This window comes from Solirhodobacter olei (assembly GCF_004010155.1).
In the GTDB taxonomy this organism is placed as follows: domain Bacteria; phylum Pseudomonadota; class Alphaproteobacteria; order Rhodobacterales; family Rhodobacteraceae; genus Solirhodobacter; species Solirhodobacter olei.
Genome location: NZ_RRYH01000011.1, coordinates 56,650 through 110,823, shown reverse-complemented (window position 1 = coordinate 110,823; position 54,174 = coordinate 56,650). Strand labels below are relative to the sequence as shown.

The window sequence follows — 54,174 nt, the reverse complement described above, 5'->3', positions numbered from 1 at the left end:
GGGTCAGAAGCCTCTTGCATCACGGGCGGCAACCAAAGAAGTTCGACATGATCGTAGACCGGCCTTTCATCGTGGACCTCTTCTACCAGCGTGAGGCCGATCCGATGGTCGACCCAGGCGGCGACCTCGACCCCAAACGGCATGAACGGGGTCTGGGGATGCGGCCCGTACGCCCCCTCGCTCGCCAGCGCGAGGTCACCCCCGCTGAAGGCGAGCCCAAGAGCCGCCTTCGCCATGGCCGCCTCCTCGACGCTGCCCTCCCGGGCAACCTCTCCCGTGAATGTGCCGAGGGCATCGGTGTCGATCCCCTCGGGCACGGCCAGCTCAACGCCAAGGCGCCCGGCAAGGATCGGGCCAAAGGCCGCTTCCTTGCCGTGCATGGTGGCAAGCACGGCAACGCGCCCGCCATAGGCCCCCCGGGTCATGCGGCCCGGACGGCGGCGGCAGGCGTGGTCCCCACTGCCGCGGTCCAGCCGCCCGGCCCGAAGCGCGCGGCGATCCGCCCCTCGGCATCCATGGCGTGCAGCGACAGCCAACCGTTGTCGAAGAGCGCCTTGACCTGCGGGTGCCGTTCGAGAACGCCCGAGATCGCGGCCTTCGGAGCCTCGACCACGACGGCCAGCCGCACCGGGTCATGGCGCAGGTGCGTGCCATCGTGCAGCGACTGCCACGGCAGCCCGGGCCGCAGATTGCCGCCATTGCCCTCGACCACTCCGATCCCGCCCGTGACGTTGTGGAGCAGCTTGTTGCCCGCGCCGAAGACCTCGGGTGCAACCGCCGAGCCGTGGTACTGCAGCGCGATCCAGCTGGCGACCACAACCGGTGCGGTCAGGATCAGCTCCAGGACCTTGAAGCCCTCGTCCGCTTGCCAGTCATAGCTGTGCAGGAACGCGCGCCCGCCCAGATCCCGGCCCAGCGTCCGCCCGCGCGGGGCGGCGATGAAGGCGCGGCATCCGGCCAGCCCCCACTCGGGCCGCAGCTCCGACCAGTCCCGGCCCCGTGCGGGCAGATCACTGCCCGTTCCGGCGCGCGGCAGGGTCGCCGCCCGCGCGGCGCGGGCGGTCGCGCCGGCCCGTTCCAGAACCTGGCGCAGATCGGCCAGACCCGGCGGGGGCAACGCGTCGAGATCGTCCTCGAACAGCGTCACCCGGTCGCTGACCGTGTCGTGCAGCCCGGCGACGAAGCGGGTATCATCGGGGATCTCGATGCCCACCTGGCGCAGCCCGTCGCGCACCTCACGGTCGTTCAGTAGCCCCGCGAGCAGCCTGGCGTTCACGTCGCCGGCATGCCCGCCGCACGCCCCGCATTGAAGGGCGCTCGCGTGCGGTGCGTTGGTAACATGGGCACCGTGCCCCGCGATCAGGACGAGGGGCGCAAAACCCTTGGTCAGGGACATTGCGCGCAGGACCTGCGCCGCCGCCGCGACACGCGCGTCCAGAGGCAGGTCGAGCCGGGGCGCCGGATCCGGCGCGGCCAGCGCTCCAAAGCCCATTGCCGACTTGGCAAGCTTGCCAAGGTATCCCGGCCCTGCCGCCTCGACGAAGGCGAAGGAGGCCACGGCCGCCAACTTGAACCGACCCCAGGCCCGGGCCGCCCGCCGTTTCAGCCGTATGGCCTCCTCCGCCGCGCCGGGCGCCCCCGCGCAGGAGGAGAGGCCGGGGGACAGGAGCAACGGCCCCCGGGCCTCGACCACGTCAGATGCATGGGCCCTGTGATGCACGGCAAGCCCGAAGAACCCGGCAAACCCGATGGTCTCGACGCCCGGATCGGCGGCCTCGAGGGCCCGCCGGAAAGGTTCAGAGCGGACATCGATGCAGAAGGCCGCCTGGATCGAGGGGCGTGTGGTGGCGTGCGAGGCGACGCCCGGGGTCTCGAGCATCTCCGAAAGCAGACGCTCCTCGGCCCGGTCAGCCGCCTCCTGAAGCGCCAGATCGATGTGCAGGGCGGCATCCGGTTCCAGCGGCGCGGCCCAACGGGTCAGTGCCTCCGTCCAGGCCGCGCCCACCCGGTCACCGAAGGAGGTCAGAAGCGCACCCTCCCAGGTCAGCCGGATCAGCAGCAGCTCGAAGGCGGTGGCGTCGCGGTCCCCGTCGCGCTCGGCCTGCCAGCCAAGACCGCGCGCATATTGCGCCCAGCCCCCCAGCGTGACCAGCAACCGCTGCAGGTAGAGCGGTGCCGCCCCGCTTGTCAGGCCGAGCAGCCCGCAGAGATCGGCAAAGGCCACGCGCGGATTGTCCGGAAGCCCGGCCACGAAGCTGCAGAAACCTTCAAGGCCATTCAGCCCCGGCGTCAGATCACGCTGCGCGAAGGCCTGCCACGAGTGCCACGGCGACCCCGAAAGCGCGGGCCAGAGCGCCTGCCCCCGATCGAACCGTGCGGCAGCCCAGAGGCCGATCCGCTCCTCGATGAAGGCGGGCCAGTCGGTCCCGTTCGCCGCCTTGGCGAGGTCGGCCAGCGTCGGATCGGGCGCAAGGGCCGGGGCGGGCGTCGCGACGGCGTTCCTCAGCGCGGCCACCGGGACCCCGCTGCGGGCTGCCGCCTCAGACAGATCGGCCCCGGTGATTCGGCCCTCGGCGATCCACTCGGCCAGGGCGGTCCGCGCCGGGGTCAGCCGCGCGCCGGAGGTCCGCGCAAGGCGCGCGGCAGCGGTCTCCCGCTTCTCCGCGGCCTGTCCGAGGAACGGATTCACCGCGACGGTCGCCTCAAGCGGAAAGTAGGGTGGGATCTGCCGGATCGCATCCTCGGCGGCGGCGAAGAGGGCGAGCGTTTCGCCCGGGAAATGAAAGCTGTGATAGGTCATCTGCTTATCCTTTCGAAAGCGCCCGTGTCACCCGGTCGGTCATTGCATCGAGGTAGAGGCCGTTCATCAGGTGCACCCGCAGACCCGCCGCCGCCGGATGCGCGGCCCAGAGCGGAAAGGTCGCCTGCGCCACCGCCGCCAGCCCGAAGCCCACGATCGACAGGCCCATCACCACCCAGGTGAGCGGGTCTGGCGCGGGCGGCGGCGGCAGGGTGCCCGCGGCCAGCGCGTTGGCCCCGGCGTGAAAGGCGAAGTAGGCCAGTGTCGCCGCCGCCGACATCGCCGTCGTGCGCCAGGTCAGCGGCCACGGGGCGGCATCGGCCAGGCCTTGGGCGATCAGATAGGCGATCCCGAAGATTAGGATCGCGCCCAGGGCAACCGCCTGGGGCGCCATGTGGCCGATCCCGAAGACCGCGCCGACAATCGCGTAGACCGCCAGTGCCAATGTGAAGGCGCGCGCCACCGCGCGCCCATTCGGCACGGCAACGGGACCGGGACGCCGGATCGCCGCCACCGCTTCGACCGCGCTTCCGGAAGACAGGAAGGCATGTGCCTTGTAAAGCGAGTGCGCCACGATATGCAGAAGCGCGAGCGGGAACAGCGCAAGCCCGCATTGCAGCACCATGAAGCCCATCTGCGCGCAGGTGGACCACGCCAGCGACGTCTTCACCGTTGGCTGGGTGGTGGCCACGGCAGCAGCGACCAGAGCGCTGATACTGCCGATCAGGGCCAGCACCGTCAGCACGACCGGTGCGGCCAGCATCACGTCGGCGAAGCGGATCAGCAGGAACCCGCCTGCATTCACCACTCCCGCGTGCAGCAGGGCCGAAACCGGGGTCGGAGCTTCCATGACCTCGGTCAGCCAGCCGTGGGTCGGGATCAGTGCCGACTTGAACACCGCCGCCACGGCCAGCAGCACCGCGACCAGCCACACGTCCCCGGGGATCTGGCCTGCGTGGACCGCCGCCGTGATCGACGCGATATCCGTCGTCCCGAAGCTGCGGATGAGCAGGACGACCGCCCCAAGAAGCGCCGCGCTCGCGACCAGCCCGCTCAGAGACTTCTTGCGGGCGGCGCGCCGGGCACGGGGCCGGTCCGGATAAAACAGCAGGAGCCGGTTCAGCGCCGCGCCGACGCCGACCCAGGCAACCAGAAGCTGGATGAGGTTCCCCGCGACCACCAGGGCCAGGACGGCGGCGAGCGTCAGGCTCATCCAGCCCATGAAGGCCCCCTGCCGCGCCTCGCCGTCAAGCGCCACGCGCGAGAACCGCAGCGCCACCCAGCCGACGAACCCCACGGTGAGCGCCAGCGCCACGCTGACGATGTCGAGCCGTGCCGAAAGACCGACCCCGGCCAGGCCGACCAACACAGAGGTCGATGCGCCCTCTGTTGCGAGGTGAACCGCTGCGGCCAGCGTCGCCGCAAGATGGGCCAGTATCGCGATCTCGGGTAGGCGTAGGCGCATTCCGGCGCGCGGCCCGGGCCGGACAAGCAGGACAAGGCCGGCAAGCGCGACCAGTATGGGTCCAGAAAGCAGGAGTTGGGACATTGCAGAACCTCCGGTTGCGATCGCCCCCGGATAGCTGCGCTGCGGCATTTGTAAAAATACATTGTTATTCACGTATCGTTCTATAATAGAGAACGATGTCCGAGATGAACTACCATCATCTGCGCTACTTCCGAGAGGTCGCCCGTGACGGCAACCTGACCCGGGCTGCGGAGCGTTTGAACGTCTCTCAATCCGCGCTTTCGAGCCAGATCCGCACTCTTGAGGACCGCCTTGGCCAGAAGTTGTTCGATCGGCGGGGGCGCCAGCTGGTGCTTACCGAAGTCGGGCATATAGCGCTCGACTACGCCGACCGGATCTTCGGCGCGGGCGAGGAACTGCTGTCTGTCTTGCGCCAGTCGGGCGTTGGAAAACAGGTGCTGCGAGTAGGTGCGCCATCGACCCTGTCGCGGAACTTCCAGCTGAGTTTCCTTGCGCCGATCATCGGTGCGCAGGATGTCGAGATCGTTCTGCGCTCCGGCAGCGCGCCGGTCCTGATCGAGGCGCTTCAATCGCTGTCGCTCGACGTGGTGCTGACGACCGAACCGCCCGCCCGCGATGTCTTCTCCGCCTTCGTCGCACATAGGGTCTCGGCCCAGAAGGTATGGCTGCACGGCACACCCCAGAGGATGCGTCACGCCACGCTGGTCGATACGCTGCGCGAGGAGCCAGTGATCCTGCCCACCGACAGCTCGATCCGCACGGGTTTCGACAGCCTTGTGGCGCGGTTGGGCTTGCGCCCGCGCGTGGCAGCCGAAGTCGACGACATGGCAATGATCCGTCTTCTTGCGCGGGAGGATGCGGGGCTGGCCATTACCCCCGCGGTCGTGTTGGCCGACGAGTTGCGGGACGGGCTTCTGGTCACCGCGCCCTTCGATCTGGACATCGTCGAGGATTTCTATGCGGTCACCCTTCAGAGACGGTTCCCAAATGCAGTTCTGGAGCGGGTTTTGGCGACGACGAGCGCGGCGGGCGCTGCAAAGCCGCCGCGCTGACGTCGGGTACGGGCAAGTGCAAAACGACCTTCTTGATGACGAAACGTCGTCGTGCGAAGCGTCGCAGACCCGGGATAGCCGCCGGCCCGGTGACAGGCCTTCCGCCATCAACCGTGAACCGCCGGGATGAAGGCGCTATCTGGGGCACCCCATGACAGACGACATCCGTGGGCCAACGGATTGACAACGCCTATGATCTTCAGGCCCGCCGCGTTCGAAATCTGGCTGCGCGGGATATCGGGAGAGTGTATGGGTTTAGAACCACCGTCTGCCGGCACGTCTGCCAATGAGATCCTCGCGCTGCTGGTTGGCAGACCGATTTGAAATGTCACATGGGGTGACGCTGCAATGACCGGAACGCCTCTGGCTGTTCTCGCCTCGGGATTTCTCATGGGATGGTCGGTCGCCTGGCCTCCCGGCCCGATCAACACCGAAATCGCGCGGCGGTGCCTCGCCCGGGGGTTCTGGGCGGGCTTCGGCCTTATCCTTGGCGCCTGTTCGGGCGACGCGCTCTGGGCTCTGCTGGTCGCCCTCGGCGTGGGGCTGGTCTTCACGGGGCCGACCGCTCAGATGGTCATGGGTATTCTCTCCATTGGGCTTCTGGCGATGTTGATGGTCACCTTCCTGCGCAGGGCCTGGAAGGCGTGGCGCGGCATCGGGGCGGGCGGAACCGATCCCCGATTCGACAGCGCTAAGGCCAGCTACATGCTGGGCGCGACCATGGCGCTGACGAGCCCGTGGAACGTCACGTTCTGGCTCGCCGCCGTCGGGCGCCCTGGAATGACCGACCTCGGTCTGCCGTTTCTGATGCTTACCGTCGTCGCGATCATTGCTGGCGCGGCAACCTGGGGTCTTGTGTGGTCGGGCACCGTTGTGATTGCGCATCGGCGCGTGGGTACGGGCGGGCGTTTGGGCGCCGTCCTGATGAATGGCGCCACGGCGCTATTGATGCTGTGGTTCATCATCGGGGCCGTGACAAAGCTATGGGGCTGAACACCGCAATCTTCGACGGTTTGGTCGATTAGACAGTCGAGCAGGATCGGTCCGGACATCGAACAAACCCTGCCCGTCTGCGATGGCAAACCCCGTGCCCGAGGTTTGCCGGAAGTCGTGGGACGCGCGCAGATCAGTAGCCGACCGTGAAGCGCTGGCGGATATGCTTTGGCCCCTCGAGTTCGTCGACAAGGGCGATGGCGTAGTCCTCGTAGGAAATCGACGATCCCTCCGCAGTGGTCAGCAGCGTGTCCTTGCCAAGGCGGAACGTGCCGGTCCGCTCACCCGGCACGAACATCGCCGAGGGTGAAAGGAACGTCCATTCCAGATCATTTATGCCTCGCAGCAGGTCGAGCGCAGCGGCGCCGCTGGTGGCCTCTTCCTTGTAGGCCTCGGGGAACTCGGGCTGATCGAGCAGGCGCTTGCCGGGTGCGACCTCGAGGCTCGCGGCGCCGCCGACGACCAGCCAGCGGCGGACTGCGGCCTGGCGTAGGGCATCCACCAGTGCGGCAAAGTCCGTTCCGACGAAGCGGGTCGCGCTGATGACCGCATCATGCCCCGCGATGATCCCCGCCAGCGACGCCGCGTTGTTCGCATCCCCTTTCGCAGCCGTCACGCCCGGCAGCGCGGGGATGTTCTCCGGGTGGCGGGCTATGGCGGTGACCTTGTGCCCGCGATCCGAAAGTTCCTTGAGCAGGCGCGTCCCGACGTTGCCGGATGCGCCGATGAGAGCGATTTTTGCCATTGTAAACCTCATGGTCTTAATTTCATACCTAGTCAATAAGATTGACCATTAGGGTCAGGTAGGCTACACGACATCGGCCCGCAAGAAGTCATTTTCATCTGATCTGGTCACATCGGGCTGACCCGCACCACTTGCAGGAGGCCCCATGTCAGACGGCGCAGCGTCCCCCAGTTCGTATGTTTTCGAACAGCCCTGCCCGATCCGCAACGTGCTTGACCGGATCGGCGATCAGTGGAGCCTGCTTGTCCTGCAGTCGCTGGAGGGCGGCACCCGGCGGTTCAACGAACTGTCCAGGGAGATTGGCGATATCTCCAAGCAGATGCTGTCACGCACGCTGAAACACCTGGAGCAGGACGGCTTCATCAGGCGCACGGTCTATGCCGAGGTGCCTCCGCGCGTGGAATACAACCTGACCGGCCTGGGCCGCTCCTTCCTCGTTCCGATGAGGGATCTCGTGACCTGGGCGGATGAAAATCACCGGACGATCTGCGCGGCGCGGGACGAGTACACCGCCAGACGCGCAGGGGCCTGACGCAAGCAGGGGCGCGAGGGGAAACGTCGGGGCGACCCGGATGGCCCCGGGACCGGATCCTCAGGGGTCAGGGTCCCCTACGGTGGAGCCCTCCGCGGCTACTGACCGGCGCCAATCTGGTTTCCGGACATCGGCATCATGTTGATGTCGAGATTGTACATCACCCAGATCGAGCCGGAGATCGCGATCACGACCAGCACCACCGTGAAGATCGCGGCGAGGATATTCCAGCCGCCCTCGGATCGGGTGTTGAGGTGCAGGAAATAGATCATGTGAACGCCGATCTGGATAAGCGCCATGGCCAGGATCAGCACCGCAGTCGCCAACGGGCCGGTCGCACGGCTCACCACCAGCCAGAACGGGATTGCGGTCAGGATCACCGACAGGACAAAGCCGGTCAGATAGCCCCGGACCGTGCCATGGGCGCCGAATTCCTCGTGCGTGTCGGGGTTCGCATCATGGCTCATTGGATCATCCCCAGCAGATAGACCACGGTGAAGACGCCGATCCAGATGACGTCGAGGAAGTGCCAGAACATCGACAGGCACATCAGCCGGCGCCGGTTGGCGGCGTTCAGCCCCTTGCGCGAGACCTGGGCCATCAGGGTGAACATCCAGATGATGCCGATGGTCACATGGGTGCCGTGGGTGCCGACCAGCGTGAAGAAGGACGAAAGGAACGCACTGCGCTCGGGGGTCGCGCCCTCGGCGATCATGCCAGCGAATTCGTGCAGCTCGATCCCGACGAAGGCCATGCCGAAAAGCGCGGTGACGAGAAGCCAGCCAAGCGTGCCGCCCGTCCGGCCGTTCTGCATCGAGATCATCGCGAAGCCGTAGGTGATCGACGAGCAGAGCAGCATCGTCGTGTTAAGGGCCAGCAGCGTGATGTCGAACACGTCCTTCGGGCCCGGTCCGCCGTCGTAATGCCGGCCGAGCACTGCGAAGCAGGCAAACAGCATCGCGAAGATGAGCGTGTCGCTCATGATGTAGATCCAGAACCCCAGCATCGTGTTGGAGCCCTCGGGATGCTCGTGCTCCTCGGCGCGGTAGAAGGTCTCGGCGCCGCCGCCGGCGTGATCCACCGCACTCATGCCGGTATCCCTGCACTGGCGAGCAGGCGGCTTCGATCTTCCTCGGTCCGGGTCACCTCCTCGGCCGGGATGTGGAAGCTGCGGTCGTAGTTGAACGAATGGGTGATGACCGTGGCGAAGAGGGCAAGCCCGCTGAGGATCACCAGCCACCAGATCTGCCAGACCATGGCGAAGCCGAACACGGTGCCGAGGGCGCCGATCACCACGCCGGTCGCGGTATTCTTCGGCATGTGGATCGCGTTGAAGCCCGCCTCCGGCCGGACGTAGCCGCGGTTCTTCATGTCGTGCCAGGCATCGACCTCATGCACCACAGGGGTGAAGGCGAAGTTGTAGGCCGGCGCGGGCGAGGCCGTCGACCATTCGAGCGTCCGGCCGTTCCAGGGGTCGCCCGTCGTGTCGCGCAGCCGTTCGCGGTCGCGAATCGAGACGTAGAACTGGATCAGCATGCACGCGATGCCGAGCGCGATCAGGAAGGCGCCGAAGGCCGCGATCTCGAACCAGGGCCGCGCGGCAGGGTTGGAGATGTGCTGAAGCCGCCGCGTCACCCCCATGAATCCCAGCACGTAAAGCGGCATGAACGCGATGTAGAAGCCCACCACCCAAAGCCAGAACGAGCGGACCCCCCATTTCCGGTCCAGCCGGAAGCCCAGGGCCTTCGGCCACCAGTAGGTGATGCCGGCAAACATCCCGAACAGAACGCCGCCGATGATGACGTTGTGGAAATGGGCCACCAGGAACAGCGAGTTGTGCAGCACGAAATCGGCCGGCGGCACGGCGAGCATCACCCCGGTCATGCCCCCGATGACGAAGGTCAGCATGAAGGCCAGCGTCCACATCATCGGCAGTTCGTAGCGGATTCGGCCACGGTACATGGTGAAGAGCCAGTTGAAGATCTTCGCCCCGGTCGGGATCGAGATGATCATCGTCGTGATGGCGAAGAAGGAGTTGACGTCCGCGCCCGCGCCCATTGTGAAGAAGTGGTGAAGCCAGACCAGATAGGCGAGGATGGTGATCACGATCGTCGCGTAGACCATCGAGGTGTAGCCAAAGAGCCGTTTGGCGGAAAAGGTCGCCACCACCTCGGAAAAGACGCCGAAGGCGGGCAGGATCAGGATGTAGACCTCCGGGTGGCCCCAGATCCAGATCAGGTTGACGTACATCATCATGTCGCCGCCACCGTCGTTGGTGAAGAAATGCATCCCCGCGACGCGGTCAAGCGCGAGCAGCGCCAGCACCGCCGTCAGCACCGGGAAGGCGGCAACGATCAGGATGTTGGTGCAGAAGGCGGTCCAGACGAAGACCGGCATCTTCATCATCGTCATGCCCGGCGCGCGCATCTTGATGATGGTGACGACGAAGTTGATGCCCGACAGCAGAGTGCCGACGCCCGCGACCTGCAGCCCCCAGATGAAATAGTCCACCCCTACATCGGGACTCTGCTTGAACTCGGACAGCGGCGGCATGGCCAGCCATCCGGCCCGCGAGTAGTTGCCGATGAAGAGCGAAAGCATGGTGATCACCACGCCGGCGGTGGTCAGCCAGAAGCTCGCGTTGTTGAGGTACGGGAACGCCACGTCGCGCGCGCCGATCTGTAGCGGCACGACGACGTTCATAAGACCGACAACCATCGGCATGGCGACGAAGAAGATCATGATGACGCCATGGGCGCTGAAGACCTGGTTGAAATGGTCCGGCGGCAGGTAGCCGTAATGCCCCGGCCCGACCGACAGCGCCTGCTGCGCGCGCATCATGATCGCGTCGGAAAAGCCCCGGATCAGCATGATGAAGGCCAGCACGAAATACATGATGCCGATCTTCTTGTGGTCGACCGACGTGAACCAGTCGCGCCACAGCGTTCCCCAGAGCCGGAAGTAGGTGATCGCGCCCACCACCACGACCCCGCCGATGGCGACCGCGATGAAGGTGACGACGACGATCGTCTCGTGCAGCGGCAGCGATTGGAGCGAAAGGCGCCCGAAGATCGGGCTGTAGGTCTCGTCGGCGAAGGGTAGTTTCATCGTCACACCTTCCGGAAGATCAGTTGCCGGTGCCCGTTTCCTGCTTTGTCTTCTGCGTCGCCCCGTCGCCCGTTCCCTGCCGCGTCATCATGGTGCGGATGCAGGTCTGCCCGGGGCGGACGCAGCGGTTCACGACCGCGGTGAAAAGGCCATCTTCAGCCGCACCGAAATAGGTCACCGGCACGGCCTCGCTCGGCGCTTCGAGCTTGAGGTATTCGGCGCGGGTAAGATGGGTCTTGCCTGCCCGTGCCTTGGCGATCCACTTGTCGAAATCGGCCGGCGAGGTGGCGTGGAAAGTGAAGGTCATCCCCGAGAAGCCGAGACCGCTGAGATTGGCCGAGAATCCCTGATAGTCGCCGCGCTTGTTGGCGACTGCGTAAAGCGTCGTCTGCATCCCGGGCATGGCGTAGATCTGCCCGGCGATGGCGGGGACGAAGAAGGAGTTCATCACGTTCTGCGCGGTGATCGAGAAGCGGATCGGCCGGTCAACCGGGGCAGCCATCTCGTTCAGCGAGGCGACTCCGTATTGCGGATAGATGAACAGCCATTTCCAGTCGAGCGCGACCACCTGCACGTCGATCGGGGCCTCCGACGGCGGGCCGGGTCGTGCCGCGTCTATCCGGTCGAGCGGGCGGTAGGGATCGAGAAGGTGCGTCCCTGTCCACGTCACCGCGCCGAGGAAGATGATGATCAGCAGCGGTGCCGCCCAGATCACCAGTTCGAGTGACGTCGAATGGTGCCAGTCGGGGTCGTAATCCGCATCTTTGTTCGACTCGCGGTACCGCCAGGCGAAGTAGATCGTCAGCCCCATTACCGGCAGGATGATGATGAGCATCAGCACGGTGGCGATGATGATCTCGTCGCGCTGCCGGATGGCGATGTCGCCCGAGGGATTGAACACCACCGCGTTGCATCCGCTCAGGGCCAGAAGCCCTAGCGTTGCGACTATGTTCCGCGCCGAGCGTCGCATGGGTTTGTGCACGTCGCGCTGTCCCCTGCTCCACCGCCTTTGCTGGCGCGGGCCGGATGGACCAATGCACGGATATGAAAGGATCCGTGATCCATCCCGGCCGCAGCGCTGTGGGCGGCTCGATTAGGCTACCGTAACTATCCGTACAAAATAAAGACTTGCGAGTCACGTTTTGTTGGCCCACCCTTTGAGGATACGGCACCAACCGGGACGCTGAACCATGTCGTCAGCAACTGCGCCCGCCTCGGGGGCCGGGGCAAAGGGCACGCGCCAGCCGCATGCGGCCGGGTCGGAGCACGAAATATCGCCGGGCGAGATCGCCATAGGCGTTATCCTCGGCCGGACATCCGAATTCTTCGACTACTTCGTTTACGCCATCGCGGCCGTGCTAGTCTTTCCCAGGCTGGTCTTTCCCTACGCCGATCCGGTCGTGGCGATGCTCTATTCGTTCGCGATCTTCTCGCTGGCCTTCATCGCGCGGCCGGTTGGTTCCGTCATATTCATGAGGATCGACCGCCGTCACGGGCGGACGACGAAGCTTACGATCTCGCTGGTGCTGCTGGGCACGATGACCGTCGTTCTGGGCTTCCTGCCCGGCTACAACGAGGTGGGCGTTCTTTCGGTCCTGATTTTGTCTCTGGCGCGGATCGGGCAGGGCCTTGCGCTTGGCGGTGTGTGGGACGGGCTGGCGTCGCTTCTCTCGCTCAATGCGCCCGCGAATCGCCGGGGGTGGTACGCGATGATCCCGCAGCTCGGTGCGCCGCTGGGGCTGATCGTGGCGAGCCTGCTGTTCGCCTATTTCCGGGCGACGCTGTCGAATTCTGACTTCTTCGCCTGGGGCTGGCGCTATCCGTTCTTCGTTGCCTTCGCGATCAACGTCGTGGCTCTGTTCGCGCGGCTCAGGATGATCAGCACGCCGCAGTTCGAGCGGCTGTTCAAGAGCAAGGATCTCCAGCCCTCGCCGACCCTTCAGACCGTGCGGATCGAGGGCAAAAGCATCCTGATCGGTGCATTCGCGCCGCTGGCGAGCTTCGCGCTCTTTCACATGGTCACCGTGTTCCCGCTGTCCTGGGTGGTGCTGGAAACAAACGACTCACCGACTCACTTCCTGATTGCCGAGAGCATCGCGGCCGCGCTTGGCGTAGTGGCGATCGTGATTTCTGGCGTGCTGGCAGACCGATACGGGCGGCGGGTACTCCTGAGCATCTCCGCCGGGGCGATCGCCGCCTTCTCCGGCTTCGCACCGCAGCTTCTTGCCGGGGGCGAGGCGGGAGAGTTGGCCTATGTCGTGGTCGGCTTCCTGATCCTGGGGCTGTCATTCGGGCAGTCCTCCGGTGTGGTGGCATCAAATTTCGACACCCAGCGGCGCTATACCAGCTCGGCCCTCACCTCCGACATTTCCTGGCTGATCGGGGCCGGGTTCGCGCCCTTCGTGGCGCTCTACCTCGCCACCGCCTTCGGGCTGCCGGCGGCGGGCGGGTATCTGCTCTCCGGCGCGGTCGTGACGCTGGTGGCGCTGGCGGCCAACCAGACGCTTGCAGGCAAGACCTGATCCCGACTCACCGGCATTGTCAGCGAGGCCGGTCGCTCAGGTGACCGAGCTCTCGTGCTGCCTGTTTCTCATGATCTGGTGCAATCCTGGCCAAGCGGCCGATCCGAGTTCGGGATCACTGAACCCGATGATGGACGACCGCAATTGGCGCGCGATGCGGACGTCCGGCGAAAAAAGCGTGGACCAAGCCTGCGGCAGAATTCAACCGCGCAAGTTTGGCCGGATATGCCGGATAATTGGCCAATCGGCCCTAACCCGTTCTGCAATCATGTCTCCGTCAAGGGGAAGGGATTGCCATGACCGAACGGACCACCAATGGCGGGATCACGCGGAACGCGATCATCCTGCTGCTTTGCAACATGCTCTTCATCTGCTCTATCTCGATCGATCTTGCACTGACCGGGATCGTCGGCTCGAAACTGTCGCCCGTGCCGTGGCTCGCCACCTTGCCCTTCGCCCTGATCACCGTGGGCACGGCGCTCACGACCTGGGGCGCATCCGGCCTCATGTCCCGCATGGGCCGGCGGGCCGGGTTCATGAGCGGGACCGCGATGGGTACGCTGGGCGGATTGATCTCGGTCTGGTCCGTGCTGAACGTGCATTTCTGGAGCTTCTGCCTCGGGACCATGATGGTCGGGATCTGGCAGGCGTTTTCGCAATACTACCGGCTGGCGGCCGCCGACAACGTGGCGGATGCAAGCAAGCCCCGGATGATCTCCTGGGTGCTGGCCGGCGGGCTGGGGGCCGCCCTCGCCGGTCCGGCCCTCGCGAACTGGAGCCGGGGCTGGCTACACGATCCCTACTTCGCCGGTGCCTATCTGGCCGTCGCCGTACTCGCGGCGATCTCGCTGATCCTGCTGCTGCTCTATCGTGACGATGCGGACCTGCGGACTGCCACCAGCGGTACGCCCGTCCCCTTCGCTGACCTCCTGTCCCGCCCCGACTATCGGGCGGCGCTGGCCAGCTCGGTCACCAGTGGGGTCGTGATGATGTTCCTGATGACGGCCGCCCCCATTGCCGCGCTGAAGGCCGGGCTTGGCGTGGCGGCGAGCACCAGCGTCATCCAGTGGCACCTCCTTGGCATGTACGGCCCGTCGCTCTTCACGGGGATGCTGATCGGGAGATTCGGACTCGGCCGGGTGCTGCAGACGGGCATCGCGATCATGCTGGCCTGCGTGTTCATCGCGGTCGGCGCACAGACCGACCTCGGCTTTCACGCCGCCCTGCTGGCCCTCGGTCTCGGTTGGAATTTCATGTTCATCTCGGGGACGACGCTCCTCGCCCGATCCCATGCGCCGCACGAGCGCGCCCGAGCTCAGGGGTTTGCGGAGTTCCTGCGCTACGGCGGCACCGCCCTCGGGGCCCTCATGGCCGGCCCGCTTCTGGAGATATTCGGCTGGTCCGCCCTCAACCTCGCCGTATTGCCTTTGCTCCTGCTCGCGAGCTGGGTCACCTTCGGCTGGCACAAACGGCAGGCGGTGCTCTCGTGACGGATCCGACCCGACCCCATCTCGTCGTCTTCCTGATCTCCGAAGGCGTGAACATGATCGACCTCGCCGGGCCGATGCAGGCCTTCGCAAGCTGCAACGTAGAGGCGCGGGAGCCGCGATACGAGATCGTCACCGCCTCGGCCGCCGGCGGCCCGGTCAGCTCGGCCCCGGGCCTGGCCCTGCCGACGGTGTGCATCGAAACGATCGACCCGGATGCGATCGACACCCTGATCGTGCCGGGCGGCAGCCGCAGCGGCAGGCCACCAGATGACGGGCGCTCGGTCGCCTGGCTCGCCGCGAACGGCGGTCGGGTGAAGCGGCTCTGCTCGGTCTGCACCGGGGCGTTCCTGCTTGGCGCGGCAGGCTTCCTGTCGGGACGGCGCGCGACCACGCATTGGCGCTGGACGGCAGAGCTGCAGCGCTGCTGCCCCGATGCAAGGATCGAGCTTGACCCGATCTACGTCGAGGATCGCGGGGTCTGGACCTCCGCGGGTGTCAGCTCCGGCATCGACCTCGCCCTGGCGCTGATCTCGCGCGATCAGGGGCGGGCCCTTGCCATGGCGGTGGCCCGCAGTCTGGTCGTTTACATGACCCGGTCGGGCGGGCAGGCCCAGTTCAGCGTGCCGCTTGAGGCGCAGGCGGCGGCCGATGGCGCCTTTGCCGAACTCGATGCCTGGATCCTGGCAAATCTTGCGTCCCCGCTTGACGTGCCGGCCCTGGCCACCCGCATTGGCATGTCCGAGCGCAATTTCCGCCGCCGATACCGAGAGGCTACCGGACGAAGCCCGGGACAGGCGGTGGAAGTCTTCCGGCTGGAGGCTGCGTCCCAGGCCCTCAGCAGCGGCAGCCGCTCGATCAAGCAGATCGCTCGCATGGTCGGCTGCGAGACAGAGGGCAACCTGCTGCGGCTTTTTCGCCGGCACTACGGCATTACGCCAAGCGAGTTTCGAAAGCGTTTTTCCCAGGGCGACGAAGTTCCGGCTGCGACATTGCCAAGCGGGCATTCCGCTTTGCCTACCTGCTGACCCTGAACGCGTCACTTTCTCCGTCCATCAGTTCGGTGGGCCAGATCCGGCGGATAGTCTCGGCCGGGTAGACGTCGGCATATCGCTGTATCGAGGCCAGAAGCGCCTCGCAAAGCGCCATGCCGCAGACGAAAAGACTTTCGCGGAACCGCGTCAGGCTTGGCGACAGATAGGGGGATTGCGGGCTCTCCCTTCCGCCCCGGCGAAGCCCTCAGCCGGCCGCAGATCGCGACGGCGTAGCGCCGCCCGCTGGATCGTGCTTAGTGTCGCAAATGGGTCATTGGAGGAGGAATGAACCGATGCGCAATTTCTTTATTAATTCCCTTGAGAAAGTCGTAAACGTCTTCGTCGTCATTGCCGCGATCGGTATTGTGATCGCCGCCGTGGTCATGGTCGCCGGTGGTGGCGACGTCGGCCCTTCTGTCGGTGCCCGGATTGCTGCCGCTCTCGCCGTTCTGGTCGGTGGCGGGCTTTATCTGATCGTCATCGGCGGCCTTCTGTATATGGGTATTGGAATCTACCAAAATACCAAACGAACGGCCGACGCTCTCGAAAATCAGGCAAACCGCTGAGCCGTCCATTGCAAGGGCCAAGGATGTCCGCCCCCGGCCCGTGACCGGCCATTGGGGGGAGGCATCGCCGACGGTCCCGCCGCGGGGCGGCGAAGGGTATCCCGGCAGGGCTGACCGGATGAGCAGGGTCCATGTCATTGGCCTCGATTAAGGCTCTGAACCGGCCTGGGGCGCGCCCGCTCGGCCGGAGGGCGCGCCGGGTGGGTTTTGCCGGCCACGATCCGGCCCTCGCACGTTGACATTCTCCTCCCCGCGGTCGCACAGAACGGGGGAAAGACTTGCTTGAAGGGAGGACACCAATGACTTCGACCAACCGCCGCGCCGTTCTGGCCGGCCTTGGCGCCGCTTCGGCCGCGCCGTTCCTGCTGCCGCGCCGGGTGCTGGCGGCCGCCGAAAAGCTCAACGTCGGGATCCTCACGCTGACCTCCCACGCCCCCGCGCTGATCGCCGAGGCGAAGGGCTACTTCAAGGAGCAGGGCTTCGACGTCAAATTCGTCACCTTCCAGTCCGCGCAGGCACTGGCCGTGGGCATCGCCTCGCGCGACGTCGACTTCGGCATGACCGCGATCTCCGGCGGGCTGGTCAGCCTGTCGCAGAAGGGCGCGATCAAGATCATCGGCGGCGCGCTGCAGGAACACGCGGGCATCGAGGGTCAGAAGATCCTCGCCTCGAAGAAGGCCTATGACGCCGGGCTTAAGACGCCCGCCGACATCAAGGGCCACAGCTTCGGGCTGACCACGGCGGGCTCGTCGTTCAATTACATGGCCGACATGATCGCCAGGAAGTCGGGCTTCCCAGCCACCGACATCCGCTTCGTGCCGCTGCAGAAGGTTCCGGCGATCATCGCCTCGCTCAAATCCGGCCAGATCGATGCGTGGTCGATCGTCCCCAACATCGCCGATGCGCTGACCAAGGGCGGCGACGTGGTGGAGATCGGCAAGATCTCCGACTTCATCCCCGACTATCAGGTGACCACCGTCTTCACCTCGGCCGAGAATGCCGACAAGAAACCGGAGGTGGTGAAGCGCTACCTCGCCGCGCTCTCCAAGGGGATCGACGATTACAACACCGCGCTGGTCTACAAGAAGGCGGATGCCGCGGAAGTGGCCGAGATCGTGAAGATCGTCCACAAGTACGTCTATTCCGCCATGCCGCTCGCCAAGGCCGGCCCGCGCATCACCCATGGCGCAATGCTGATCAACCCGGGTGCGGCGATCTCCATGGCCTCGGTCAAGTCGCAGCTCGAATGGCTGCAGGGCGCGAACATGGCGCCGAAGAGCGTGACCATGGCTCAGCTGGTCAAGACCGGCTACGTCAAGGAACTTTAAGACCAACCGCCGGGGGCCTTGCCCGGCCCCCGGCCTTGCGGACCGACCGATGCGCATCATCCTCGACCACCTGAGCCATTCCTACGCCGACACCGAGGTGCTGCGCGACGTCTCCTTCGACCTGCGGGCGGGACAGATCGTCTCCATCGTCGGCCCCTCCGGCTGCGGGAAATCCACGCTGCTCCGGATGATCGGCGGGCTGGAGCAACCCACCTCTGGCCGCGTCCTGATTTCCAGCGCGGCGCCCGAGGGCAGCCTCAACCCGCTGACCTACATCTTCCAGGATTTCGCGCTCCTGCCCTGGCGGACGGTGGAAGGGAACATCTCGCTTGTCCTCGAGGACCACGGCATCACCGGCGCGGCCGCGCGCGAGGTGATCTCGGACGTGCTTTCCCGCACCAAGCTTTCCGATTTCCGCCGGGCCTGGCCGCGCCAGCTTTCCGGCGGCATGAAGCAGCGCGTGGCGATCGCCCGCGCGCTTGCGGTCCGCCCCGCCGTGATGCTGATGGACGAGCCGCTCTCCGCCCTCGACAGCCAGACGCGGGAGCTTCTGATGGACGACCTCGTAGAGCTCTGGACGCGCACGCCCTTCTCCGCCGCCTATGTGACCCACAATCTGGCCGAAGCGGTGCGCCTGGGCCATCGCATCGTCGTCCTCAGCCGCCGCCCCGGCCGCATCCGCGAGGTGGTGGAGATCGACATGCCGCTTGCCGAACGCGCCGACCGGATGGCCGAGCTCGAGCCGCTGCAGCGCGGCCTGTGGGAGATGATGCGCGACGAGGCCGCCGCCGCCGACCGGGAGCTGGCCCATGCCTGACAGCCGCTCCCCCGACGCCCTGTCGGCCGAGATCGAGATCCCGGCCGATGCCCGCCCGGTGCCCTTCCGCGGCGGCGGTTTCCACCATCGCCGGCATCCGTTCCTCGCGCCCGTCGTGCTGCTGGTTCTGCTGGCGCTCTGGCAGGCGGGCTCCTCCACCGGCTTCATCAGTCCGATCGCCATGCCCGCGCCAAAGGACGTGTTCGGTGCCTTCCGCGACCTGATCACCACCGGCGCACTCTGGACCAACCTTTCCGTCAGCCTCTACCGGCTGCTGGTTGGCTGGCTTCTGGGCGCGGCACTGGGCATTGCCGTGGGGTTGATGATCGGGCTGTTCAGCCAGGCTCGGGCCTCGGCGCTGCCCATCGTCTCGGCGCTCTTCCCGGTGCCGAAGATCGCGCTTCTGCCGCTCTTCATCATCTGGTTCGGCATCGGCGAGGGCTCGAAGGTCGCCACCATCCTCTTCGGCACCTTCTTCCCCACGGTGATCTCCACCTATGCCGGTGTGGATGCGGTCGACCGCGCTCTTATCCGGATGGGGCAGAGCTTCGGGCTGAAATGGTCTTCCATCGTGCGCAAGATCATCCTGCCCGGCGCGATGCCGGGGATCCTCTCGGGCTTCCGGATCTCGTTTTCCATCGCCATCGTGCTGCTGGTCGCGGCCGAGATGATCGGCGCCCAGCACGGCATCGGCGCCTATATCCTGATGGCGGGCTCGATCTTCAACCTGGGCGAGCTCTTCGCCGGGGTCATCATCCTCTCCGCCATCGGCCTTGTCGGCAGCTGGCTGATCGGGCTGGCCGAGAAGCGCCTGCTGGACTGGCGCGCCTGAGCTAGGCCCGCCAGGGCAGCGCGCCCTCCGGCAGCCTGAGCCACCCTGCCAGAAGGTTCAGCAGCGCCATGAGGCCGACGGTCACCGCCACGGTGACCATCGCCATGGCGGCGGCCAGCGTGGTGTAGCCCGAATCCTCGTAGTTGAAGATCGTCGTGCCCACCGTCTCCGTCCCGTTCGACCACAGAAGGGCAGAGACGGTAACCTCGTTATAGGCGGTCAGGAACACGATAATCGCGCCCGAAAGCGCGGCGGGAGAGACCATCGGGAACAGGATCCGCCGGAACCGCTGCCCGAAGCCCGCCCCCGCCACCCGCGCGGCGGCGTCGAGCGCCTCGTCAAGCTGCGCCACAGCCGCGCCCACCGGCTTCAGCGCGATAGCGAAGAAGGCGGCGAGGTAGGCGAGGTAGATGATTGCCAGCGTGTTGTAGAGGCTCAGATGCACCAGCGGCAGCGGCCGCAGGAAAGCCAGGATGAAGGCGATCGAGATCACCACCCCCGGCACCGCATAGCTGATCTCTCCCAGCGCGACGATCCCGGTGACGAGCCGCCGCACCCCGGGCCGGGCGGGCCCGAAGAGAAACGCCGAAAGCGCGACCGCGGCCAGCGCCAGCGTCACCGCCGCCCCGCCTGCGGCCAGCGCCGAATTGGCGAAGGCGCGCAGCGTCACCTGCTGGCGCAGCAGCACCTCGGCGTAATTGGCCAGCGTCGCCGTCTTCAGCGTCAGCGCCGCCCCATAGGTGGGCACCAGCGAGGTCGCGAAGAGCGCCGAGACCGGCACCACCACCGTCACCGCGACATAGGCCGCGAGAGCCGCCTCCACCCAGGGCCGCGCCCGGCCGAGGTGCAGCCGGATCGGTCGGCGCGCGCGGCTGGTCAGCCGGGCCCCGGCGCGGCGTTGCAGCGCCATCTGCACCAGCACCGCGGCGATGGCGACCACGCCCAGCAGGAAGGAGAGAAGCGCAACCTCGCCCAGCATCCCCGGCCCGAAGGCGGCCAGCTGACGCCAGATCAGCACCGGCAGCGTGATATAGCGCGCCGGGATCCCCAGTAGCGCCGGTATGCCGAAATTCCCCAGTGTAGAGACGACCGCCAGCGCATAGGCCGCGATCAGCGCCGGTCCGGCGGCCGGCAGTAGCACGCGACGCAGGGCGCGGTAGGGGGAGGCGCCGGCGATCCGCGCGGCCTCCACCAGCTCGCCGGGGATCTGCTTTAGCGCCGCGAGCATTACCAGAAAAACAAGGGGAGCGTGCTGGATCGTCAGCAGCACCAGGATCCCGCCCAGCGAATAAAGCGGGTTCGGCGTGCCGATCGGCGGGGCGAGGCCGAGGCTGCCGAGCAGCGGGCTCCCCGGCCCGGTCGCCTGCAGCCAGGCGATCGCGGTGACATGCTGGGGGATCATCATCGGCAGGATCAGCAGGAAGATGAAGGCGCCCCTGGCGCGGATGTCGCTGAGGCAGAGGACGGCTGCCAGGGTCGCCCCGATCACCAGCGCGAACGCGCCCGAGCCGCCCGCCGTCACCAGGCTGTGGACCGTCGCGCGGCGCACGCCGGGGTCGGCCAGAACCGCCATCACCCTGCTACCCGCGCCTGTCCCGTCCGCGGAGAACAGCCCCTGCCGGGCGACAAGCAGAAGCGGCAGGGCCAGAAGCCCCGCCGCCATCGCCGTGAGGGCGGCCAGCGTCAGCCGCTCGCCGCCCCGCATCCGTGCCGCCATGGGATCAGCCGCCGGAGATATCCGCGAATTTCTTCAGGTTCGCGGCATTGTCCTTCAGCGCCTTCGCCGGGTCGAAGGCCATCAGCTTGATCTGGTCGCGCGGCGGGAAACCCGCGGGCTCCGCCACCGCCGGATCGGCCGGAATATAGCCCATGTCGGCGGCGAGCTTCTGACCCTTCGCGGACAGGAGGAAGCTGACGAAGGCCTTGGCGGCGGGCACGTTCTTCGCCGTCTTCAGGATCGCCACCGGCTCGGTCACCGCGGTCAGCCCCTCCTTCGGGGCGACGAAGGCCACCGGCGCGCCCTTGGCCTTGCCGCGCACCGGCAGGTAATCGACCACGAAGCCGTAAAGCTTCTCGCCACTCGCCACGGCCTTGTAGACGCCGCCGTTGCCGCCCTGCGCCACCGCGCCCTGATCGGCAAGGCCCTTGTAGTAATCCCACCCCAGCGCCGGATTGGCGGTGATCGCATCAAGCTGGATCGCCGCCGCGCCGGAATTCAGCGGCGAGGGCATGGCAATCTCGCCCTTCGCCTCGGGCTTCAGCAGGTCCGTGTAGGAGGTGGGCTTCATCTTGGCATGGGTGTTGTAGACGATGCCCGTCGTGATCAGCTTGGTCGAGAAGAACATGTGATCGGGGTCCATCAGCGCCGGATCGAAGCGCGACACGTTCGCCTCGGGGTCCGCCATGAGCCGCCCGTCCTCTTTCAGCCGCTCCATCGAGACCATGTCCGCGATCAGCAGCACGTCGGGCTGCGGGTCGCCCGCGGCGAACTCGGCCTCGATCTTGGCCATCATCTGGGTGGTGCCGCCGCGCACCCATCTCACCTTCACCTGCGGAAAAGCAGCCTCGAAGGCGTTGACGGTCTTCTGCGCATCGGCGCTGGGCTGCGAGGTGTAGAGGGTGAGGGTCCCCCCCACGTCGGCCTGAGCCGCGAGCGCGGAGAGGGCGAGGGCGGTGACAGCGGTGAACATGCGCAACATCGGGAAGGCTCCTGTCTGCGAGAACGGTCCCCCGCGGGCTATCCCAGCCGGTTAACAGGTTGATGACGGCGCGGGCCGTCAGGGGCGGAAACCGCGCATTGGCGCCGCATCCTGCATCGCGCCCAACGCCCTGCGCCCCGCCCCGGCTGTCACGGCACTGTCACAGCCATCGCATATTCCGCGCCGGAAGCTTCGGGAAAGATGCGATGAAGGATGTCGATGCGGCCGCGGGCGCGTTCAGCACCGCCGCCGAGGAGGAGGTCGTCCGCCTCACAGGCCTCTCCGTCAGCCTCGGCGGTGCGCCGGTTCTCTCCGATGTCGGCCTGACGCTGCGGCGCGGGCGCGTCACCGCGCTTCTTGGCCCCTCCGGCTGCGGCAAGACCACACTCCTGCGTGTCGTCGCGGGCCTGCTGGAACCCGAGGCGGGCATCGTCCACCTGCGCGGACGCCTGGTTGCCGATCCCCGCCGCGGGGTCTTCGTGCCGCCCGAGGCGCGTGGCCTTGCCATGGTGTTCCAGGATTATGCGCTCTGGCCGCACATGACCGTCGCCGCGAATGTCGGCTTCCCGCTGGAGATGCAGGGCGTACCAGCCCGCCGCCGTGCCGCACGGGTGGACGAGGCACTCGCCCGCGTCGGTCTCTCCAAGCTCGCCGCCCGCCGCCCGGGGGACCTCTCCGGTGGACAGCAACAGCGGGTCGCCATCGCCCGCGCCATCGTGACCGAGCCGGAGCTGGTGCTCTTCGACGAGCCGCTCTCCAACCTCGACCGCGAATTGCGCGAGATAATGGTGGAGGAGATCGCGAGCCACGTTGCCGATCTCGGCCTTTCGGCGCTCTACGTGACGCATGACCAGACTGAGGCCTTCTCGCTCGCCGACGAGGTGGCGGTAATGCGCCAGGGCCGGATAGAGCAGCTGGCCCCGCCGGAGGACCTGCTGGCCGCTCCGGCCTCGCCCCATGTGGCGGAATTCCTGCGTCTTGGCGCGGTGCTGCCGGTGGTGCGCGGCCCGGACGGCTGGCATCTGCCCGGCGGCGCGGTGATCGCGCCCGCCTCTGCCGTAGACGCCGCCTCCCGCGTGCTTCTGCGCGCCCGCGCCGTGCGCGTCGTGCCGCCGGATGGGGGCAGGGTGGAGGGCCGGGTTCTGCGCGGGCTTTTCCGGGGGGATGGTTACAGCGCGACGGTCGAACTCGCCGGCGGCCACCGCGTGCAGATCGTCACCGCGACGCGGCTCGCCCCCGGCAGCCGCGTCGGGCTGGATATCCCGCCCGAGGCGCTGCACTGGTTCTGAACGCGCCCACGGCCTCGCACACTGCGCGGGGTCAGAGCGTCTTGCGCAGCCGCCGCATCATCCGGGTAACGAAACCCGCGGGCTTGGCATCGGCCAGCGTCTCCGCCGGCACCGTCGCCAGCACCTTGCCACCCAGGCTGTAGGCGATCGTCCCCACGACGGAGCCGCGCGGCAGATGCGCCGGCAGGTTCGCGGAAATCTGCAATTCCGGCTTGATCGCCGAAAGCGCGCCGATCGGCAGCGTCAGCATGAGGTCCTTCGCCGGCCCGACCGGAACGGTTTCGGGCTGGAAGCGCGGATCGGTGAGCTGGCCCAGCTTGGTGCCCGCCGTGGCCACGGTGGCGTCCTGGTAGAAATGGTAGCCATAGTCCAGCAGCGCCTCCACCGCCGCGGTGCCGGAGTTCCAGCTGGAAGCCCCCATCTCCACCGCGATCAGCCGGTTGCCGTTGCGCTGCGCCGTCGCGTCGATGCAATGGCCGGCGGCATCGGTCAGCCCGGTCTTCAGCCCGTCGACCGACGGGTCCTTGAACAGCACCGGGTTCCAGCTGCGCTGGGTAATCTTGTCGAAGGTGTAGTGCTTTTGGGCAGAGATCTGCAGAACCTGCGGATAGTCCCGGATCAGCGCCAGCGAAAGCCGGGCAACATCGGCCGCGGTGGTGTGCAGCGTCGGGTCCGGCAGGCCGGAGACATTGGCGTAATGCGTACCGGTCAGCCCCAGCTTCGCCGCCTCGGCATTCATCGACGTGACGAAGGCGTCCTGCGTGCCGCTCACGGCCTCGGCCAGCGCCACGGCCGCGTCATTGCCTGAATCGATGATCAGACCGTGAAGGAGTTGATCCACCGTCACGCTCATCCGCGGAGATATGAACATGCGAGAGCCGCCGGCCTTCCAAGCCGCATCGCTCACCGGGACGGTCTGATCCGGTTTCAGAGTGCCGCGGGCGATGGCCTGGTAGGTCAGATAGGCCGTCATCAGCTTGGTCAGGCTGGCCGGCGCATGCGCCAGGTTGGGGGATTTCGAGGTGATGATCTCGCCGGTGCGCGCATCCATCAGGACGAAGCTCGCCGTGTCGGGCAGGCTCAGCGGCGGCGGCGCGTCGGGCAGCGCGGCGGGGGCGGCCGTGGCGGGCGTGGCTGCCGGCAGCGGCGCCGTACCCGCGCCCTGCGAAGGGGCCGCGGCGGCGCAGCCGGCGATAAGGACGACGCCGCAAAGGGCGGCGGATACGAATGGACGGCAAATGAATTTCGGCATCGCGGCGTTCGAGGTCCCTCTTGCTCTGAACGCGGACAAGGCACCCGACCGGGCGTCGGCGCCCCCGAAACGGGCATCCGCTGGCCGTCAGCGATAGGGGCGGCGCGAAGAGGCGTCAATCGACCCCTGCGATCTCGCGCCGTCAGTGCGATCACGATCACGATTGCTTGGCTCGATGGGCGGGTACCGGGCGCATCCCGCCCCCTCACTTTCGCCTGAAGAACGGGTCGGCGTCCTTGAACGGGCCGCCTTGGGCCGATCCCCGCCCGCCGCCTGCCGCCAGGATCGGCCGGGCTTGGCTGAACCCCGCCGATCGCTGCCGGAAAGACTGGTTTTTCCGCGGGTTTCTGGGATCAGATCATCGCGTGTGGGACGCCGACTGGCGCCCCACCTGTGGAAAGGAACCCGTGATGCCCGTCACCAGAAGCCTCAGATCCGCCGGAACCCTGCCGGCCGCCATCGCCTCCGGCCTTTTGCTCGTCCTCATGCTCGCGCTTGGCGCCTGCGGACGCAGCGCCACCGTCCGCGCCGCGACCGGCGGCATCGGCGGCGCGCTGATCGCCGGCCCGGCCGGGGCCGTGGTCGGCGGCACAGTCGGCGCCGCCACCGCCCGCAAGTAAGGCCCGCCTAGGGCGCCTCGTCCGCCTCGGTCCGCGCCTCGAGATACTCGATCTGCAGCCGCTGCAGCTCGGCCAGCTTCTCCCATTGCCGGGCCATCTGGTAATCCAGCCGTTCGTGCAGCTGCCGGATTTCCAGCTCCGCCTTCAGGTTCACCTGGTAGTCGTTTTCCGAGCGCATCCGGTCCTTCTGCTCCTGCCGCCCCTGGCTCATCATGATGATCGGCGCCTGGATCGCGGCGATGCAGGACAGCACGAGGTTCAGCAGGATGTAGGGATAGGGGTCGAACGGCTTCGTGAGCAGGCTGAGCGAGTTGATCGCGATCCACCCCATGAGCACGGCGAGGAAGGTGAGGATGAAGGTCCAGGACCCGCCAAAGGCCGCGACATGGTCGGCCATGCGCTGGCCGAAGGTCATGGTCTCGTCGATCTCCTCTTCCGGGTTCTGGGTCACCAGCTCCCCGGTCTCGATACTCTCGATCACCTCGCGGTCGAGCTCGGACAGCTCGCCCCGTTCCTCTTCCAGAAGCTCCTCGAGGTAGAGCCGGCGGTAGCGGGCAAGGTCGGCGCGGCAGATGTGATCCTCGCTGCCGATCCCGGGATGGTCCTTGCGGATCAGCTCCATGATGCCGGGCCGCACGCCGGCGGTGCCGCGCAGCTCGCGCGTCGGGAAGGTGCCGCCGCAGACGGCGCAGGGGCCGGTGTCCTCTGCCGAGTTGCTGTCGTGGTGTTCGCTCATGCGCGCCTCCCTCCCTGCCCGAAGCCGCCAGGGCTCCGCTTGTCCGTCGCGGCGGGTTATATCCGCAAAGGATGCCCGAGTCGCGGGCGTTGGCGTTGACGAATGCAGGATCGGGACGGGCAGGGAGAGGCAGCGATGGCACGGCTGAAACAGGTGACGGCACAGGGCGCATCGAAAGAGATCGGCCGCGCAATGGGTCGTTTCGGCACGGACGCCTTCCAGCGCCTCATCCGCTCCACTCCGGCCTGGGGGGACATTGCCGAACTGGCACGGGGTCCCCGCGTCGCCGCCATGATCCGCGCCACCCGCGCCGCCCTGCCGGAGCTGGCGGAGGAGGTCGCGGGCCTTGCCGAGGGCCTCGGCTGCCGGACCGAGGAGGCCTTCGCACTGGTCGCGGCGGGCGATCTGCGTGCCGACGGACCGGGCGGCTGCACCACCGTTCTGCGGCCCGGCACCCCCATCGTCATCGGCCATAACGAGGACGGCGACCCGGCGGAGATGGAGGTATGTGGCCTGCTCACCTGCCGTCCAGAGGGCGGGCCCGCCTTCGCCGCCTTCCTCTATCCCGCCTCGATGCCCGGCGGCGCCTTCGGGGTAAACGACGCGGGCCTCGTCGTCACGGTCAACAACATCCGCGCCCGGCAGTCAGGCGACGGCGTACCGCGCCAGATCCTCAGCCGGGCGATGATGGGCTGTCGCACGCTCGACGAGGCGGTCGGGCTGATCGAGACCCTTCCCCGCGCCGGCGCCTTCCACTTCGCCATGGCCCAGGCCGGCGATCCCCGGCTGCTGAGTGTGGAGTTTACGGGCGAGCGGGTCTCGGTCGCAGCGCTCGACGCGCCGATGGCCCATGCCAACCACCTCGTCCATCCCGGGATGGCAAGTCTGCCGCAGATCGTCACCCGCTCCTCCGCCGACCGCCAGGCGCGGGCCGAGGCGCTGTTGCCGACGGATCCCCTCGCAATCCTCGGCGATGCCACGGGCCCGGGCCTGCCTATCCTTCGGACGGACCCCGCCGACCCGGATCAGGAAAACACCATCGTGACGCTGATTGCCACGATCGACGCGCGGCGTGTCACCACCGCGATCCATCATCCCGGTATCGCGGAACCCTTCGTGACCCTGACCGCCGAAGACGGCGAGCTCAGCCTCACCTGACCATCCCGCGCCGAGGAGGGCCAGAGCCCATCCGCGTCCGGGCTTGGCGTCAGGCGGCCTCGCGCAGCTGGGACACAGCCGACAGCACCAGCGGATCGATCCCCGCCGTCTTGCGGTCGACGATCTCGAAGAGCTGGTCGCGCATCCGCGGGTCCCAGAAATCCTTGATATGGCCGGCGACGCGGTCCACCCGCTCCCCCTCCGGCTGAGAGGTGAAGAAGGTGGCGATCTGGTTCGCCATGTAGATCAGCTTGTCAGGCGACATTCTGCGAAGCTCCGGTTTCGATCCGATCCTTGTGGGTGAACAGGCTGAAGCCGTCCTCCCGTACCAGCGCGGCGAGCGTGATCCCCGCGCCCTCGGCCAGCCGCACGGCATGGCCCGTCGGTGCCGAGACGGCGATCAGCACGCGCGCCCCGGCCACCGCGCATTTCTGCACCATCTCGACCGAGACCCGGCTGGTCAGCACCACCGCGCCCTGTGCGCCCTCGATGCCGGCCTTTGCCATCGCGCCGACCAGCTTGTCGAGCGCGTTGTGACGGCCCACGTCCTCGCGTGCCAGCACTATCCCCTCGCCGGGGATGTAGAGGCCCGCCGCATGCACCGCGCGGGTCTGGTCGTGAAGCGGCTGATGCGCGGCCAGTGCCTCCATCGCGCGCAGCACATCGGCGGCGGTGAAGCGCGGGCCCGCACCGGAAAGCGGCGCGATCGGGTGCAACGCCTCCTCCAGGCTGTCGATACCGCAAAGCCCACAGCCGACCGGGCCCGCCATCGCGCGGCGGCGGGCCGCCAGCGCCTCGGCCCGGTCCTCGGCCAGCCAGACCTGCGCCTCGATCCCCGCGTCGTGCTCCACGACCTCGATGCGCTCGATCTCGGCGGCATCCGCGACGATATGCTCGGTCAGGCTGAAGCCGCGGGCGAAATCCTCCAGATCCGCGGGCGTCGCCAGCATCACCGCCTGGGTGGAGCCGTTGTAGACCATGGCCACCGGCATCTCCTCCGGCAGCGCGCGGGCGGCAGCGTGAACCGCGCCCGCGCGGTAGGTCAGGCACGGCCTGCTGTCGACCGGGCGAGCCCTGTCGCCCGGCCTCCTGTCGCCCGGACCCATGTCGTGACCGGCCATCTCACTCCGCCGCGGGCAGGATGCGGCGGGCCAGCTCGGTCTGCGCGGCGTAATCCTCCTGCCAGCCCGTGGGCCCGTTCGAGGGCGCGACCTGCACCGCCGTCACCTTGTATTCCGGGCAGTTCGTCGCCCAGTCCGAGAAGTCGGTGGTCACGACATTGGCCTGCGTCGCCGGGTGGTGGAATGTGGTGTAGACCACGCCGGGAGAGACCCGGTCGGTGATCCGCGCCCGCAGCGTCGTTTCCCCCGACCGGCTGGCGAGGCGGACGAAGTCGCCGTCCTTGATGCCGCGGTTCTCGGCGTCATGCGGGTGGATCTCAAGCAGGTCCTCCGGATGCCAGGCGGTGTTCGCCGTCCGGCGTGTCTGCGCGCCGACGTTGTATTGCGTCAGAATCCGCCCGGTGGTCAGCAGCAGCGGGAAGCGCGGCCCGGTCTTCTCGTCGGTGGCCACGTATTCGGTGCGGATGAACTTGCCCTTGCCGCGCACGAAGCCGCCCACATGCATGATCGGCGTGCCTTCCGGCGCACTGTCGTTGCAGGGCCATTGCACCGATCCCATTTCGGCGATCCGGTCGAAGCTCACGCCCGCAAAGCCCGGCGTGGTCGCCGCGATCTCGTCCATCACCTGGCTCGGGTGGGTGTAATGCCAGCCCGCGCCCATGGCGTTGGCGAGCATCTGCGTCACCTCCCAATCCTCGTAGCCGTTCTTCGGCGCCATCACCCGGCGGACCAGGTTGATGCGGCGCTCGGCGTTGGTGAAGGTCCCGTCCTTCTCCAGGAAGGTGGAGCCGGGCAGGAAGACATGCGCGTAATTCGCGGTCTCGTTCAGGAACAGGTCGTGGACGATGACACAATCCATCGCACGCAGGCCCGCGGCGATATGCTTGGTGTCCGGGTCGGACTGCAGGATGTCCTCGCCCTGGATGTAGATGCCCTTGAACGTGCCGTCGACGGCGGCATCGATCATGTTGGGGATCCGAAGCCCTGGCTCGGGGTTCAGCGTGACACCCCAGGCCTTCTCGAAGATGTCGCGCACGTCGTCGTTCTTGAGATGGCGGTAGCCCGGCAGCTCATGCGGGAAGCTGCCCATGTCGCAGCTGCCCTGCACGTTGTTCTGGCCGCGGAGCGGGTTCACCCCCACGCCCGGCCGGCCGATGTTGCCGGTCAGCATGGCGAGGTTGGCGATCCCGATCACGGCGGTCGAACCCTGTGAGTGCTCGGTCACGCCAAGCCCGTAGTAGATCGCCGCGTTGCCGCCCTTGGCATAAAGTCGGGCCGCGGCGCGCAGCTCGGCCGCGGGAACCCCGGTGTTGGCCTCGGTCGCCTCCGGCGCGTGGCGCGGATCAGAGACGAATTCGGCATAATCCTGGAACTCGTCCCAGTCGCAGCGTTCGCGGATGAAGGCCTCGTCGTAAATCTTCTCGGTCACGATCACATGAGCGAGCGAGGTCACCACGGCGACGTTGGTGCCGGGCTTCAGCTGCAGGTGGTGGGACGCCTTCACGTGCGGGGTCTTCACAAGATCGATCCGCCGCGGGTCGACGATGATCAGCTTGGCGCCCTGCCGCAAGCGCTTCTTCAGCCGCGAGGCGAAGACCGGGTGCCCGTCGGTCGGGTTGGCGCCGATGATCAGGACCACGTCGGCCTCCTCGACCGAATCGAAGTCCTGGGTACCGGCCGAGGTGCCGAAAGTCTGACCCAGGCCATATCCGGTCGGCGAATGGCAGACCCGGGCGCAGGTGTCGGTGTTGTTGTTGCCGAAGACAGCCCGCGCCAGCTTCTGGACAAGGAAGGTCTCTTCGTTCGAGCAGCGCGACGAGGTAATAACCCCGATCGAATCCCGCCCGTGCGAGGCCTGCAGCGCCTTCAGCCGGCCGGAGGCGAAGCTCAGCGCCTCGTCCCAGCTCACCTCGCGCCAGGGCTCGTCGATGGTGTCGCGGATCATGGGTTTCAGGATCCGGTCCTGGTGCTGGGCATAGCCCCAGGCGAAGCGGCCCTTCACGCAGCTATGGCCGCGGTTCGCCTTGCCGTCCTTCCAGGGCACCATGCGCACCAGCTCGTCGCCGCGCATCTCGGCCTTGAAGGAACAGCCGACGCCGCAATAGGCGCAGGTGGTGATGACCGAACGCTCCGGCGTGCCGATCTCGATGACCGACTTCTCCTGCAGCGTCGCGGTCGGGCAGGCCTGCACGCAGGCCCCGCAGCTCACGCATTCCGAGCCGAGGAAATCATCACCGGCCATGCCTGCCGACACGATGCTGTCCCAGCCGCGGCCCTGGATCGTCAGCGCGAAGGTGCCCTGCACCTCCTCGCAGGCCCGCACGCAGCGCGAGCAGACGATGCATTTCGACGGATCGAAGGTGAAATAGGGGTTCGACTCGTCCTTCGGATGCCAGTCCGGGTTGCCGTGGTCGTCGCCCGCCCGGCCCCGTGCCCGCGCATCGCCGAAGGCGAGCGTACCGTTGCCGCGGTCATAGTGGTTGGCGCCCGCCTCGTAGCGCATGTCGCGCAGGCCCACGGCGCCGGCCATGTCCTGCAGCTCACAATCGCCGTTGGCCGAGCAGGTCAGGCAGTCCAGCGGGTGGTCGGAGATGTAAAGTTCCATCACCCCGCGCCGCAGCCGCTTCAGCTGGTCGGTCTGGGTGCGCACGACCATCCCCGGTGCCACCGGCGTGGTGCAGGAGGCCGGCGTTCCGGCCCGGCCCTCGATCTCCACCAGGCACAGCCGGCAGGAGCCGAAGGCGTCCATCGAATCCGTGGCGCACAGCTTCGGAACCGTGATCCCGGCTTCCTTGGCGGCCCGCATGACCGAAGTGCCAGCGGGCACCGTCACCTCGAAGCCGTCGACGATCAGCGTCACCGGCTCCTTCGACTTGGAGGCCGGCGTACCGTAATCGGCATCCGGGATGATGAAGTCCATGAAGTCTTTCATTCTGCGGCCTCCCTCTGGGCGGGGCGGAAATCGTCGGGGAAGTGGGTCAGTGCGCTCATCACGGGATAGGGGGTGAACCCCCCGAGCGCGCAGAGCGAGCCCAGCTTCATCGTGTGGCAGAGATCGGTCAGGATCCCTATGGCAGAGGTATCGCCCGCGGCGATCCGGTCAACCGTCTCGACGCCCCGGACCGCGCCGATCCGGCAGGGGGTACATTTCCCGCAGCTCTCGATGGCGCAGAACTCCATGGCGAAGCGGGCCATGTGCATCATGTCGACGCTGTCGTCGAAGACGCTCAGCCCGGCATGGCCAATCAGGCCTTCCTTTCCCGCGAATTCCTCGTAGCCGAAGGGCGTGTCGAACAGATCGCGCGGGAAATAGGCGCCCAGCGGCCCGCCCACCTGCACCGCCTTGACGGGCCGGCCGGAGCGGGTGCCGCCCGCGATCTCGTCCACGATCTGGCCCAGCGTCAGGCCAAAGCCGGTCTCGTAAAGCCCGCCGCGCTTCACGTTGCCGGCGATCTGTAGCGTCACCGTCCCCCGCGAGCGGCCAAGCCCGAGGTCCTTGTAAGCGGCAGCGCCCTTTTCGAAGATCACCGGGATAGTGGCGAGCGAGATGACGTTGTTGACCACCGTCGGCTTGCCCAGGAACCCCTCCAGCGCCGGCAGCGGCGGCTTCGCCCTGACCACGCCGCGCTTGCCTTCCAGCGAATTCAGAAGCGAGGTCTCCTCGCCGCAGACATAGGCGCCCGCGCCGGTCCTCACCCACATGTCGAAGGCCCGGCCGGACCCGAGGACATCGTCCCCCAGCACGCCCGCCTCGCGGGCCGCCGCAATCGCTGCTTCCATCACCTCGATCGCCTCGGGGTATTCCGAACGGATATACACATATCCGCGCGTCGCCCCCACGCCGATCCCGGCGATGGCCATGCCCTCGATCAGGGTGAAGGGGTCGCCCTCCATCAGCATGCGGTCTGCGAAGGTCGCGCTGTCGCCCTCATCGGCATTGCAGACGATGTATTTCTGATCCGCCGCGGCCTTGGCGACCGTGTCCCACTTGATGCCGGTCGGGAAGCCCGCGCCGCCGCGTCCGCGCAGCCCGCTTTCCTTCACCTCGCCCACGATCTCGGCCGAGGACATCCCCAGCGCCCGGCGCAGGCCCTTCAGCCCGCCATGCGCCTCGTAATCGCTCAGCGAGACCGGATCGACCACGCCCACGCGGGCGAAGGTCATCCGGGTCTGGCCTTTCATCCAGTCGATCTCCTCGGTCGGGCCGAGGGCGAGGGGGTGGGCCCCGAAGCCCGCCTCGAACAGCGCGGGCACGTCAGAGGCTGCGACCGGGCCGAAGGCCACGCGGCCCTTGTCGGTCTCGACCTCCAGAAGCGGCTCCAGCCAGATCATGCCGCGGCTGCCGTTGCGGACCAGTGTCACGTCCTGGCCGCGGGCCTTGGCCTCGCGCGCCACGGCCTCGGCCACGGCATCGGCACCAAGCGCTTTTGCTGCGGCGTCGCGGGGAACGTAGATCTTCATGCGCCCATCTCCGCCAGAATTTCATCAAGCCGCGCGGCATCCACGCGGCCCACCACCTTGCCATCCACCATCGCCGCCGGCCCGCAGGCACAGAGGCCCAGGCAGAACACCGGCTCCAGCGTCACGTTGCCGTTCGGGGTCGTTCCGTGGAAGCCCACGCCCAGCCGCGCCTTGGCATGGGCGGCAGTCTCTTCCGCGCCCTGCGCCTGGCAGGCCTCGGCCCGGCAGAGCTTCACGACGTGCCGACCGGCGGGGGCATCGCGGAAATCGTGGTAGAAGGAGACGACGCCATGCACCTCGGCACGCGTGATGTTCAGTTTCTCCGCGATCTTCGGCAGCGCCTCCTGCGGCACATAGCCGAAGGCGTCCTGAACCGCGTGCAGGATCGGCAGCAGCGGGCCCTCGAGGCCTGCATGTTCCCCCACGATCTCTTCCGTGCGCTGCGCAACCGCTTCCGGCGCCATGCTGGCCTCCTTTTCGTGCCCTGGCCGCGTTTTGCGCGCAGTTGCCCAAGGGTTCAATATCGAATTCCCGTTAATCGATAGACATTGTCTATCAAACGGCGCTCACTCCGATATCCCACCGGCTTCCTGCATCAGCGCGGCCAAAACCGGCGTGTGGGGCTCTCGATGCGGCGCGATCAGGCCTACGATATGCTCCACGTCCGGTTCCCGGATCGGGATCATCCGCAGTTTCTTCCCACGCGCGTGGAATTCGGCCAGCTTGGTGGGCAGGATCGTCGCCCAGTTGCCGCTCATCACATGTGCGATAATCGCCACCGTGGAGTTCGATTCGACCACCGGCCCCGCCGTCACCCCGGCAGCGGCAAGCTGCTGGTCGATGATCCGCCGGTTCTGCATGTCCGGCGTCAGCAGGCAAAGGGCCGAGACGCCGACCTCCGCCCAGTTCACCTCGTGCCGCTCGAACAGGATATGCCCCGGCGCGCAGACCAGCGTGTAGCGTTCGCGGTAAAGCGGCTGGGTGGTCACATGGCCCAGGGGTTCGTTGTCCAGATAGGTCACGCCCGCGTCGATCTCGAGGTTCTCGACCATGTCGAGGATCTCGATGGAGCTTCGCGACAGGATCGTGAAGCGCACGTTCGGATGCCGCTTGGCAAAGGCCATCGTCAGCTGCGAGGCGACCGTCAGCGCCGTCGGGATCACGCCCAGCCGGATCCGGCCCGAAAGCCCCTGCCGCGCCGCCCGCATCTCCTCGCGCATCGTGCGGCTGTCCGAGACGATCTTGCGCGCCCATTCCAGAACCCGCTGCCCCTCCGGCGTCAGCCCGCCATAGCGCGAGCCGCGCCAGACCAGCATCACGCCAAGCTGCTCCTCCAGCTGCCGGATTGCCACCGAAAGCGTCGGCTGCGTCACCCCGCAAGCCTCCGCCGCGCGGCCGAAATGGCGTTCGCGCGCCAGCGCCAGGAACATTTCCAGCTTGTCGATCATCGCCACCTCTCTGGGGCGCGAGACTAGACCGGGGCAGGGCAGGGCGAAAGCGCCCTCCGCCGCCCGAATGCGACCGGTCCTGACGGAGACGGCACATTGCCCCGCGCCCCGCCCGGGGCATATTGCCCTCCGGGAGGAATGAAATGGACCAGGCAAGACGAGGCGAACACGCAAGACAGGGCGGCCGCCGCCGCCACGCATCGGGGCCGCGCCCCTCGGCCCGCGTGGTGGACTACCGCCACCTCCGCCACCCCTTCGCGCCGCAGCGCGTGTTTTCCGACGACGCGGTGGCAGCCCTGCACGAGGCGGCGCTGGGGCTCCTCGAAGACCTCGGCATCAAGTTCCTTCTGCCCGAGGCCCGCGCGCTCTTCCGCGCCGCCGGTGCCACGGTCGACGAGGACAGCCAGATGGTCCGCATCGGGCGCGAGATCGTCACCGCCGCCCTCGCCACCGCCCCCCGCTCCATCCCGCTCGCCGCCCCGGACCCGGCCTTCTCGCAGACCTACGAGGATGGAACGCTTCTGTTCATGGGCGGCGCGGGCTGCCCGAACGTGACCGACCTCGCCCGCGGCCGCCGCCCGGGCACGCTCGACGACTATCAGGAGCTGATAAAGCTGCAGTCGAGCTTCGACGTGATCCACAAGATGGGCGCCGGGGTCGAGGCGCAGGACATCCCGGTCCCGCAGCGCCATCTCGCAGTGCAGAGCGCCCAGCTCCGCCTCGGCCGCAAGATCATGTCCACCGGCTCGCGCGGCAGGCGGGCGGTGCAGGACTGCTTCGACATGATCCGCCTCGGCCTGAACCTCGACGAAGCCGCGTTCCGCGCCGCCTCCTGGACGGTCACGGTGATCAACACCAACTCTCCCCGCCAGGTCGATACCAACATGGCAGAGGGGATCATCGACTTCGCCCGCGCCGGGCAGATGTCGATCATCACGCCCTTCTGCCTCGCCGGCGCTATGGCCCCGGTGACGCTCGCCGGCGCGCTCGTGCTGCAACATGCCGAGGCGCTGGCCGGCATCACGCTGTCCCAGCTCGCCGCCCCCGGCGCGCCGGTCAGCTACGGCGGGTTTTCCTCGAACGTCGATATGCGATCGGGCGCCCCCGCCTTCGGCACGCCGGAACATGTGAAGATGCAGATCGGCTCCGGCCAGCTTGCCCGCCACATCGGCCTGCCCTGGCGCTCCGCCTCCGGCGCCTCCTCCAACGTGGCCGACATGCAGGGCGCGATGGAGACGATGATGAGCCTCTGGGGCGCGCTCATGGCCAATGCCACCATCACCATCCACGCCGCCGGCTGGCAGGAGGGCGGGCTCAGCTTCGGCTACGAGAAGTTCATCAACGACGTGGAGGCCCTCCAGCGCCTCGCCGAGCTCTGTACCCCGGTCGAGGACGACCCAGCCGCCCTCGCCGCCGACGCCCTGGCGGAGGTTGCGCCGGGCGGCCATTTCTTCGGCGCCGCCCTTACGATGGAACGCTACGACCGCGCCTTCTACGAACCCCTCGTCGCCGATCTTTCGAACTTCGGCAGCTGGTCCGATGCCGGCGCCCAGACCTCCACCGAGCGCGCGACCGGCATCTGGCAGCGCGTGCTGGCCGACTACCACCAGCCCGACCACGGCGCCGAGGCGGAGGAGCGGATCGCGGCCTTCGTGGAGCGCCGCCGGGCCGAAGTCGCCGCCCGGCCGGAGTAAGGCCCCCATGCGCCCGGCCGGAAGCCGCCTTGCCCCTTTCCCGGCGCTCGGCCAGAGTGCGGCGAAATCGCGGAGGGGCGGATGACGGCAGGCGTGGTGTTCCTGATCCTGGGCTATGTGCTCAGCCAGTTCTACCGCGCCTTCCTCGCGGTGATGACGCCCTATCTCGCCCACGACATCGGCGCCTCGCCGGAGTCGCTCGCCCGCGCCTCGGGCCTGTGGTTCGTGGCCTTCGCGCTGGCGCAGCTTCCGGTCGGCTGGGCACTCGACCGGATCGGGCCAAGGCTGACGGCGGCGGTGCCGCTCGGACTCTGCGCCGGGGGCGGAACGTTTCTTTTCGCGCTGGCGCAGGGTCCGGGGGCGATCACGCTTTCCATGGTGCTGATCGGGCTCGGCTGCGCGCCGGTTCTTGTCGCCGCCTATTTCATCTACGCGCGGGAGTTTCCGCCGGTGATGTTCGGCACGCTCGCGGGTCTTTCGATCGGAATCGGGAACCTGGGCAACATCGCCGGCACCCTGCCGCTCGCCTGGGCCGTCGCCGCCTTCGGCTGGCGTCCCACCGTCGGCGCCGTCGGCCTCGTCACCCTCCTCGTCGCGGCGGCGCTTCTCCGCTATGTCAGGAACCCTGCCCCCGTGCCGCATGGCGAGACCAAGGGCACTATCTGGGGTCTCTTCCGAGAGCCATCGCTCTGGCTGATCGCGCCGATGATGGTGGCGGGCTACGCGCCGGTGGGCGACATCCGCGGCCTCTGGGTCGGCCCGCTGATGGCCGATGTCTACCACCTCGACGCCGCCGGGATCGGGTTGATCAGCTTCATCATGGGCCTCGCCATGGTCGCGGGCAACTTCGCCTATGGCCCGCTCGACCGGCTGCTCGGCTCGCGCAAATGGGGGGTCTTCGGCGGCAACGTCCTGGCGCTCGTCTGTCTCCTCGTCCTCGGGTTCAGCCCCGGCGGCGGGCTCTGGTGGGTGGCGGGCTGGCTTGCTGCGCTGGGTTTCGTCGGGTCCTCCTACCCGGCGGTGATGACCCATGGGCGCGCCTTCTTTCCCAGCCATCTCGTCGGCCGCGGCGTGACCCTGCTGACGCTAGTAAGCATCGGCGGCACCGGGTTTCTGCAGGTGGTGACGGGCTGGCTTCACACAGGTTTCGCCGGTCCGCCCGCGGCGGCGCCCTATTCCGCGATCTTCCTCTTCTTCGCCGTGCTGCTGGCCCTCGCGCTCGCCGCCTACCTCTTCTCGGCCGACCGCCGGTAGCAGGGCTTGGCCGCGCCGGGCCCGGGGTGCTATGCGGGCGGAGCCATGGCGGAGGGCTCATGCAGGACATCTCCCGGATAGAGGTGATCGCGCCGAACCTGAAACGGCGCCTTTCCGGCGTCACCTCGACGGTGCTGCGGCTGATCCCGATCCAGGCGCGCCAGATCGGCATCGTGGCGACCGGCCCGGGCCTGCCGGAGGACGTGCCGCAGATCCCGCTCTCGCGCCTCTTCTTCCTGCCGCGCGACCGCTGGCGCGTCTGGCACGCGCGCCGCAACAATGAGATGATCCTCGGCCTGATCCTGCGCCATGTGTTCCGGCGGCGGCTGAAGCTCCTCTTCACCTCCGCCGCGCAGCGCCACCACACCGGGCTGACGAAATGGCTCATCGGCCGGCAGGACCGAGTGATCGCCACCTCGGCCAAGGCCGCGCGCTACCTCGACCGCCCGGCCGAGGTGGTGATGCACGGCATCGACACGCAGGTCTTCCACCCCGCCCCCGACCGCGCCGCGCTCCGCGCCGAACTGGACCTTCCGGCAGAGGCCACGATCATCGGCTGCTTCGGCCGCATCCGCGCGCAAAAGGGCGTGGACCTCCTGGTCGGGACCGCGCTCGACCTGCTCCCCGAAAACCCCGACCTTCTCTTCCTCTTCTCCGGCCGCACCACCCGCAAGCACGAGGCCTTCCGCGCCGAACTGGAAGCCAGGATCGCCGCCGCCGGCCTCACCGACCGCATCCGCTTCCTCGGAGAGGTCCCCTGGTCCCGGCTCGTCCAGCTCCAGCAGGCGCTCGACCTCTGCGCCGCGCCGGCCCGCTGGGAGGGTTTCGGCCTCACCCCGCTGGAGGCCATGGCCTGCGGCACCCCCGTCGTCGCCGCCGATGTCGGCGCCTATGCCGAGCTCCTGACCCCCGCCACCGGCACGATCACGCCGCCCGGCGATCAGGCCGCGCTGACCGGGGCGATCCGCGCCTGGGTCAGCGACCCCCCCCGCCTCGCCGCCGCTCGCCCGGCCGCCCGCGCCCATGTCGAGGCCCGCTTCCCGATCGCCCGCGAGGCTGCCGCGCTGATCGCCGTCTACCGCCGCCTGCTCGCATGACGCCGCGGCACCGGGTCACGGAGCATTGAAAAAACCGGCCCGATGGGTCATGTCAGCCGGACCGTAACGGCAGGGGCCCCCGGAAGATGCTGGTGAGACTGTGGAAGAAGCTCGATGCGTGGGAGCGCTCGCTCCACCACCGCTTCACCCACGACATCACCGACCCGGAAGAACGCCGCCGCTCGCATTTCTACGTCACCTGGCTGGACCACGGCTTCCTCCGCCGGTTCTGGACCAACCATGCCGAGGTGGCGCCGGGCGTCTACCGCTCCAACCACCCGGGGCACGACCGGCTCTCCGACCTCGCGGAGGAGGGGATCAAGACCATCCTCAACCTGCGCGGCGGCCCCGAGGTCGCGCATCACCGCTTCGAGGTTGAAAGCTGCCACGCGCTGGGGATGGAGCTTCTGACCGTCCACATGGCCGCCCGCGCCGCACCGCTGCGCGAGCGCCTGCTGGAGCTGATCGAGGCCTTCGAGACTGCCGAGAAGCCGCTTCTGATGCATTGCAAGTCCGGGGCCGACCGCACCGGCCTCGCCTCGGCGATCTACCTGATGCATTTCGAGGGCGTGCCGCTGGAGGTCGCCCGCCGCCAGCTCAGCCCCCGCTTCCTGCATTTCCGCCAGTCGAAGACCGGAATCCTCGACCATGTCCTCGACATGTACGCCGACCGGCTGAAGCAGGGTCCGATCGCCTTCATCGACTGGGTGAAGACCGAATACGATCCGGAAGAGGCCACCCGAGGCTTCGCCGCCCGCCGCGGAAAACGGCCATGACCCGGGCGGCGCCCGGCTGGCTTGGCTTCCGCCTCGCCCGGGCGCTGCGCTCGGAGGCGGGGCTCGCCCGCTGGTCGATCCCGCCGGCAGAGGCGCTTGCCGACCTCGCCGGCCGCAGCGTCGCCCTCGTCGGCAATGCCCGCGCGCTGGCCGAGGGCGCGGCGGGGGCAGAGATCGACGCCCATGACCTCGTCATCCGCATCAACCGCGCGCCGATGCCGGCTTCGCGCTCTCACGGCAGGCGGACGGATTGGCTGGCGCTCGCCGTCCGCATGGGCGCGGCGGACCTCGCGCGCCTTGACCCGTCGCTGACGCTCTGGATGAGCCACAAGCGCAAGCGCCTGCCCTGGGCCGCCGTGACGCGCCGGTTCTACCTTCACTGGAAAGACGACATCGACAGCCTCTGGCAGCGCCTCGGCGCGCAGCCGACGACGGGGCTGATGCTGATCGACCTGCTCGCGCGGTCCAAGGCGGCGCGGGTCGACCTATACGGTTTCGACTTCTTCGCCTCGCTCTCGCTCACCGGCAGCCGCACGGCCGAGCGCGTGCCGCATGACTTCGCCGCCGAGCGCGCCTTCGTCGAGCGGCTGCTGGCCGAGGATGCAAGGTTCACGCTGAACCGCCCGCCCGCCTCGGCGTAGGCTGCGCATTCATTGCGCACCGCCCGCGCCGCAGCCCGCGCTCGCCAATCCGCCGCAGCGAAATCCGCTTTCCCCTCCGCGCCCCTTGCGCTAAACGGCGCCGTCCTCCGGAGCGAAGGGAGAAAGCCATGGGCTATCGGGTCGTCGTCGCGGGCGCCACGGGCAATGTGGGCCGCGAAATGCTGAACATCCTCGCCGAGCGCGAATTCCCGATCGATGAGATCGCCGCGCTCGCCTCCCGCAAATCGCTCGGAACCGAGGTCAGCTTCGGTGACAAGACGCTGCGCACCAAGGATCTCGACACGTTCGATTTCACCGGCTGGGACATCGCGCTCTTCGCCGTCGGCTCCGCGCCGACCAAGATCTACGCGCCCAAGGCGGCCGCGGCGGGCTGCGTGGTGATCGACAACTCCTCCCTCTACCGCTACGACCCGGACGTGCCCCTCGTCGTGCCGGAGGTGAACCCCGAGGCCGTCGAGGGCTACACCAAGCGCAACATCATCGCCAATCCGAACTGCTCGACCGCGCAGATGGTCGTGGCGCTGAAGCCGCTGCACGACCGCGCCCGGATCAAGCGGGTGGTGGTCTCGACCTACCAATCCGTCTCCGGCGCCGGCAAGGACGCGATGGACGAGCTGTGGAACCAGACCAAGGGCATGTATGTGCCCGGCGCCGAGGTCGAGCCCTCCAAGTTCACCAAGCAGATCGCCTTCAACGTCATTCCCCATATCGACGTCTTCCTCGAGGACGGCCAGACCAAGGAAGAATGGAAGATGGTCGCCGAGACCAAGAAGATCGTCGACAAGTCGATCAAGGTGACGGCGACCTGCGTCCGCGTGCCGGTCTTCGTCGGACATTCCGAGGCGATCAACATCGAGTTCGAGGATCACCTCGACGAGGCCGAGGCCCGCGACATCCTGCGCGAGGCGCCCGGCGTCCTCGTCGTCGACAAGCGCGAGGCTGGCGGCTACGTCACCCCGGTCGAATGCGTCGGCGACTACGCCACCTTCATCTCGCGTATCCGGCAGGACCCGACGATCGACAACGGCATCAACCTCTGGTGCGTCTCCGACAACCTGCGCAAGGGTGCCGCGCTGAACGCCGTCCAGATCGCCGAGACGCTCGGGAACCGCTGCCTCAAGAAAGGCTAGAACGAACCCCGGAAGAGGGCCAGCGACCGTCCGCAGGTGGGCGCTGGCCCGGCGGGCTGCGCCCGCTGTTTCGGGCCTTTTAGGCAAGGTGCCTGCGCTCAGCCCCGCGCCTTCAACCCGATCTCCCGCATCTCGCTGACCGTCTTCGTGGTCGACAGCATCTCCGGGTCCAGCCTGAGCTCGATCACCGCTGGCTTGCCCGAGGCCTCCGCCCGCTGGAACGCCCCGGCGAACTCCGCGCCCTCGGTCACCAGCTCGCCATGCCCGCCATAGGCCCGCGCGAGCGCGGCGAAATCCGGGTTGGCGAGGTCGGTGCCCGAGACCCGGCCGGGGTAGTGCCGCTCCTGGTGCATCCGGATCGTGCCATAGCGCCCGTTGTTCGCCACGATCACGATCACCGCCGCGCCATGCTGCACGGCGGTCGAAAACTCGTTCAGCGTCATCTGGAAATCGCCGTCCCCGGCAAGGCAAACGACCACGCGCCCCGGATGCTCCAGCTTCGCCGAGATTGCCGCCGGGAACCCGTACCCCATGCTCCCCGAGGTCGGCGCCAGCTGCGTCCCGTAGCGGTGATATTCATAGTAACGGTGCAGGAACGCAGCGAAATTTCCCGCGCCATTGGTCAGGACCGCATCCTCCGGCAGGTTGTCGGAGAGCCAGCCGACGACCTCCTCCATCTTCACCTTGCCGGGGGTCTCATGCGGCACCCGCCAGGCTTCGGCCTCCGCCCGCGCGGCCTTCCGCCAGGCGGAGCGCTCCGGATGCCCGCCCGGCGCCATCCGCGCCAGGGTCGCAACCATCTGCGGGGCCGGCACCGCGATGGCGAGGTCCGGCCGGAACACGCGGCCCAGCTCGTCGGGGTCCGGATGGACATGAATCAGCTTCGGCAACGGCCCGGCCGGGCGCAGTGCCTCGTAACCGCCGGTCGCGATATCGCCCAGCCGCGCGCCCAGGACGAGCAGGCAATCCGCCTCTCCAAGCCGCTGGAAAAGCTTAGGATTTCCGCCAACCCCAAGATCGCCCGCATAATGCGAATGCGAATTCGCCATCCGGTCCTGCCGCCGGAAGGTCACCGCCACCGGCAGATCCGCGGCCTCGGCGAGTTGGGCAAGATCGGCCGCCGCTTCCTCCGACCATTGCGAGCCGCCGACGACGACCAGCGGCCGCTCCGCCACTGCCAGCATCCGCGCCACGGCCTGCACCTGCTCCGCGCTCACCGCGGAGGGCGCGGGGGCCGGGGCGGCGATGTCGGGCACGTCGGCCAGCCCGCTCAGCATGTCCTCCGGCAGCGCCAGCACCACCGGCCCGGGCCGGCCGGAACAGGCCACATGGAAGGCGCGCGAGATGTATTCCGGCAGCCGCTCGGTATCGTCGACCTCCGCCACCCACTTCGCCAGCGTCCCGAAGACGCCCCGGTAATCGACCTCCTGGAAAGCCTCGCGGTCGCGGTGGTGGCTGTCGATCTGGCCGACGAAAACCACCATGGGCGTAGAATCCTGCTTTGCGACATGGATCCCGGCAGAGGCATTCGTCACACCCGGCCCGCGCGTCACGAACAGAACGCCCGGCTGGCCCGTCAGCTTGCCATAGGCCTCCGCCATCATCGCGGCGCCGCCTTCCTGGCGGCAGACGATATTCTCGATCCCGCTCTGGTAGAGCCCGTCAAGCGCGGCGAGGAAGCTTTCCCCCGGCACCGAGAATACCCGCCGCACACCCTGTGCGACCAACTGATCCGCAAGGATTTTTCCGCCGTGCCGCGCCATTCCGCCCTCCGTCGCCCGTTCGGCGCCACCCTGCCTCGGGCCGGCGCCGGGGGCAAGCGCCCTTGCGCCTCGCGCCTCGCGCCCTATGGTCCGCCGCGAGAGAGGGGAGAGCGATGACAGAACCCAAGCTATTCGGCATTCCAGGCGCGTTGCGCAAAGCCTCCACCAACCGGCTCCTGCTGGCCGAGGCCCGCCGCAGCTTCGGCCCGGCGAGCTATGCCGAGGGCGACCTGCGCCTGCCGCTCTACGATCGCGATCTCGAGGATGCAGAGGGCATCCCGCCCGAGGTCCAGCGCCTCGCCGACGGCATCGCCGATGCCGACGCGGTAGTGATCTCGACGCCGGAATATAACAAGGCTCCGCCGGGCGTGCTGAAGAACGCGCTCGACTGGGTCAGCCGCACCTCGGGCCGGCCGTTCCGCGACAAGCCGGTGGCGATCATCTCCGCCGCCGACGGGCGCGGCGGCGGCGACCGATCGCAATTCGCGCTCCGGCTGATGCTCATGTCCTTCCGCCCGCTGGTCCTGCCCGGGCCGGAGGTGCTGGTGCCCGACTCGGGAAACGCCTTCGACGCCGAGGGCCGGCTGATGCTGGAGCCGCAACTGAAGATGCTGCGGCTGTTGATGGCGGATCTGCGCAAGGCGGCGGGCTTCCCGCCGGCCGAGTGATCCCGGCGGCCATGGGGGAGCCCGAACAGAACGGAACGGAGATCGAGGACCGGATGGACCCGGCCCGCGCCGCGGCCCTCGCCGCGGCCCTGGGGTTCGACTGGCAGCCGGACGACCCGCTGCCGCCCTTCTTCCACCAGGCGTATTTCTGGCAGCCCCGCCCGGAGGCGGAGCTTGGCCGCGACGGTCATTCCGCGCGCGGCGGGCTGATCCCCGACCTCGGACTTCCGCGGCGGATGTGGGCGGGCGGGCGGCTCCTCTTCCACGCACCCCTTCGCCCAGGCCTTCCCGCGCGGCGGGCGACCCGGGTCGAGGGCGCGACGCGCAAGACCGGCCGCTCCGGCCCGCTTGCCTTCGTCACCCTGCGCCATGACATCACCCAGCGCGGCATGGTCTGCGTCAGCGAATGGCAGGACCTCGTCTTCCGCGCCGATCCCGACCCCGCCGCCCCCACGCCAGAGCCGCCCCGCGCGCCCGATGGGGCCCAGGCCGAAAGCCGGGCGCGCTTCTCCACCACCACGCTCTTCCGCTACTCGGCGCTGACCTTCAACGGCCACCGCATCCATTACGACCTCGACTATTGCCGCGAGGTAGAGGGCTACCCCGGGCTCGTCGTCCACGGGCCGCTCCTTGCCCAGATTCTGATGCTGATGGCGCCCGGCCCTCTGCGCTCATTCCGCTTCCGCGCCACCGCGCCGCTCTTTCATTTCGAGGAGGCGCGGTTCTGCCGGGCGGGCAAACGCCTCTGGGTCGCGGGGCCGGACGGGCGGCTCTGCATGGAGGCCGAGGCGGGCTGACCGCCCTCAGCCCCGCGCCAGAAGCCCGCCGTAAAGCTCCAGCAGCCGGTCCGCCCAGGCCTCGGGCGAGGAGGCGAGCGCGTTTTCCGGCCGCATGGCGTGCAGGCTCATCGCCTCGACCTCCTCCGGAGCCAGATCGCGCAGCCGGGCGATGGCGGCGGTCAGGGTCTCCGGCCGGCGCATGTCACAGGCAAAGCCCAGGCCCTTGTCCACGACGTCGCTGGCGAGGAGGGAGGTCTCGCCCATGATCACTGGGATGCCGCTCTGCAGCGCCTCGGTGATCACCAATCCGAACGGTTCACCATGGCGGGCGGGCACGGCGACGCAGCGCGCTGTCTGTACCAGAGGTTCGATCTCTTCCCGTGTCTTCCAGCCAGTGAATTCGACGTCCGGATGCGCCCGCGCGAGCTCTTCTCTGAGCGGGCCGTCGCCCACGACCGTAAGGCCAACCCCGGCTGCCTGCGTCGCTGCAATGAGGCTGCGGATTCCTTTGTCCTCCTCGATCCGACCGATGAAGAAGAATCGTTCGTTTGCCTCCGCTGGTATCCGGGTGGCGCTGTAGGGCGTCACCGGATTGCGGGCCACAAACATGCGGGCTCGGTCGAACCCGGCAAGTGCCATGATCGGCGCCATGCCGGGATGCAGCAGCACGATGCCGCCCCAGGGCAGGCTCTGTGCGAAGCTCCGCCGCAACGCCGCCGTCCGCGCCGCGCGCCAGAGCTTATGGCTATAGCTGCGCTTGTCGCAGTTGGTGACCAGGCAGTCGAGCCCGAGCGGGCGCCGCCGGCAGCTTTCGCCGCGGCGGTAGTCGGTGAAGACGCCGTTCGGGCAGGCCAGGAAGAAATCATGGGCATGGGCCAGCGTGCGCGCCGCCACCGGCTGCAGCGCTGTGAAGATTGACGGCGACAGGATCTGCGCCCAGCCGTGCACGTGATAGACAGTCTCAGGCGTATCCGTCCGGGCGATAAAGTCCGCCAGCGCCGCCTTCGCCCTGGCGTTCCACAGGCCCGAGGCCATGGACTTCGCGACCGACTGGTTGAGCAGGGGCGCTCCGTCGATGCTGACGACCTCGATCCCGTCGTCCGCCAGCGTAGCATTGTCCCCCGTATCGCCGCAGAACAGCGTCACCGGCAGTCCCCGTGCCCGCATCAGCTTGGCCGACAGCAGCGCCAGCCCCGTCGCCCCGCCGCGCGCGGTGGAGGCGTCGTTGATGATGACGAGGCGGTCTGGTGGCTCGGGGGGCATCGGGCGTCCGGCTGTGTCTCGGCGGTGGGGTAGCGGCGGTTTCGGGTGGAATTGTGGCCCGGGGCGGCATTGTTACCGCATGCGCCGGGAAAAGCGAGCAGCCCCGGTTCCGCAGCGCCCCGGCCGTGCTATGGCGAGGGGCGAAGGGAGCCCCGGCGATGAAAGTGGTGCAGTTCGGCCTACGCTACAGCCCCAACCTGGGCGACGGCATCATAGCCGAATGCCTGGCGCACGAGATCCGCGCGCAGGCGCCGGGGGCGGAGGTCGTTCTGATCGACATCTCCGGCCGCGACGGCTTCGGCGCGGTCACGGTGCGCAACCGGGCGCTGGCGCTGAAGGTTCTGGGGGTGCTGCCCCGGAGCCTCCGCCACCGGATCGTGCGCCGCCGCCTTGGCCGCCTCCTCGACCGGGTCGCGCCTGCCTGGGCAGCGGCCCTTCAGGGCGCCGATCTCGCGATGATCGGCGGCGGCCAGATCCTGGCTGATGCCGACCTGAACTTCCCGCTGAAGATCGCCCGTGCTGCCCTGGTGGCCGCGGAGGCGGGCGTGCCCGTCGTCGTCCATGCCGCCGGCGTCCAGCCCGGCTGGTCCCGCGAAGGCCGGGCCCTCTTCGAGCGGCTCTTCACCGCCGACCTTCACCGCGTGGCGCTCCGCGACGAGCCTTCCCGCGCTGCTTGGACGCGAGAGACCGGGGGCCGCGGCCCCGCGCCCGTCTTCGCCCGCGATCCCGGCCTCCTTGCTGCGCCCTGCTACGGGCCGGGGGAACAGACGGGCCGCATCGGCCTTTGCATCACCGACCCGGCGATCCTGCGCTACCATGCCGATGGCGGGGTTGCCGGCGGCAGCCTCGCCTTCTGGCGCGAGACGGCACGGGCCCTCGCCGACGCGGGGCACGCGATCACCCTCTTCTGCAACGGTGCGGTGGAAGACCGCGCCGCGCTCGAGCGTCTCGGCCTCGATCCCGAGATGGCCGCCTTGATCCAGACCGGCGCGCTCACCATCGCCGCGATGCCGCAGCGGCCGGCGGAGCTCGCCCGGATGATCGGCGGATTCCGCGGCGTCGTCGCCCACCGCCTGCACGCCTGCATCGTCGCCTGGTCCTACCGCGTGCCCGTCGTAGGCCTCGGCTGGGACCGGAAGGTGGAAAGCTTCTTCGCCTCCGTCAGCGCAGAGGACGCCTTCCTCGGCGCCAAAGCCACCCCGGCCGAGATCGCCGCCCGCCTGCAGGCGGCCCTCGACGCCGGTATCGCGCCGGAAACCTACGCGAAGGTGCTTGCGGAGACCCGCGCGGGCATCGCCGAGGCGCTTCAGTCCGCGCGCCGCAGCGTGAAGCGGTAGTCGGTCGCGTCCCCGGTCGGCGTCTTGTTGGGGCCAACCGCGAAATCCAGCACATCCCCGGCCTTCAGCCGGATCGGCCCCGTGTTCCGGTCCGTCGGCTGCGTCAGGACGGTGGAGACCAGCGGCTTGCCGTTCAGGCTCAGGGTGTAGGAAATCCCGTCCGCGCTGCGCCGGGAGGGGGCGAGCCTGGCCTCTGCCACCACGTCCATGGCCCGGGGTGCGGTGAAGCTGTGGTGAAGGGTGATCGTCCGCCCGGCATGGGTGCCCGGCAGGATCACATCCGCCGAGAGCCGCGCAAACGTCGTGTGCGGCACTCCGAGATAGGGCGTCCACGGCGCGCCCTGCCGCCCCTGGCCGGGCCGCGTCTGCAGCGTCAGACGGGTCCCGCCCATCATGGCATAGCGCGCGAAGGCATCCTTCGGCTGGTCCGGCACGCCGGGATAGGCGAACTGGTCATAGCTGTCGGCGACCACCTTCTGCGGCGCCAGCGTCACGTCGTGGCCAAGCCGGACCGGACCACCCGAGACGACGATCGGATCCGTTTCCGACAGCACAAGATGCGCGGGGTCCAGCGGCGCGCCGGTCGGGCCCGTGGCGTGAAGGTCGGGCCGGGCGAGGTGCAGCGCGCGCGGCGCCCCCCAGATCACCAGCACCCGGCCGCCGAAATCGCAGGCGTAGGTGAAGGGATCGGGCGCGGCATCGGTGACGGGCTTGCCCTCCATCAGCGCGCCGATCTGGCGATAGGCGCGGCCGACCGGCGTGACCCGCAGCCGCGCGTCGATCAAGGGGGCCATGCCGTCGCCCCTCGGGTTCAGCGGGTACCAGACCGCCCGCTCGACGCCCGAAAGCGCCATCTGGCAATAGTCGCGCAGCAGCAGCCCGGGCGCCTTTGCCGGATCCGGATCGCCGAACTCCGTCACGTCCAAGGGCAGCTCCGCCGCCCCGGGCAGTTGCCGGAAGACCCCGACCTGGCGGACCAGCTGCTCCGGCGGCGTCGTGTAGGTGTGCAGCGCCAGCGCATCCATCTGCCCTGCCGCGCCCGCCGCGAACATCGGGGCCAGATAGCCGACCGGGATCGAATGCACCCCGCCGCCGAGGATGCGGACGTCCGGGTTGACCGCCTTCACCGCGCCCTTCACGGCCGTCAGGATCTTCAGGTAATCGAGCGCGCGCTTGTCCAGGCTCTCCGCCTTCAGCGGCCCGGTGACGAAATTGGCGCTGTTGATCTCGTTGCCGACCTCCACCGCTCGGATCGCCGGGAAGCGCCGTACCGTCACCGCCGCGTCCCGCGCGAAGGCGGCGATCGCATCGGGCGTGTAGGGCGTCAGCCCGCCGTCATAGGCCGGATTGCCATTGTTCACCGTCAGGCTCATCGTCGCGCCGGCCCGGGCGATCAGGTCGGGATAGGTCGTCGAGGGCGTGTCGAAGCGGAAGAGGCCGCCCTTCTCCACATCGTCCCAATAGACCGCGTCACGGAAATTCCTGACCGGAAGGGCCAGCGCGGCGCGCAGCATCTGCGGTGCCCAGTGCTGACCGAAGTTGGAGGCCGCGCCCAGCTCCGGCCCCTTCAGGGGCAGTGCGCCCGCGGGCAGGGCGAGCGCGATAAGCACGGCGAGGGCAGGGCGGGCGGGCAGGGCAGTCATACGTCCTCCGGCGATGTTTCCCGCGATGCTATTCAGTTTTTCCGAGCTTCGCCGCTCGAAATTGATTAATTCCCCGTTAGGCTTGCCCGACCCGGGCAGAGAGGTGTCATGCAGATCGTTCCGAGTACCCCCCTCGCGCTGATCCTCCTGATCGTGCTGATGATCCGTGGTCCCTACCGGGGGCTGGCCGCGCTGATGGCGGCCACGCCTCTCGGGGTGGCTGCGGCCTTCAACCTGCCGGCGGCGGGCGGCGCCTCGATCATGGTGGTGGACATGGGCGTGGCGGCGGCCTTCGGCCTGATGCTGCTTCAGCCCGACAGCCCGGCGCGGGTGCTGGGCTCGATGCGGCCGTTCCAGCCGGGCTTTTACCTTGCGATGATGATTCTGTTCGCCGCCTTCACGGCGGTCGTCTTCCCGCGGATCTTCGCCGGCGACACCCAGGTCTTCGGCATCGCGCGCTCGAACAACACGCTGGGCATCATCTCGATCCCGCTCCATGCCACCACCGGGAATCTGACGCAGCTCTTCCGGATCTTTCTGGACGGGATGGCCTTCTTCACCTTCGCCACGCTCTTCCGCGAATGGCCCGACGCCCGGCCGGTGCTGCGCGCGGTGGCCGTGGCGGCCTGGGTCAATGTCGCGCTCGGCTGGATCGACGTGCTGACCTTCGATCTGCACCTGGGCGCGGTGATGAAGCTGATCCAGACGGCGAACTACGCCATCCTCGACGATGTCGCCATGGCGGGCATGAAGCGGATGATCGGCGGGTTCTCCGAGGCGTCTTCCTTCGGCTACTACACGCTCGGCCTCTTCGGCTTCTGGCTGCAATACCGGCTGCGCGGCGGGCGCGCGCGCGGCAGCGGCTGGGCCTTCGCGATGACCACGCTGGTTCTGCTGCGCTCCACCTCCTCCTCCGCCTATGTCTCGATGCTGGCCTTCGTGCTGGTCGCCGGCGGCGTCGCGATGGCCCGCCAGCTTGGCCGCTCGGTGGAGCGGCGGCTCCTCGGCACGCTGGTCTGGGGGCTGGTCGTGCTCTGGCTTGCGGCCCTGGCGCTGGGGGCGGCCTATGTGCTGCTCGATCCGGTGCAGGCCTTCCTCAACCGCGCGCTCTTCGACAAGCTTGCCACCGCATCGGGGGTGGAGCGGATGGCCTGGAACATGCAGGCGCTGAAGAACTTCACCGACACCTGGATGATGGGCGCGGGCCTCGGCTCCATGCGGGCCTCCAACTGGCTGCTGGCCTGCCTCGGCTCCATCGGTCTCGTCGGCACCGGGCTTTTCCTCGGCTTTCTCGCCACGCTTTTCGCGCTGCCCCGGCCCGATGGGGATACCGAACGCACGGCCACGATCGAGGGGCTGCAGGGCGGCTGCCTCGCCATGTTCATATCCGCCATGCTGACCCAGCCCACGCCGGACCTCGGGATCTTCTTCTTCCTGCTCGCCGGACTCGCCACCGGCCTATCCCGCGGCGCGGTGCTCGAATCGCTTGGGGCCGCAAAGTGGCGGATTGGTTCCGGAATACGCGGTAATGGCCGCGTTCGCCCGGGACTGTGACCGGCAGAGGCGCCAGTTTAACGCCTTGAATACCTTCAGTTTGACCCAAGACACAGTTCTGCCAAAGTCCTGACGGTGGGGTGCCAAATTTGGTGTGGCCGAGGTCCGGTGCGCCGCGGATCCGCGTGATGGCGGGCCGCGCAAAGGGCGGGCCTTGGTGAAAGCAGGTAAATGAACAGCAGGTTGCTCCCGTTCGACACAGCCGCCGCCGCCGTCCGCCGGCATGTCCGCCCCATCTCGGCGCCCGACCGGGTCGATGTCCGCGACCTCTGGGCGCTGGTCTGGCGTCGCCGCAGGATCGTGCTCGGCGCGATGGGCGCCGGCTTCGTGCTGGCGCTGCTCGTGGCCTTTTTCATGACGCCGGAATATTCCGCCACCTCCAAGGTGATGCTGGAAGCCCGCGCACCGCAGACCGCCGCGCCCGGCCAGGTCGTGCCCGAGACGCAGGTGAACGACCAGGTGGTCAACAGCGTCGTCACGGTGATCGAATCGAACGTGCTGATCCGCAAGGCGATCGAGGAGATCGGCGCCGACAAGCTCTCCGCAATCGACCCGGCGAACCGCGCCCCCTCGCTCCTGGCGCGGATCGGCGATGGGCTGGCCTTCTTTCTGCCCAGCTCCCCGAAGGGTCCGAGCCTGATCAGCCCGCAGGAAGCGCAGATGCAGCGGCTGATCTATGTCGTGACGCAACACCTCAAGGTCACGCGCGAGACCCAGGCCAATGTCGTCGACATCGTGGTGTCGCTGCCCGACAGGGTGGTGGCGACCCGGATCGCCAATGCGCTGGCCAATGAATTCATCGTCAGCCAGGTGAAAAGCCGCCAGCTCACCGCCGGCGACGCCACCAAGGGGCTGGAAGCGCGGCTGGCGCAGATGAAAGCCGATGTCGAGAAGGCCGAGGCCGCCGTCGACAAGTACCGCGCTGCCAACCTGATCACCGATGGCGGCACGCTCGACGCCGCGACCCAGCAGCTCGGCCAGCTCAACAACCAGCTCGTCCTCGCCCGCTCTGACCGGATCGCGGCAGAGGCCGCCTATGGCCGGCTGAAGGACGTGATCGCCAAGAAGGGCTATGCGGGGGTCGGCGACCTCGTCAGCTCTCCGGTGCTCGACCAGCTCAACACCCAGCTTATGACGCTGCAGCGGCAGGACCAGATCTGGGCGCAGAACTACGGGCCCCAGCACCCCGAGCGCATCCGCCTGGCGGGTGAGATCAAGGGTGTGAAGGGTGACATCGCCGCCGAGGTTCAAAAGCTCGTCGAGCAGAAGAAAAGCGCCGTCGCCCAGGCCGAGCTGCGCGAGAAGACCATGCAGCAGAGCATCGCGGCGATGGAATCGCGCGTGGTCAAACTGTCGCAAAGCACAATCGGCCTGCGCCAGCGCGAACGCGTGGCAAGCTCCGCACGGGCCGCCTACAACAACCTCCTCAACCGGGTGAACGACTCGCAGACCGAGGCGGCGATGCAGCAGCCCGATTCGCAGCTCATCGAACAGGCGACGATCCCCTCCGCCCCCTCCGCGCCCAAGACCAAGCTGATGGCGGTCCTCGGCGCGCTAGGCGGTCTCGTCATCGGCTTCGGCGCAGTGTTCTTCCAGGAACTGACCTCGCCCAGCTTCGCCCATGCCGCCGACCTGGAGGAGGCGACCGGCCTGCCGGTCCTTACCTCGATCCCCGATGGCGGCTGGAGCTCGACGCTCGATGCCTGGGAGGAGCTGGCGCAGAAGCCCTACGGCCTCTTTGCCGAACGCATCCGCCACCTGCGCACGGCGCTGATCACCCGCGAGGGCGGCGCGCCACGGTCGCTGCTGCTGGCCTCCTCTGTGCCCGACGAGGGCAAGACGACGACGGCGCTCACGCTGGCCCGCATGGCCGCGCTGGCCGGGCGCAAGGTGATCCTGATCGACGGCGACCTGCGCCGCTCCTCGCTCAGCCAGACCTTCGGCTGGAGCTTCGCGCATGACTTCGCCGATTTCATCGCCAACCGCTGCCCGCTGGGCCGTGCGATCCGGCGCGACAAGTCGCTCGGCTTCGACGTGCTCGCCACGGCCGGCCCGCGTCCCGACGCGGCCGACGAGCTTTCCGCCGACTGGCTGAAGCCGATGATGGAATCGCTCAAGGGCAACTATGACCTGATCATCGTCGACGCCCCCGCCTCGCTCGCCGTGGCCGATGCGCTCGTGCTGGCGCAGGCGGTGGACGAATGCCTTTACCTCGTGCGCTGGCGCGAGACGCCGCGTCAGGCGGTGGCCAAGGGGCTGGCGCAATTCGCCGAGGCCGGGGCGAATGTCTCCGGCATGGTCCTCACCCAGGTCGATCCCCGGACCGGCTCGGATGTCTACGCGGGCGATTATGACTATTCGGCCTGACATCACCGCGGGCCAGCCGCTGGCGCCGGACAGCCGCCGCGTGGCGCTGATCCACTACTGGCTGGTGGGGATGCGCGGCGGCGAGAAGGTGCTGGAGGCGCTCTGCCGCATGTTCCCGCAGGCGGACATCTACACCCATGTCCATGTGCCCGGCCGGATCAGCGAGACGATCAACGCCCATCGCGTCATCACAACCTCGGTCTCGCGGCTGCCCTTCGCGCCGCGGCTCTACCAGAAATACCTGCCCTTCATGCCGCGCGCGCTCGAGGCGATCGACCTGACCGGCTACGACCTGGTCATCTCCAGCGAGGCGGGCCCGGCCAAGGGCGTGATCCCGCCACCCGACGCGCCGCATCTCTGCTACGTGCATTCGCCCATGCGCTACATCTGGGACCAGTATCACACCTACCGCGGCAGCGCCGGCCCGCTCGCCCGGGCGATGATGCCCCGCATGGCGCACCATCTGCGCACCTGGGACGCGGCCAGCGCCGGCCGGGTCGACGGCTTCGTCGCCAATTCCGGCCATGTCGCCGCCCGCGTCCGAAAGTACTGGCGGCGCGAGGCCGAGATCGTCCACCCGCCGGTGGCCGTGGACCGCTTCGCCCCCGTCCCCCGGGCCGAGCGCGGCGATTTCTATCTCTGGGCCGGCGAGCTCGCACCCTACAAGCGCCCCGACCTCGCGGTAGAGGCCTTCCGCCGCCTCGGTAAGCCCCTCGTCGTCATCGGCGGGCCGGAGAAGCGGGCTCGCCAGCTCGCCGCCGCTGCGCCGGAGAACATCCGCTTTCTCGGCCCGGCCTCCTTCGAGGTTCTTCGGGACCATCTCGCCCGCTGCCGGGCGCTGATCTTCCCGGGGGAGGAAGACTTCGGCATCGTCCCGGTGGAGGCGATGGCCTCCGGCCGGCCGGTCATCGCCTATGGCCGCGGCGGTGCGCTGGATACCGTGATCGGTGGTGAAACCGGCCTCTTCTTCGACGATCAGAGCGTCGAGGGACTGGTGGACGCCGTGGAGCGGTTCGAGGCCTCAGGCATAGAGACGATCGACCCGCTGCACCTCGCCGCCCATGCCCGACGGTTCGACGAGGCTGCCTTTCGCAGCGGCATCGCGGCCAGTCTTGCCGGCCTCGGCGTCGGCGCCCAGGCCGGCGCGCTCCGCCCGGCGCCGCCGCGCGAAGTGCCACTGCGCCCCGGCCTCGCCCTGGGGCTCGGCTAAGGCCCGTCAGAGGCCCGGCGGAGGGTCCGCTTGCGCTCGACCTCCCCCGCCTCTCCCGCCTAGGATGGCGCCGGGCCGAATGGGCCCCGGATGGGAGGGCGCCCTTGACGATTACCGTGGATCTCTGGCTCTGGCCGCTCGACGCGGCGGGGGACGCGGCCTGCCTCTCGGGTGACGAGGCCGCCCGCGCCGCCCGCTTCGTGCGGCCCGCGGATGCCACGGCCTTCCGCAACGCCCGCGCCGGACTGCGCCGGATTCTCGGCGCCTATCTTGACCGGCCGGCGGCGGATCTCGCCTTCTCCTACGGCCCCGAGGGTAAACCCGGCCTCCCCGGCGGCCCGGCCTTCAACCTCAGCCATTCCGGCCGCTGGGCCGCGCTTGCCGTCACCGCGGAGGACATCCGCCTCGGCATCGACATCGAGGCCCATCGCAGCGTGGAACAGGACGTCGCCCGCCGCTTCTTTTCCCCGGCTGAGATCGCGGCACTCGCGCGCCTGAGCGGCCCCGACTGGATCGAGGGCTTCTTCCAGACCTGGACCCGCAAGGAGGCCTTCGTGAAGGCCCTCGGCCGTGGGTTGCACCGCCCGCTCGACAGTTTCGACGTCACCCTCGGCCCCGCACCGCGCATCGCCCGGATCGCGGAGGGTGGCGAGGCCGACTGGCAGATGGCCGACCTCGCCACCGGCCCAGGCTACGCTGGTGCGCTGGCGGTGGAGGCGCGGGGGCGGCCACTGCGGCTCGCGCTGCGCGAGGGCAGGCTGCCGCTCGCCCCCTAGGCCTGTTCGGCCAGGAAGGTCTCGATCTCGCGGGCGAGATCCCTGGTGCCGAACTCGCGGCCGCGGGACACCGCCAGATCCTCGATGTAGACCGTCTTCAGCGGCCCGGTCA

General features: G+C 68.2%; 47 protein-coding genes and 1 pseudogene (1 of these 48 only partly in view). 26 read left to right on the top strand and 22 right to left on the bottom strand.

Translation table 11 applies throughout. The features are described 5' to 3' along the window. The 3 genes and pseudogenes from EIP85_RS09675 to EIP85_RS09665 form a co-directional block, all read right to left on the bottom strand. Nucleotides 1-392, bottom strand: a pseudogene (locus EIP85_RS09675) (DUF6671 family protein); the annotation flags it as partial. Nucleotides 393-421: 29 nt separating this feature from the next. Beyond that, nucleotides 422-2,800 (bottom strand): YbcC family protein, encoded by a 2,379-nt coding sequence (locus EIP85_RS09670; RefSeq protein ID WP_127901976.1) that lies wholly within the window; start codon nucleotides 2,798-2,800, stop codon nucleotides 422-424. Between the two features lie 4 nt (nucleotides 2,801-2,804). Further along, nucleotides 2,805-4,349 carry a proton-conducting transporter transmembrane domain-containing protein gene (locus tag EIP85_RS09665; protein ID WP_127901975.1) on the bottom strand — a complete coding sequence of 515 codons (1,545 nt, stop codon included), beginning with the start codon at nucleotides 4,347-4,349 and terminating at the stop codon, nucleotides 2,805-2,807. Nucleotides 4,350-4,453: 104 nt separating this feature from the next. Between EIP85_RS09665 and EIP85_RS09660 the strand changes: the two genes are divergently transcribed. Together EIP85_RS09660 and EIP85_RS09655 are read left to right on the top strand one after the other, a co-directional pair. Beyond that, a complete protein-coding gene (locus EIP85_RS09660; RefSeq protein WP_338325346.1) occupies nucleotides 4,454-5,341 on the top strand; it encodes a LysR family transcriptional regulator in 888 nt (295 codons plus the stop codon). A 348-nt stretch (nucleotides 5,342-5,689) separates the two neighbouring features. Beyond that, nucleotides 5,690-6,334 carry a LysE family translocator gene (locus EIP85_RS09655; RefSeq protein ID WP_127901973.1) on the top strand — a complete coding sequence of 215 codons (645 nt, stop codon included), beginning with the start codon at nucleotides 5,690-5,692 and terminating at the stop codon, nucleotides 6,332-6,334. 133 nt (nucleotides 6,335-6,467) lie between these two features. Here the strand turns inward: EIP85_RS09655 and EIP85_RS09650 are convergent, their stop codons facing one another. Continuing rightward, nucleotides 6,468-7,079, bottom strand: coding sequence for an NAD(P)-dependent oxidoreductase (locus EIP85_RS09650; protein ID WP_127901972.1), 612 nt, complete (start codon nucleotides 7,077-7,079; stop codon nucleotides 6,468-6,470). A 145-nt stretch (nucleotides 7,080-7,224) separates the two neighbouring features. Between EIP85_RS09650 and EIP85_RS09645 the strand changes: the two genes are divergently transcribed. Next, the gene (locus EIP85_RS09645) at nucleotides 7,225-7,611 is read left to right on the top strand and encodes a winged helix-turn-helix transcriptional regulator (RefSeq protein WP_127901971.1); all 387 of its coding nucleotides are present in this window, start codon (nucleotides 7,225-7,227) and stop codon (nucleotides 7,609-7,611) included. 98 nt (nucleotides 7,612-7,709) lie between these two features. On the opposite strand, the gene cyoD is transcribed toward EIP85_RS09645, so the two are convergent. Genes cyoD through cyoA form a run of 4 tightly spaced genes read right to left on the bottom strand, consistent with a single transcriptional unit; the run spans nucleotide 7,710 to nucleotide 11,701 of the window. Continuing rightward, the gene (gene cyoD, locus EIP85_RS09640) at nucleotides 7,710-8,078 is read right to left on the bottom strand and encodes a cytochrome o ubiquinol oxidase subunit IV (RefSeq protein ID WP_127901970.1); all 369 of its coding nucleotides are present in this window, start codon (nucleotides 8,076-8,078) and stop codon (nucleotides 7,710-7,712) included. Next, on the bottom strand, nucleotides 8,075-8,701 hold the full coding sequence (gene cyoC, locus EIP85_RS09635) for a cytochrome o ubiquinol oxidase subunit III (protein WP_127901969.1): 627 nt from the start codon (nucleotides 8,699-8,701) through the stop codon (nucleotides 8,075-8,077). The genes cyoD and cyoC overlap by 4 nt, the downstream gene beginning before the upstream one ends. Beyond that, nucleotides 8,698-10,719, bottom strand: coding sequence for a cytochrome o ubiquinol oxidase subunit I (gene cyoB, locus EIP85_RS09630; RefSeq protein ID WP_127901968.1), 2,022 nt, complete (start codon nucleotides 10,717-10,719; stop codon nucleotides 8,698-8,700). Before cyoB ends, cyoC begins: the two co-directional genes overlap by 4 nt. Nucleotides 10,720-10,738: 19 nt before the next feature. Continuing rightward, nucleotides 10,739-11,701: a ubiquinol oxidase subunit II gene (gene cyoA / locus EIP85_RS09625; RefSeq protein ID WP_241559943.1), complete on the bottom strand. Its 963-nt coding sequence runs from the start codon at nucleotides 11,699-11,701 to the stop codon at nucleotides 10,739-10,741. 208 nt (nucleotides 11,702-11,909) lie between these two features. Between cyoA and EIP85_RS09620 the strand changes: the two genes are divergently transcribed. The 7 genes from EIP85_RS09620 (at nucleotide 11,910) to EIP85_RS09590 (ending at nucleotide 19,305) form a co-directional block, all read left to right on the top strand. Then, nucleotides 11,910-13,241: an MFS transporter gene (locus tag EIP85_RS09620; RefSeq protein ID WP_127901967.1), complete on the top strand. Its 1,332-nt coding sequence runs from the start codon at nucleotides 11,910-11,912 to the stop codon at nucleotides 13,239-13,241. A gap of 296 nt (nucleotides 13,242-13,537) precedes the next feature. Beyond that, the gene (locus EIP85_RS09615) at nucleotides 13,538-14,731 is read left to right on the top strand and encodes an MFS transporter (protein WP_127901966.1); all 1,194 of its coding nucleotides are present in this window, start codon (nucleotides 13,538-13,540) and stop codon (nucleotides 14,729-14,731) included. After that, complete coding sequence (locus tag EIP85_RS09610) at nucleotides 14,728-15,756, top strand: GlxA family transcriptional regulator (protein ID WP_206615493.1); 1,029 nt, start codon at nucleotides 14,728-14,730, stop codon at nucleotides 15,754-15,756. The genes EIP85_RS09615 and EIP85_RS09610 overlap by 4 nt, the downstream gene beginning before the upstream one ends. 299 nt (nucleotides 15,757-16,055) lie before the next feature. After that, a complete protein-coding gene (locus EIP85_RS09605; protein ID WP_127901965.1) occupies nucleotides 16,056-16,328 on the top strand; it encodes a hypothetical protein in 273 nt (90 codons plus the stop codon). Between the two features lie 299 nt (nucleotides 16,329-16,627). Beyond that, entirely contained in the window at nucleotides 16,628-17,656 is a 1,029-nt protein-coding gene (locus EIP85_RS09600) for an ABC transporter substrate-binding protein (RefSeq protein WP_127901964.1), read from the top strand. 49 nt (nucleotides 17,657-17,705) lie between these two features. After that, nucleotides 17,706-18,473 (top strand): ABC transporter ATP-binding protein, encoded by a 768-nt coding sequence (locus tag EIP85_RS09595; protein ID WP_127901963.1) that lies wholly within the window; start codon nucleotides 17,706-17,708, stop codon nucleotides 18,471-18,473. Then, nucleotides 18,466-19,305, top strand: a complete 840-nt coding sequence (locus EIP85_RS09590; RefSeq protein WP_127901962.1) for an ABC transporter permease — start codon at nucleotides 18,466-18,468, stop codon at nucleotides 19,303-19,305. The genes EIP85_RS09595 and EIP85_RS09590 overlap by 8 nt, the downstream gene beginning before the upstream one ends. A 1-nt stretch (nucleotide 19,306) precedes the next feature. Here EIP85_RS09590 and EIP85_RS09585 read toward each other — a convergent pair whose 3' ends face one another. Together EIP85_RS09585 and EIP85_RS09580 are read right to left on the bottom strand one after the other, a co-directional pair. Further along, nucleotides 19,307-21,022 (bottom strand): ABC transporter permease, encoded by a 1,716-nt coding sequence (locus EIP85_RS09585; protein WP_127901961.1) that lies wholly within the window; start codon nucleotides 21,020-21,022, stop codon nucleotides 19,307-19,309. Between the two features lie 4 nt (nucleotides 21,023-21,026). Then, nucleotides 21,027-22,004, bottom strand: coding sequence for an ABC transporter substrate-binding protein (locus tag EIP85_RS09580; RefSeq protein ID WP_127901960.1), 978 nt, complete (start codon nucleotides 22,002-22,004; stop codon nucleotides 21,027-21,029). Nucleotides 22,005-22,210: 206 nt separating this feature from the next. Between EIP85_RS09580 and EIP85_RS09575 the strand changes: the two genes are divergently transcribed. Next, a complete protein-coding gene (locus EIP85_RS09575) occupies nucleotides 22,211-23,293 on the top strand; it encodes an ABC transporter ATP-binding protein (protein WP_127901959.1) in 1,083 nt (360 codons plus the stop codon). Nucleotides 23,294-23,324: 31 nt separating this feature from the next. On the opposite strand, the gene EIP85_RS09570 is transcribed toward EIP85_RS09575, so the two are convergent. Continuing rightward, on the bottom strand, nucleotides 23,325-24,545 hold the full coding sequence (locus EIP85_RS09570; RefSeq protein WP_127901958.1) for a D-alanyl-D-alanine carboxypeptidase family protein: 1,221 nt from the start codon (nucleotides 24,543-24,545) through the stop codon (nucleotides 23,325-23,327). Between the two features lie 410 nt (nucleotides 24,546-24,955). On the opposite strand from EIP85_RS09570, the gene EIP85_RS09565 reads away from it, so the two are divergent. After that, nucleotides 24,956-25,165 (top strand): hypothetical protein, encoded by a 210-nt coding sequence (locus tag EIP85_RS09565; RefSeq protein ID WP_127901957.1) that lies wholly within the window; start codon nucleotides 24,956-24,958, stop codon nucleotides 25,163-25,165. Between the two features lie 7 nt (nucleotides 25,166-25,172). On the opposite strand, the gene EIP85_RS09560 is transcribed toward EIP85_RS09565, so the two are convergent. Next, on the bottom strand, nucleotides 25,173-25,901 hold the full coding sequence (locus tag EIP85_RS09560; protein WP_127901956.1) for a DUF1003 domain-containing protein: 729 nt from the start codon (nucleotides 25,899-25,901) through the stop codon (nucleotides 25,173-25,175). Between the two features lie 135 nt (nucleotides 25,902-26,036). Between EIP85_RS09560 and EIP85_RS09555 the strand changes: the two genes are divergently transcribed. Next, nucleotides 26,037-27,059 (top strand): C45 family autoproteolytic acyltransferase/hydrolase, encoded by a 1,023-nt coding sequence (locus tag EIP85_RS09555; protein ID WP_164871689.1) that lies wholly within the window; start codon nucleotides 26,037-26,039, stop codon nucleotides 27,057-27,059. Between the two features lie 49 nt (nucleotides 27,060-27,108). Here the strand turns inward: EIP85_RS09555 and EIP85_RS09550 are convergent, their stop codons facing one another. From EIP85_RS09550 to EIP85_RS09525, 6 genes are all read right to left on the bottom strand, one after another. Further along, a complete protein-coding gene (locus tag EIP85_RS09550; protein WP_127901954.1) occupies nucleotides 27,109-27,324 on the bottom strand; it encodes a formate dehydrogenase subunit delta in 216 nt (71 codons plus the stop codon). Further along, nucleotides 27,314-28,180, bottom strand: coding sequence for a formate dehydrogenase accessory sulfurtransferase FdhD (fdhD, locus tag EIP85_RS09545; RefSeq protein WP_241559942.1), 867 nt, complete (start codon nucleotides 28,178-28,180; stop codon nucleotides 27,314-27,316). The genes EIP85_RS09550 and fdhD overlap by 11 nt, the downstream gene beginning before the upstream one ends. Nucleotide 28,181: 1 nt before the next feature. Then, nucleotides 28,182-31,112 carry a formate dehydrogenase subunit alpha gene (gene fdhF, locus EIP85_RS09540; protein ID WP_241559940.1) on the bottom strand — a complete coding sequence of 977 codons (2,931 nt, stop codon included), beginning with the start codon at nucleotides 31,110-31,112 and terminating at the stop codon, nucleotides 28,182-28,184. Further along, nucleotides 31,109-32,641 carry a formate dehydrogenase beta subunit gene (locus EIP85_RS09535; protein ID WP_127901953.1) on the bottom strand — a complete coding sequence of 511 codons (1,533 nt, stop codon included), beginning with the start codon at nucleotides 32,639-32,641 and terminating at the stop codon, nucleotides 31,109-31,111. The genes fdhF and EIP85_RS09535 overlap by 4 nt, the downstream gene beginning before the upstream one ends. Further along, complete coding sequence (locus EIP85_RS09530) at nucleotides 32,638-33,105, bottom strand: formate dehydrogenase subunit gamma (RefSeq protein ID WP_127901952.1); 468 nt, start codon at nucleotides 33,103-33,105, stop codon at nucleotides 32,638-32,640. Before EIP85_RS09530 ends, EIP85_RS09535 begins: the two co-directional genes overlap by 4 nt. 102 nt (nucleotides 33,106-33,207) lie before the next feature. Continuing rightward, on the bottom strand, nucleotides 33,208-34,089 hold the full coding sequence (locus EIP85_RS09525) for a LysR family transcriptional regulator (protein ID WP_127901951.1): 882 nt from the start codon (nucleotides 34,087-34,089) through the stop codon (nucleotides 33,208-33,210). A gap of 143 nt (nucleotides 34,090-34,232) precedes the next feature. Between EIP85_RS09525 and EIP85_RS09520 the strand changes: the two genes are divergently transcribed. The 6 genes from EIP85_RS09520 to EIP85_RS09495 all read left to right on the top strand — a co-directional run bounded on the left by EIP85_RS09520 (nucleotide 34,233) and on the right by EIP85_RS09495 (nucleotide 40,702). Then, nucleotides 34,233-35,783: a trimethylamine methyltransferase family protein gene (locus tag EIP85_RS09520; RefSeq protein ID WP_127901950.1), complete on the top strand. Its 1,551-nt coding sequence runs from the start codon at nucleotides 34,233-34,235 to the stop codon at nucleotides 35,781-35,783. A gap of 81 nt (nucleotides 35,784-35,864) precedes the next feature. Continuing rightward, nucleotides 35,865-37,037 (top strand): MFS transporter, encoded by a 1,173-nt coding sequence (locus tag EIP85_RS09515; protein ID WP_127901949.1) that lies wholly within the window; start codon nucleotides 35,865-35,867, stop codon nucleotides 37,035-37,037. A gap of 59 nt (nucleotides 37,038-37,096) precedes the next feature. Further along, nucleotides 37,097-38,134, top strand: a complete 1,038-nt coding sequence (locus EIP85_RS09510) for a glycosyltransferase family 4 protein (RefSeq protein WP_127901948.1) — start codon at nucleotides 37,097-37,099, stop codon at nucleotides 38,132-38,134. Between the two features lie 86 nt (nucleotides 38,135-38,220). Continuing rightward, complete coding sequence (locus EIP85_RS09505) at nucleotides 38,221-38,910, top strand: phosphatase domain-containing putative toxin (protein WP_127901947.1); 690 nt, start codon at nucleotides 38,221-38,223, stop codon at nucleotides 38,908-38,910. Next, nucleotides 38,907-39,551 carry a glycosyltransferase family 29 protein gene (locus EIP85_RS09500; protein ID WP_127901946.1) on the top strand — a complete coding sequence of 215 codons (645 nt, stop codon included), beginning with the start codon at nucleotides 38,907-38,909 and terminating at the stop codon, nucleotides 39,549-39,551. The genes EIP85_RS09505 and EIP85_RS09500 overlap by 4 nt, the downstream gene beginning before the upstream one ends. Before the next feature lie 128 nt (nucleotides 39,552-39,679). Next, on the top strand, nucleotides 39,680-40,702 hold the full coding sequence (locus EIP85_RS09495; protein WP_127901945.1) for an aspartate-semialdehyde dehydrogenase: 1,023 nt from the start codon (nucleotides 39,680-39,682) through the stop codon (nucleotides 40,700-40,702). A 98-nt stretch (nucleotides 40,703-40,800) separates the two neighbouring features. Here the strand turns inward: EIP85_RS09495 and EIP85_RS09490 are convergent, their stop codons facing one another. After that, nucleotides 40,801-42,465 carry a thiamine pyrophosphate-binding protein gene (locus EIP85_RS09490; protein ID WP_127901944.1) on the bottom strand — a complete coding sequence of 555 codons (1,665 nt, stop codon included), beginning with the start codon at nucleotides 42,463-42,465 and terminating at the stop codon, nucleotides 40,801-40,803. Between the two features lie 113 nt (nucleotides 42,466-42,578). Between EIP85_RS09490 and EIP85_RS09485 the strand changes: the two genes are divergently transcribed. Together EIP85_RS09485 and EIP85_RS09480 are read left to right on the top strand one after the other, a co-directional pair. Next, nucleotides 42,579-43,133 (top strand): NADPH-dependent FMN reductase, encoded by a 555-nt coding sequence (locus EIP85_RS09485; RefSeq protein ID WP_127901943.1) that lies wholly within the window; start codon nucleotides 42,579-42,581, stop codon nucleotides 43,131-43,133. An 11-nt stretch (nucleotides 43,134-43,144) separates the two neighbouring features. Then, a complete protein-coding gene (locus EIP85_RS09480; protein ID WP_127901942.1) occupies nucleotides 43,145-43,930 on the top strand; it encodes an HTD2 family dehydratase in 786 nt (261 codons plus the stop codon). Nucleotides 43,931-43,936: 6 nt separating this feature from the next. Here the strand turns inward: EIP85_RS09480 and EIP85_RS09475 are convergent, their stop codons facing one another. Continuing rightward, the gene (locus tag EIP85_RS09475) at nucleotides 43,937-45,175 is read right to left on the bottom strand and encodes a glycosyltransferase family 4 protein (protein WP_127901941.1); all 1,239 of its coding nucleotides are present in this window, start codon (nucleotides 45,173-45,175) and stop codon (nucleotides 43,937-43,939) included. A 158-nt stretch (nucleotides 45,176-45,333) separates the two neighbouring features. Here EIP85_RS09475 and EIP85_RS09470 point away from each other — a divergent pair, with 158 nt between their 5' ends. Further along, nucleotides 45,334-46,512 (top strand): polysaccharide pyruvyl transferase family protein, encoded by a 1,179-nt coding sequence (locus EIP85_RS09470; RefSeq protein ID WP_127901940.1) that lies wholly within the window; start codon nucleotides 45,334-45,336, stop codon nucleotides 46,510-46,512. On the opposite strand, the gene EIP85_RS09465 is transcribed toward EIP85_RS09470, so the two are convergent. Continuing rightward, complete coding sequence (locus EIP85_RS09465; protein ID WP_127901939.1) at nucleotides 46,482-48,155, bottom strand: glycoside hydrolase family protein; 1,674 nt, start codon at nucleotides 48,153-48,155, stop codon at nucleotides 46,482-46,484. The two genes, EIP85_RS09470 and EIP85_RS09465, sit on opposite strands and share 31 nt — an antisense overlap. A 108-nt stretch (nucleotides 48,156-48,263) precedes the next feature. On the opposite strand from EIP85_RS09465, the gene EIP85_RS09460 reads away from it, so the two are divergent. The 4 genes from EIP85_RS09460 to EIP85_RS09445 all read left to right on the top strand — a co-directional run bounded on the left by EIP85_RS09460 (nucleotide 48,264) and on the right by EIP85_RS09445 (nucleotide 54,062). Next, entirely contained in the window at nucleotides 48,264-49,709 is a 1,446-nt protein-coding gene (locus EIP85_RS09460) for a hypothetical protein (RefSeq protein ID WP_127901938.1), read from the top strand. A gap of 171 nt (nucleotides 49,710-49,880) precedes the next feature. Continuing rightward, nucleotides 49,881-52,076, top strand: a complete 2,196-nt coding sequence (locus tag EIP85_RS09455) for a GumC family protein (RefSeq protein ID WP_127901937.1) — start codon at nucleotides 49,881-49,883, stop codon at nucleotides 52,074-52,076. Then, a complete protein-coding gene (locus EIP85_RS09450; protein ID WP_127901936.1) occupies nucleotides 52,060-53,286 on the top strand; it encodes a glycosyltransferase in 1,227 nt (408 codons plus the stop codon). Before EIP85_RS09455 ends, EIP85_RS09450 begins: the two co-directional genes overlap by 17 nt. Before the next feature lie 104 nt (nucleotides 53,287-53,390). After that, nucleotides 53,391-54,062: a 4'-phosphopantetheinyl transferase family protein gene (locus EIP85_RS09445; protein ID WP_127901935.1), complete on the top strand. Its 672-nt coding sequence runs from the start codon at nucleotides 53,391-53,393 to the stop codon at nucleotides 54,060-54,062. Here the strand turns inward: EIP85_RS09445 and EIP85_RS09440 are convergent. After that, nucleotides 54,059-54,174 carry the 3' portion of a condensation domain-containing protein gene (locus EIP85_RS09440; protein ID WP_127901934.1) on the bottom strand. 2,662 nt of this gene lie beyond the right edge of the window, so the window shows 116 of its 2,778 coding nt (coding positions 2,663-2,778); its start codon lies off the right edge, out of view; its stop codon occupies nucleotides 54,059-54,061. The two genes, EIP85_RS09445 and EIP85_RS09440, sit on opposite strands and share 4 nt — an antisense overlap.

Bases quoted from the DNA above. Each gene is read 5' to 3' on its own strand.
- EIP85_RS09525 (WP_127901951.1), bottom strand. From the start codon at position 34,089: ATGATCGACAAGCTGGAAATGTTCCTGGCGCTGGCGCGCGAACGCCAT.
- EIP85_RS09590 (WP_127901962.1), top strand. From the start codon at position 18,466: ATGCCTGACAGCCGCTCCCCCGACGCCCTGTCGGCCGAGATCGAGATC.
- EIP85_RS09650 (WP_127901972.1), bottom strand. From the start codon at position 7,079: ATGGCAAAAATCGCTCTCATCGGCGCATCCGGCAACGTCGGGACGCGC.
- EIP85_RS09580 (WP_127901960.1), bottom strand. From the start codon at position 22,004: ATGTTGCGCATGTTCACCGCTGTCACCGCCCTCGCCCTCTCCGCGCTC.
- EIP85_RS09660 (WP_338325346.1), top strand. From the start codon at position 4,454: ATGAACTACCATCATCTGCGCTACTTCCGAGAGGTCGCCCGTGACGGC.
- EIP85_RS09455 (WP_127901937.1), top strand. From the start codon at position 49,881: ATGAACAGCAGGTTGCTCCCGTTCGACACAGCCGCCGCCGCCGTCCGC.
- EIP85_RS09485 (WP_127901943.1), top strand. From the start codon at position 42,579: ATGACAGAACCCAAGCTATTCGGCATTCCAGGCGCGTTGCGCAAAGCC.
- fdhD (WP_241559942.1), bottom strand. From the start codon at position 28,180: ATGGCCGGTCACGACATGGGTCCGGGCGACAGGAGGCCGGGCGACAGG.
- EIP85_RS09600 (WP_127901964.1), top strand. From the start codon at position 16,628: ATGACTTCGACCAACCGCCGCGCCGTTCTGGCCGGCCTTGGCGCCGCT.
- EIP85_RS09500 (WP_127901946.1), top strand. From the start codon at position 38,907: ATGACCCGGGCGGCGCCCGGCTGGCTTGGCTTCCGCCTCGCCCGGGCG.
- EIP85_RS09575 (WP_127901959.1), top strand. From the start codon at position 22,211: ATGAAGGATGTCGATGCGGCCGCGGGCGCGTTCAGCACCGCCGCCGAG.
- EIP85_RS09655 (WP_127901973.1), top strand. From the start codon at position 5,690: ATGACCGGAACGCCTCTGGCTGTTCTCGCCTCGGGATTTCTCATGGGA.
- EIP85_RS09470 (WP_127901940.1), top strand. From the start codon at position 45,334: ATGAAAGTGGTGCAGTTCGGCCTACGCTACAGCCCCAACCTGGGCGAC.
- fdhF (WP_241559940.1), bottom strand. From the start codon at position 31,112: ATGAAAGACTTCATGGACTTCATCATCCCGGATGCCGATTACGGTACG.
- EIP85_RS09505 (WP_127901947.1), top strand. From the start codon at position 38,221: ATGCTGGTGAGACTGTGGAAGAAGCTCGATGCGTGGGAGCGCTCGCTC.
- EIP85_RS09605 (WP_127901965.1), top strand. From the start codon at position 16,056: ATGCGCAATTTCTTTATTAATTCCCTTGAGAAAGTCGTAAACGTCTTC.
- EIP85_RS09565 (WP_127901957.1), top strand. From the start codon at position 24,956: ATGCCCGTCACCAGAAGCCTCAGATCCGCCGGAACCCTGCCGGCCGCC.
- EIP85_RS09595 (WP_127901963.1), top strand. From the start codon at position 17,706: ATGCGCATCATCCTCGACCACCTGAGCCATTCCTACGCCGACACCGAG.
- EIP85_RS09475 (WP_127901941.1), bottom strand. From the start codon at position 45,175: ATGCCCCCCGAGCCACCAGACCGCCTCGTCATCATCAACGACGCCTCC.
- EIP85_RS09585 (WP_127901961.1), bottom strand. From the start codon at position 21,022: ATGGCGGCACGGATGCGGGGCGGCGAGCGGCTGACGCTGGCCGCCCTC.
- EIP85_RS09560 (WP_127901956.1), bottom strand. From the start codon at position 25,901: ATGAGCGAACACCACGACAGCAACTCGGCAGAGGACACCGGCCCCTGC.
- EIP85_RS09670 (WP_127901976.1), bottom strand. From the start codon at position 2,800: ATGACCTATCACAGCTTTCATTTCCCGGGCGAAACGCTCGCCCTCTTC.
- EIP85_RS09495 (WP_127901945.1), top strand. From the start codon at position 39,680: ATGGGCTATCGGGTCGTCGTCGCGGGCGCCACGGGCAATGTGGGCCGC.
- EIP85_RS09460 (WP_127901938.1), top strand. From the start codon at position 48,264: ATGCAGATCGTTCCGAGTACCCCCCTCGCGCTGATCCTCCTGATCGTG.
- EIP85_RS09665 (WP_127901975.1), bottom strand. From the start codon at position 4,349: ATGTCCCAACTCCTGCTTTCTGGACCCATACTGGTCGCGCTTGCCGGC.
- EIP85_RS09570 (WP_127901958.1), bottom strand. From the start codon at position 24,545: ATGCCGAAATTCATTTGCCGTCCATTCGTATCCGCCGCCCTTTGCGGC.
- EIP85_RS09550 (WP_127901954.1), bottom strand. From the start codon at position 27,324: ATGTCGCCTGACAAGCTGATCTACATGGCGAACCAGATCGCCACCTTC.
- EIP85_RS09465 (WP_127901939.1), bottom strand. From the start codon at position 48,155: ATGACTGCCCTGCCCGCCCGCCCTGCCCTCGCCGTGCTTATCGCGCTC.
- EIP85_RS09490 (WP_127901944.1), bottom strand. From the start codon at position 42,465: ATGGCGCGGCACGGCGGAAAAATCCTTGCGGATCAGTTGGTCGCACAG.
- EIP85_RS09645 (WP_127901971.1), top strand. From the start codon at position 7,225: ATGTCAGACGGCGCAGCGTCCCCCAGTTCGTATGTTTTCGAACAGCCC.
- EIP85_RS09555 (WP_164871689.1), top strand. From the start codon at position 26,037: ATGGCACGGCTGAAACAGGTGACGGCACAGGGCGCATCGAAAGAGATC.
- EIP85_RS09530 (WP_127901952.1), bottom strand. From the start codon at position 33,105: ATGGCGCCGGAAGCGGTTGCGCAGCGCACGGAAGAGATCGTGGGGGAA.
- cyoB (WP_127901968.1), bottom strand. From the start codon at position 10,719: ATGAAACTACCCTTCGCCGACGAGACCTACAGCCCGATCTTCGGGCGC.
- EIP85_RS09535 (WP_127901953.1), bottom strand. From the start codon at position 32,641: ATGAAGATCTACGTTCCCCGCGACGCCGCAGCAAAAGCGCTTGGTGCC.
- cyoC (WP_127901969.1), bottom strand. From the start codon at position 8,701: ATGAGTGCGGTGGATCACGCCGGCGGCGGCGCCGAGACCTTCTACCGC.
- EIP85_RS09480 (WP_127901942.1), top strand. From the start codon at position 43,145: ATGGGGGAGCCCGAACAGAACGGAACGGAGATCGAGGACCGGATGGAC.
- EIP85_RS09520 (WP_127901950.1), top strand. From the start codon at position 34,233: ATGGACCAGGCAAGACGAGGCGAACACGCAAGACAGGGCGGCCGCCGC.
- EIP85_RS09620 (WP_127901967.1), top strand. From the start codon at position 11,910: ATGTCGTCAGCAACTGCGCCCGCCTCGGGGGCCGGGGCAAAGGGCACG.
- EIP85_RS09510 (WP_127901948.1), top strand. From the start codon at position 37,097: ATGCAGGACATCTCCCGGATAGAGGTGATCGCGCCGAACCTGAAACGG.
- EIP85_RS09615 (WP_127901966.1), top strand. From the start codon at position 13,538: ATGACCGAACGGACCACCAATGGCGGGATCACGCGGAACGCGATCATC.
- EIP85_RS09515 (WP_127901949.1), top strand. From the start codon at position 35,865: ATGACGGCAGGCGTGGTGTTCCTGATCCTGGGCTATGTGCTCAGCCAG.
- cyoD (WP_127901970.1), bottom strand. From the start codon at position 8,078: ATGAGCCATGATGCGAACCCCGACACGCACGAGGAATTCGGCGCCCAT.
- EIP85_RS09450 (WP_127901936.1), top strand. From the start codon at position 52,060: ATGACTATTCGGCCTGACATCACCGCGGGCCAGCCGCTGGCGCCGGAC.